General features: G+C 35.3%; 52 protein-coding genes and 1 tRNA gene. 24 read left to right on the top strand and 29 right to left on the bottom strand.

All coding sequences use genetic code 11. The features are described from left to right. Positions 1 to 387: 387 nt before the first annotated feature. From recJ to INQ25_RS01590, 10 genes are all read right to left on the bottom strand, one after another. Entirely contained in the window at positions 388 to 2,127 is a 1,740-nt protein-coding gene (gene recJ, locus INQ25_RS01545) for a single-stranded-DNA-specific exonuclease RecJ (protein ID WP_010962506.1), read from the bottom strand. A gap of 60 nt (positions 2,128 to 2,187) precedes the next feature. Then, positions 2,188 to 2,421, bottom strand: a complete 234-nt coding sequence (locus INQ25_RS01550) for a hypothetical protein (protein WP_010962507.1) — start codon at positions 2,419 to 2,421, stop codon at positions 2,188 to 2,190. After that, complete coding sequence (locus tag INQ25_RS01555) at positions 2,418 to 2,621, bottom strand: hypothetical protein (protein ID WP_010962508.1); 204 nt, start codon at positions 2,619 to 2,621, stop codon at positions 2,418 to 2,420. Before INQ25_RS01555 ends, INQ25_RS01550 begins: the two co-directional genes overlap by 4 nt. Positions 2,622 to 3,191: 570 nt before the next feature. Then, positions 3,192 to 4,451 carry a cbb3-type cytochrome c oxidase subunit I gene (locus INQ25_RS01560; RefSeq protein ID WP_213862950.1) on the bottom strand — a complete coding sequence of 420 codons (1,260 nt, stop codon included), beginning with the start codon at positions 4,449 to 4,451 and terminating at the stop codon, positions 3,192 to 3,194. Between the two features lie 34 nt (positions 4,452 to 4,485). Beyond that, entirely contained in the window at positions 4,486 to 5,781 is a 1,296-nt protein-coding gene (locus INQ25_RS01565; RefSeq protein ID WP_213862898.1) for a Na+/H+ antiporter NhaC family protein, read from the bottom strand. Positions 5,782 to 6,065: 284 nt separating this feature from the next. Then, positions 6,066 to 8,519 carry an endopeptidase La gene (gene lon / locus INQ25_RS01570; protein ID WP_213862899.1) on the bottom strand — a complete coding sequence of 818 codons (2,454 nt, stop codon included), beginning with the start codon at positions 8,517 to 8,519 and terminating at the stop codon, positions 6,066 to 6,068. Between the two features lie 15 nt (positions 8,520 to 8,534). Continuing rightward, positions 8,535 to 9,812, bottom strand: a complete 1,278-nt coding sequence (gene clpX, locus INQ25_RS01575; protein WP_213862900.1) for an ATP-dependent Clp protease ATP-binding subunit ClpX — start codon at positions 9,810 to 9,812, stop codon at positions 8,535 to 8,537. After that, positions 9,812 to 10,438, bottom strand: coding sequence for an ATP-dependent Clp endopeptidase proteolytic subunit ClpP (gene clpP / locus INQ25_RS01580; RefSeq protein ID WP_038250016.1), 627 nt, complete (start codon positions 10,436 to 10,438; stop codon positions 9,812 to 9,814). The genes clpX and clpP overlap by 1 nt, the downstream gene beginning before the upstream one ends. Before the next feature lie 11 nt (positions 10,439 to 10,449). Then, entirely contained in the window at positions 10,450 to 11,784 is a 1,335-nt protein-coding gene (tig, locus tag INQ25_RS01585; protein ID WP_213862951.1) for a trigger factor, read from the bottom strand. A 158-nt stretch (positions 11,785 to 11,942) separates the two neighbouring features. Continuing rightward, a tRNA-Leu gene (locus tag INQ25_RS01590) sits at positions 11,943 to 12,024 on the bottom strand. A 140-nt stretch (positions 12,025 to 12,164) separates the two neighbouring features. On the opposite strand from INQ25_RS01590, the gene INQ25_RS01595 reads away from it, so the two are divergent. Together INQ25_RS01595 and gshB are read left to right on the top strand one after the other, a co-directional pair. Then, positions 12,165 to 12,761: a BON domain-containing protein gene (locus tag INQ25_RS01595; protein ID WP_006279461.1), complete on the top strand. Its 597-nt coding sequence runs from the start codon at positions 12,165 to 12,167 to the stop codon at positions 12,759 to 12,761. 60 nt (positions 12,762 to 12,821) lie between these two features. Then, positions 12,822 to 13,751: a glutathione synthase gene (gene gshB / locus INQ25_RS01600; RefSeq protein WP_213862901.1), complete on the top strand. Its 930-nt coding sequence runs from the start codon at positions 12,822 to 12,824 to the stop codon at positions 13,749 to 13,751. Here the strand turns inward: gshB and murG are convergent. Next, complete coding sequence (gene murG, locus INQ25_RS01605; protein WP_007549072.1) at positions 13,736 to 14,767, bottom strand: undecaprenyldiphospho-muramoylpentapeptide beta-N-acetylglucosaminyltransferase; 1,032 nt, start codon at positions 14,765 to 14,767, stop codon at positions 13,736 to 13,738. The two genes, gshB and murG, sit on opposite strands and share 16 nt — an antisense overlap. Before the next feature lie 69 nt (positions 14,768 to 14,836). Between murG and INQ25_RS01610 the strand changes: the two genes are divergently transcribed. Beyond that, positions 14,837 to 15,229 (top strand): hypothetical protein, encoded by a 393-nt coding sequence (locus INQ25_RS01610; protein WP_006279962.1) that lies wholly within the window; start codon positions 14,837 to 14,839, stop codon positions 15,227 to 15,229. A gap of 5 nt (positions 15,230 to 15,234) precedes the next feature. On the opposite strand, the gene lpdA is transcribed toward INQ25_RS01610, so the two are convergent. Beyond that, positions 15,235 to 16,608 (bottom strand): dihydrolipoyl dehydrogenase, encoded by a 1,374-nt coding sequence (gene lpdA / locus INQ25_RS01615; RefSeq protein ID WP_151807945.1) that lies wholly within the window; start codon positions 16,606 to 16,608, stop codon positions 15,235 to 15,237. A gap of 549 nt (positions 16,609 to 17,157) precedes the next feature. Between lpdA and INQ25_RS01620 the strand changes: the two genes are divergently transcribed. Together INQ25_RS01620 and INQ25_RS01625 are read left to right on the top strand one after the other, a co-directional pair. Continuing rightward, positions 17,158 to 17,301, top strand: a complete 144-nt coding sequence (locus INQ25_RS01620; protein WP_213862902.1) for a hypothetical protein — start codon at positions 17,158 to 17,160, stop codon at positions 17,299 to 17,301. A 149-nt stretch (positions 17,302 to 17,450) separates the two neighbouring features. Continuing rightward, positions 17,451 to 17,804 (top strand): TrbC/VirB2 family protein, encoded by a 354-nt coding sequence (locus INQ25_RS01625; RefSeq protein ID WP_213862903.1) that lies wholly within the window; start codon positions 17,451 to 17,453, stop codon positions 17,802 to 17,804. Between the two features lie 9 nt (positions 17,805 to 17,813). Here INQ25_RS01625 and INQ25_RS01630 read toward each other — a convergent pair whose 3' ends face one another. From INQ25_RS01630 to INQ25_RS01645, 4 genes are all read right to left on the bottom strand, one after another. Beyond that, positions 17,814 to 18,851 (bottom strand): pyruvate dehydrogenase complex E1 component subunit beta, encoded by a 1,038-nt coding sequence (locus tag INQ25_RS01630; protein ID WP_213862904.1) that lies wholly within the window; start codon positions 18,849 to 18,851, stop codon positions 17,814 to 17,816. Between the two features lie 240 nt (positions 18,852 to 19,091). Then, positions 19,092 to 19,355, bottom strand: a complete 264-nt coding sequence (locus tag INQ25_RS01635) for an ATP-binding protein (protein WP_246484059.1) — start codon at positions 19,353 to 19,355, stop codon at positions 19,092 to 19,094. Between the two features lie 180 nt (positions 19,356 to 19,535). Then, positions 19,536 to 19,748: a hypothetical protein gene (locus tag INQ25_RS01640; protein WP_213862905.1), complete on the bottom strand. Its 213-nt coding sequence runs from the start codon at positions 19,746 to 19,748 to the stop codon at positions 19,536 to 19,538. Positions 19,749 to 19,819: 71 nt separating this feature from the next. Continuing rightward, positions 19,820 to 20,353 (bottom strand): hypothetical protein, encoded by a 534-nt coding sequence (locus INQ25_RS01645; RefSeq protein WP_246484064.1) that lies wholly within the window; start codon positions 20,351 to 20,353, stop codon positions 19,820 to 19,822. A gap of 155 nt (positions 20,354 to 20,508) precedes the next feature. Between INQ25_RS01645 and INQ25_RS01650 the strand changes: the two genes are divergently transcribed. The 3 genes from INQ25_RS01650 to INQ25_RS01660 all read left to right on the top strand — a co-directional run bounded on the left by INQ25_RS01650 (position 20,509) and on the right by INQ25_RS01660 (position 24,707). Beyond that, positions 20,509 to 21,774 (top strand): MFS transporter, encoded by a 1,266-nt coding sequence (locus INQ25_RS01650; protein WP_264373821.1) that lies wholly within the window; start codon positions 20,509 to 20,511, stop codon positions 21,772 to 21,774. 249 nt (positions 21,775 to 22,023) lie between these two features. Then, positions 22,024 to 23,637, top strand: coding sequence for an ankyrin repeat domain-containing protein (locus INQ25_RS01655; RefSeq protein ID WP_246484060.1), 1,614 nt, complete (start codon positions 22,024 to 22,026; stop codon positions 23,635 to 23,637). A gap of 23 nt (positions 23,638 to 23,660) precedes the next feature. Then, complete coding sequence (locus tag INQ25_RS01660) at positions 23,661 to 24,707, top strand: hypothetical protein (protein WP_246484061.1); 1,047 nt, start codon at positions 23,661 to 23,663, stop codon at positions 24,705 to 24,707. A gap of 71 nt (positions 24,708 to 24,778) precedes the next feature. Here INQ25_RS01660 and INQ25_RS01665 read toward each other — a convergent pair whose 3' ends face one another. Genes INQ25_RS01665 through secG form a run of 3 tightly spaced genes read right to left on the bottom strand, consistent with a single transcriptional unit; the run spans position 24,779 to position 27,136 of the window. Next, the gene (locus tag INQ25_RS01665) at positions 24,779 to 25,186 is read right to left on the bottom strand and encodes a nucleoside deaminase (RefSeq protein WP_209472967.1); all 408 of its coding nucleotides are present in this window, start codon (positions 25,184 to 25,186) and stop codon (positions 24,779 to 24,781) included. Positions 25,187 to 25,211: 25 nt separating this feature from the next. Further along, a complete protein-coding gene (locus tag INQ25_RS01670) occupies positions 25,212 to 26,816 on the bottom strand; it encodes a CTP synthase (RefSeq protein WP_213862907.1) in 1,605 nt (534 codons plus the stop codon). Further along, positions 26,816 to 27,136: a preprotein translocase subunit SecG gene (secG, locus tag INQ25_RS01675; protein ID WP_007548880.1), complete on the bottom strand. Its 321-nt coding sequence runs from the start codon at positions 27,134 to 27,136 to the stop codon at positions 26,816 to 26,818. Before secG ends, INQ25_RS01670 begins: the two co-directional genes overlap by 1 nt. Positions 27,137 to 27,280: 144 nt before the next feature. Between secG and INQ25_RS01680 the strand changes: the two genes are divergently transcribed. Beyond that, a complete protein-coding gene (locus tag INQ25_RS01680) occupies positions 27,281 to 27,796 on the top strand; it encodes a gamma carbonic anhydrase family protein (RefSeq protein ID WP_213862908.1) in 516 nt (171 codons plus the stop codon). A gap of 50 nt (positions 27,797 to 27,846) precedes the next feature. On the opposite strand, the gene INQ25_RS01685 is transcribed toward INQ25_RS01680, so the two are convergent. Continuing rightward, entirely contained in the window at positions 27,847 to 29,067 is a 1,221-nt protein-coding gene (locus INQ25_RS01685) for a hypothetical protein (RefSeq protein WP_213862909.1), read from the bottom strand. A gap of 259 nt (positions 29,068 to 29,326) precedes the next feature. Here INQ25_RS01685 and INQ25_RS01690 point away from each other — a divergent pair, with 259 nt between their 5' ends. The 5 genes from INQ25_RS01690 to INQ25_RS01710 all read left to right on the top strand — a co-directional run bounded on the left by INQ25_RS01690 (position 29,327) and on the right by INQ25_RS01710 (position 36,011). Further along, positions 29,327 to 31,807 (top strand): valine--tRNA ligase, encoded by a 2,481-nt coding sequence (locus tag INQ25_RS01690; RefSeq protein WP_213862910.1) that lies wholly within the window; start codon positions 29,327 to 29,329, stop codon positions 31,805 to 31,807. 78 nt (positions 31,808 to 31,885) lie between these two features. Next, on the top strand, positions 31,886 to 32,965 hold the full coding sequence (locus tag INQ25_RS01695) for a coiled-coil domain-containing protein (protein WP_213862911.1): 1,080 nt from the start codon (positions 31,886 to 31,888) through the stop codon (positions 32,963 to 32,965). Between the two features lie 171 nt (positions 32,966 to 33,136). Further along, complete coding sequence (locus INQ25_RS01700; RefSeq protein ID WP_213862912.1) at positions 33,137 to 34,459, top strand: coiled-coil domain-containing protein; 1,323 nt, start codon at positions 33,137 to 33,139, stop codon at positions 34,457 to 34,459. A gap of 30 nt (positions 34,460 to 34,489) precedes the next feature. Continuing rightward, a complete protein-coding gene (gene pyrF, locus INQ25_RS01705; protein WP_006280567.1) occupies positions 34,490 to 35,164 on the top strand; it encodes an orotidine-5'-phosphate decarboxylase in 675 nt (224 codons plus the stop codon). Between the two features lie 49 nt (positions 35,165 to 35,213). After that, complete coding sequence (locus INQ25_RS01710) at positions 35,214 to 36,011, top strand: hypothetical protein (RefSeq protein ID WP_007548904.1); 798 nt, start codon at positions 35,214 to 35,216, stop codon at positions 36,009 to 36,011. Positions 36,012 to 36,203: 192 nt separating this feature from the next. Here the strand turns inward: INQ25_RS01710 and INQ25_RS01715 are convergent, their stop codons facing one another. Further along, complete coding sequence (locus INQ25_RS01715; RefSeq protein WP_213862913.1) at positions 36,204 to 36,476, bottom strand: hypothetical protein; 273 nt, start codon at positions 36,474 to 36,476, stop codon at positions 36,204 to 36,206. A 92-nt stretch (positions 36,477 to 36,568) separates the two neighbouring features. Between INQ25_RS01715 and INQ25_RS01720 the strand changes: the two genes are divergently transcribed. After that, the gene (locus INQ25_RS01720; RefSeq protein WP_151807876.1) at positions 36,569 to 37,768 is read left to right on the top strand and encodes a phage major capsid protein; all 1,200 of its coding nucleotides are present in this window, start codon (positions 36,569 to 36,571) and stop codon (positions 37,766 to 37,768) included. 390 nt (positions 37,769 to 38,158) lie between these two features. On the opposite strand, the gene INQ25_RS01725 is transcribed toward INQ25_RS01720, so the two are convergent. Genes INQ25_RS01725 through INQ25_RS01735 form a run of 3 tightly spaced genes read right to left on the bottom strand, consistent with a single transcriptional unit; the run spans position 38,159 to position 40,165 of the window. Next, positions 38,159 to 38,791, bottom strand: a complete 633-nt coding sequence (locus tag INQ25_RS01725) for an amino acid ABC transporter ATP-binding protein (protein ID WP_245611455.1) — start codon at positions 38,789 to 38,791, stop codon at positions 38,159 to 38,161. Then, positions 38,784 to 39,431 (bottom strand): amino acid ABC transporter permease, encoded by a 648-nt coding sequence (locus tag INQ25_RS01730; protein ID WP_007548901.1) that lies wholly within the window; start codon positions 39,429 to 39,431, stop codon positions 38,784 to 38,786. Before INQ25_RS01730 ends, INQ25_RS01725 begins: the two co-directional genes overlap by 8 nt. Beyond that, on the bottom strand, positions 39,431 to 40,165 hold the full coding sequence (locus INQ25_RS01735; protein ID WP_213862914.1) for a substrate-binding periplasmic protein: 735 nt from the start codon (positions 40,163 to 40,165) through the stop codon (positions 39,431 to 39,433). The genes INQ25_RS01730 and INQ25_RS01735 overlap by 1 nt, the downstream gene beginning before the upstream one ends. A gap of 125 nt (positions 40,166 to 40,290) precedes the next feature. Here INQ25_RS01735 and INQ25_RS01740 point away from each other — a divergent pair, with 125 nt between their 5' ends. Continuing rightward, entirely contained in the window at positions 40,291 to 40,746 is a 456-nt protein-coding gene (locus INQ25_RS01740; RefSeq protein WP_010081874.1) for an arginine repressor, read from the top strand. A gap of 53 nt (positions 40,747 to 40,799) precedes the next feature. Here the strand turns inward: INQ25_RS01740 and tatC are convergent, their stop codons facing one another. Both tatC and INQ25_RS01750 read right to left on the bottom strand, forming a co-directional pair. Then, complete coding sequence (gene tatC, locus INQ25_RS01745; RefSeq protein WP_006279807.1) at positions 40,800 to 41,561, bottom strand: twin-arginine translocase subunit TatC; 762 nt, start codon at positions 41,559 to 41,561, stop codon at positions 40,800 to 40,802. Continuing rightward, positions 41,558 to 42,655, bottom strand: a complete 1,098-nt coding sequence (locus INQ25_RS01750) for a type I glyceraldehyde-3-phosphate dehydrogenase (protein WP_213862915.1) — start codon at positions 42,653 to 42,655, stop codon at positions 41,558 to 41,560. The genes tatC and INQ25_RS01750 overlap by 4 nt, the downstream gene beginning before the upstream one ends. A 171-nt stretch (positions 42,656 to 42,826) precedes the next feature. Between INQ25_RS01750 and INQ25_RS06405 the strand changes: the two genes are divergently transcribed. Both INQ25_RS06405 and INQ25_RS01760 read left to right on the top strand, forming a co-directional pair. After that, positions 42,827 to 43,648 carry a hypothetical protein gene (locus tag INQ25_RS06405; protein ID WP_246484062.1) on the top strand — a complete coding sequence of 274 codons (822 nt, stop codon included), beginning with the start codon at positions 42,827 to 42,829 and terminating at the stop codon, positions 43,646 to 43,648. 250 nt (positions 43,649 to 43,898) lie between these two features. Next, positions 43,899 to 44,432, top strand: a complete 534-nt coding sequence (locus INQ25_RS01760; RefSeq protein ID WP_006280514.1) for an HK97 family phage prohead protease — start codon at positions 43,899 to 43,901, stop codon at positions 44,430 to 44,432. 393 nt (positions 44,433 to 44,825) lie between these two features. Here INQ25_RS01760 and INQ25_RS01765 read toward each other — a convergent pair whose 3' ends face one another. Further along, positions 44,826 to 46,001, bottom strand: a complete 1,176-nt coding sequence (locus INQ25_RS01765; protein WP_213862916.1) for a CCA tRNA nucleotidyltransferase — start codon at positions 45,999 to 46,001, stop codon at positions 44,826 to 44,828. A gap of 99 nt (positions 46,002 to 46,100) precedes the next feature. Then, positions 46,101 to 47,114, bottom strand: a complete 1,014-nt coding sequence (locus INQ25_RS01770; RefSeq protein WP_213862917.1) for an OTU domain-containing protein — start codon at positions 47,112 to 47,114, stop codon at positions 46,101 to 46,103. A 117-nt stretch (positions 47,115 to 47,231) separates the two neighbouring features. Here INQ25_RS01770 and ychF point away from each other — a divergent pair, with 117 nt between their 5' ends. From ychF to INQ25_RS01800, 6 genes are all read left to right on the top strand, one after another. Continuing rightward, the gene (gene ychF, locus INQ25_RS01775) at positions 47,232 to 48,326 is read left to right on the top strand and encodes a redox-regulated ATPase YchF (RefSeq protein WP_213862918.1); all 1,095 of its coding nucleotides are present in this window, start codon (positions 47,232 to 47,234) and stop codon (positions 48,324 to 48,326) included. Continuing rightward, positions 48,319 to 48,447, top strand: a complete 129-nt coding sequence (locus tag INQ25_RS06865) for a hypothetical protein (RefSeq protein ID WP_410529689.1) — start codon at positions 48,319 to 48,321, stop codon at positions 48,445 to 48,447. The genes ychF and INQ25_RS06865 overlap by 8 nt, the downstream gene beginning before the upstream one ends. A gap of 146 nt (positions 48,448 to 48,593) precedes the next feature. After that, positions 48,594 to 49,796 carry an ankyrin repeat domain-containing protein gene (locus tag INQ25_RS01785; protein WP_213862919.1) on the top strand — a complete coding sequence of 401 codons (1,203 nt, stop codon included), beginning with the start codon at positions 48,594 to 48,596 and terminating at the stop codon, positions 49,794 to 49,796. Continuing rightward, positions 49,789 to 51,594 carry a pentapeptide repeat-containing protein gene (locus INQ25_RS01790; RefSeq protein ID WP_213862920.1) on the top strand — a complete coding sequence of 602 codons (1,806 nt, stop codon included), beginning with the start codon at positions 49,789 to 49,791 and terminating at the stop codon, positions 51,592 to 51,594. The genes INQ25_RS01785 and INQ25_RS01790 overlap by 8 nt, the downstream gene beginning before the upstream one ends. Then, positions 51,578 to 52,183, top strand: coding sequence for a guanylate kinase (gmk, locus tag INQ25_RS01795; RefSeq protein ID WP_213862952.1), 606 nt, complete (start codon positions 51,578 to 51,580; stop codon positions 52,181 to 52,183). Before INQ25_RS01790 ends, gmk begins: the two co-directional genes overlap by 17 nt. 286 nt (positions 52,184 to 52,469) lie before the next feature. After that, positions 52,470 to 55,100, top strand: a complete 2,631-nt coding sequence (locus INQ25_RS01800) for an ankyrin repeat domain-containing protein (RefSeq protein ID WP_213862921.1) — start codon at positions 52,470 to 52,472, stop codon at positions 55,098 to 55,100. On the opposite strand, the gene sdhA is transcribed toward INQ25_RS01800, so the two are convergent. Beyond that, positions 55,072 to 56,877 (bottom strand): succinate dehydrogenase flavoprotein subunit, encoded by a 1,806-nt coding sequence (sdhA, locus tag INQ25_RS01805; RefSeq protein WP_213862922.1) that lies wholly within the window; start codon positions 56,875 to 56,877, stop codon positions 55,072 to 55,074. The genes INQ25_RS01800 and sdhA overlap by 29 nt on opposite strands. Positions 56,878 to 57,671 lie beyond the last annotated feature (794 nt).

The raw sequence follows: 57,671 nt of genomic DNA on the forward strand, positions 1-57,671 counted from the left end.
GAATCGCGGTATGACGGTTCGCGGCGGTATGACGGTTCGTGGCGGCGTGACGATAAGCTCGTCATCCCGCTGCTTGTTAGCGGGATCTAGAGATACCGCGAATGAATCGCGGTATGACGGTTCGCAGTGGCATGACGATAAGCTCGTCATCCCGCTACTTGTTAGCGGCTAAGAGATACCGCGAATGAATCGCGGTATGACGGTTAAGTAGGGTGTCATCCCAGTGTCACGCACTGGGATGACATTATAGGAGCACTGGGATGACACCCTCTTGGATGGAAATCAGTGTCAGATAATTTCATGACACCAGTTGTTGTAAACTCACTTTTTCTCGATTTTTTGGTTTATCTTGTCTACCTATTTTGCCACTCTGCTGAACAGATACACTCAACTAATGGTCAATACATCTTCTATTAAAAATTGTACAAATTCATTGCCATTCCAGTAATTCATAGAGATTTTACCCAAAATAGCTTTAACATTACCCTGCATGATAGCAGAGCCAAGATGAGTATTTGCAGAACGAAATGCAATAGCTCTTACCATAACATTATCATCAGCAATAAAACATTTTATATGGTCAACTCCTATAACTTCAGGCTTTCTTATCTTTGCTCCTTGGATAATAAACCTTGGTTCAGGATTTCCAACTCCAAATGGTCCCAAGCGTTGCAATTGATTCCATAAAGACAAATTTATTGCTTTAGCAGTTACTATACTATCAGCTTTTAAAGTTTTCTCATTTATAGAATTTGAAAATCTTTCAGTAAAAAAATCATGCAAATCATTTATTTTGTCTTCTTTAATTGAAAATCCTGCCGCCATACTATGGCCACCACCTTCAATAATCAAATTTATAAACTTTGCGGAAAGGACTGCAGCACCGATATCAACTCCCAAAATTGATCTACAGCTTGCTTTTCCTATTCCATTATTTAAAGATATCACTACTGTTGGCAAGTGAAACTGCTCCTTTAGCCTTGATGCAATTATACCAATTATTCCCTGGTGCCAATTGCCACTTATCATTATAAAATTCGCACCTGATTGGGCAGACTTTTCCGCTTGTGCTGTAGCTTCCAAGAGAGCCTCATTTTCTAACACTTTTCTTGCATTATTCAAATCTATTAATTTTAGCGCGATTGAATGTGCCTCTTCATCATCATCGGTGGAAAGCAACCTTGCACCAAGCGATGCTTCTCCAATTCTTCCTCCAGCATTTATGCATGGCCCAATACTAAACCCTAATCGAGAAACACTTGGTTTTTCAAGGATTCCCAAAGCATCAAATAAAACACGCAAGCCAACGTTTTTTCTTGTTGACATAACTTTTAATCCTTGTGAGACAAGTGCTCTATTGAGGCCTGTGATCTGCATAACATCACAGACAGTTCCCAGGGCAACCAAATCCAACAGATCAAATAAATCTGGTTCTTTTTTGTTGGTAAAAAATCCTTGCTCACGTAGGCTTTTATTAAGAGCAACAATTAGCAGAAATGACACTCCAACTGCTGCTAGGTTATTATAAGGAGAGCTCTCATCAAGGCGGTTTGGATTCACAACTGCTACGGCGCTTGGTAATTTTTCCGTACCAAGGTGATGGTCAACAACTATAATATCAAGACCAAAAGCCTTTGCATCTTCTATTGGTTGATATGCAAGCGTACCACAATCAACGGAAATACATAAATCAATTCCATTCTTTTTAAGTTGTAATAAAGCATCTGTGTTTAATCCATAACCCTCATCAACACGATCTGGAATGTAGATTATAGAGTGTATATCGATTGCTCTCAGGTACCTGTTAATCAATGCTGACGACGTTGCACCATCAACATCATAGTCACCAAATATTGCAAGGTTTTCATCATTTTTTATTGCCCGTATTATACGAGAAACAGCTTTATCCATATCAAGAAGGTGAAAGGGATCTGGTAATAGCGATCTGATTAGTGGATATAAGAAGTCGCTTGCATTTTCTATGTTAACACCACGAGTAACCAATATTCTTGCTAATATTTCTGGTAACTCAAATCTCTGTGTAAGAGTTAAGATTTGCCTTTGATCTGCTTCTTGCAACTTCCACAATGCATTTGTTATGCTGCGCTTTTCAATTTCAAGTAGCATATTCTTTCTTTGTAAATAAAACTACTTTACCAGAATTTTTAAGCTTGTTCTATAATTGTATTAGACTTCTGCATAACCTAAACTAAGTAGAAAAAAGGTATCATCTAAGTAGCTGACACTGGTCTCCATCCAAGAGGGCAGTAGCCCCTTCGGTGTCATTCCAGCGCGTGACCAGGTCTTTTTAGCTATCATAGGATGACAGAAGCAGACACTCCACTTTGTCGTTCCAGTGCCTCCTTTTTTTGTCATTCCAGTGCCTTGACTATTTGGATCCAGGAAAAAGAATGGTGTCATCCCAGTGCCCCTATGATGTCATCCAAGTAGCCTCCCTCTCCTGTCATCCCAGTGCTCCTTTTTTTGTCATCCGAGTAGCTGACACTGGGATCCAGGAATTTTATTAAGTTGGTAAGCATAAAAGTGTTATGTAAAATACAACGTTCTTGATGGGATTGCGTGAAATGCTGGATCCCAGTGTCTGGGCACTGGGATGACAAAGGAGGACAGTGTCAGCTACTCGGATGACAAAAAAAGGAGCACTGGGATGACATCATCCTTTTTTTGGGGTTCCAGCGTCACGCGCTACCTTCCGTATAAATATTAAAAAATTTACCAAATGAAAAAAAAGGCAAAAGAAGCCCCGTGGTTGGCTAATTACTTACATTATACTTTCAAGTATGGCGTTTTTTTATTCTAAACGCTTAATAACCGCGATTTAGTTGCTTTTAAGCCGCAACTAATCTAAATTATAAACGTTAAGAAATTTACTAAACAGAAAAAAAGGCAAAAGAAACCCTAGGGTAGCTAGTTATTCACTATCCATTTTTTAAGTTGGCGTTTTTTTATGTTTTAAATGCTTTATAAGCGTATTTCAGCTTGTGTAGGTAAAAACCTAGAAATTTGATAAAGACATAAGGTGCACATAGTGCAAAAAATTAAACATGAGACGCCAAATACGTTGAGTTTTTTTGTCATTTAATCTGTACAGAGAAGATAAATAAATAGCTTCAGTTTCATGATAAGGGCGCTAGCGGAGTTTGTCAAGTAAGTTTTTTCGTTTCTATGGGTCAGTTGGTACGCGCTTTGCCTTTTAACAGATGTAAAAGCACAATTATTACGAACAACATTCCACCAACAACTGATATAGCGCCACCTATAATGAAGCACGTGCGTGCTAACATTGACGAAATGCTTGGCAGATCTGCAACCTTCCTTAAAGCACCATATCCACCAAGCCACACAAGGCCAGTGATATGGAGAAAATGCCCTATACTGTAGGCATAAATCTGTAATCTTACCATGGAACTTTTTATCTCTTTAAAGTTTAATTTAGGTAACATCCAGTAGACAAAATTCATAAAAGCTATAGTGATACCAACTACAGAACCATGGTAATGAGCGGGAATCGTGACATTACCTTCAATAGTCAACACTCCGAGCACATCTCCATAAGTGAACAACAAAAATGAATGTAATAAATAGTTGCTTTTATCATTAATAAAAGTTCTGATGTTGTAGCACACTAATATTATCAAAAAGCACGGCAAAACTGCTCCAGCAATCCTCATATGCCAAGTAAAAAACTGTATTAACTTGGCACTATCAACTGGATAAACAAAATATACAAACGGTGCGCCTACAGCTAAAATCGTGTTTATAAATAGTGGTAAAATAGTAATTTTACTGTTTGAAGCTAAACTAACATCACCAGAACTCAGCATTATTAAATACACTAAAAACATTCCTTGAGTAAAAGCAAACTGCAATAAATGTCCGCCTCCCCAAAAGAGATATTCGTAAAACAAATTCTTATCTGAGTGATATAGACCTGGAGGCATATTATTATATGCTAAAACAAAGCAAAGAAATGACGATACAAGTATAATAACTAGCCCAATTTGCCCAACAGAGAGAAATGAAACCTCTTTTTTTGATGTGTATGCTAGCATTGTATTTACTAATATACTGGCAATAAATAAACTGAGTCCAAGTAAAAATAATTTGTTTTGTAATACGGGAATATAGTTACTTTTGATAACTTCAGTGTTTGGAACGAATGCAGATACAAACATGAGCAGCATCGAAAGGGTTGATAGAACCCATGAAAAGTTAAACCAACTATTGGTATTTTGTAGGTTTATGATAAAGAGCAGAGATATTATAGAGCACATCCACACTAAAATTGACAAGTTCACGTGTATTACCAGCGCATTATCAAAAATATATTGTGCAGAAGGAACAAGAGAGGAGATAAAAGGCAATCGTAGAAAAATAACAATTATTGACAGTAACCCAGAGCAAGCAAGAGCACATACTGCCAAGAACATCCATTTTCTACAGAGCGGAGCGTTGTCTTGTATATTAAGCACAATCTTTTTTCTCAATTTTGTTCAATACAATATATAACACTGCAATAATACCTAAAACATAGCAATAGTATACGTGTGGCACGACTGCCAAAGGTGAAACTCCAGCAATAGTGCTAGCCAAAAGCAATTGAGCGCCATACGGTATTAATCCTTGAAATACACAAGAAAATATGCCTAGCCATGCTGCACTATAGTGAGGCGGTATTTCATATTTCTTAGCAATATCTCTAGCAATTTCACCACTAAAAATTATAGCGATGGTGTTATTTGCAAGTAAAATATCAAATATGCTGACTATTTTTGCAATAAATAACTGCGCTGTTTTTTGTCCACCACGTTGTATCATAACCCAAGATGAAAGTTTATCTGCAAACTCCTTAGAATTTTTACCTACCAGTCCTGAAAGCCCGCCAACCATCAATGACAGTAGCATAATTTCATGCATACTCATAAACCCCTTAGTGATGTTTTGGCTTAAAAACAATAAACCATAATGGTTGTTATTTATAAATCCAATGATTCCAGCAAAAGTTATGCTTAAAACCAATGCCGTAAATACATTTATTCCAAAGTTTGCAAGCAATATAAGTATTATGTAAGGAGTCACAAGCAATAAAGAATACTCCTTAACTGAAATAGTAGCACTATTGCTTGAGCTATAAAATAATATAATTATTGTGAATATAGAAGCAATTAGTGCCACTTTTGCATTCAGTTTTAATTTTTTCTTTATATCAGCCTTTTGAGACATCACAGATGCAATTGTAGTATCAGAGATAATAGATAAATTGTCGCCAAACATTGCTCCTCCTACAACAGTTGCAACTCCTAAGGAAGGAGAAATCCCAGCTTGTGTCAGTTCAACTGCAATAGGAGCAATTGTTGCAATGGTGCCCATTGATGTACCAATAGCAGTGGAGATGAAAGCTGCTACAAAAAATAATCCTATGAGTAAAAATTGTGTTGGTATAAATGAAAGAGCCAAATTAACTGTGGCATCAGCACTACCGATTGCTTTAGTTACTTCACTGAATGCACCTGCAAGTAAAAAAATGATGCACATAGTGATAATATTACGATCTCTTACCCCATCTAGAAAGGCATACATTTTTTCTTCAGTATTGCCCTTGTATAAAACCCAACCCAGAGCTATGGCAGGAACAATGGCTACTAGTGGAGATAACTGATAAAAAGCATTTGACACGCCAAGAACAGTAAAATATATGCCGCTTCCTACAAAAAGAAATAGGAACAGTAAAATAGGCAAAAAATTTGTAAAATAAAACATACCTCAGCTCTGATAAACGCAAATCAACTATGATATAATTTATATTATTATAAACCACAGTTGGCACCTTGACCAATGTTTTTCTAGAAAGCAATCTACCAGAAAAGGTTTCCATGAAAAGGACTATTATAATATATCATCTACTTGAATTAAACTGGGAGATAGAATAAGTAAAAAATATGAATGACATAACAACAAAGCAAGTCATATCCTTATGGGACACACAAGTTGGTGGGTTTTTGCCGGATAAAAAAGAAGTGGAGATTGTATAATACCTTCTTAATCTAATGCTTCAATGTTTCCGACATAGGAAAAGTATCATCTTTATTTTCTATAGAGGAAGGCACACTATTTTGATTATCATCACCATTAATTGGAGTAGTAGGGTGCATTAAAGCAACTTTCATAACTTCATCAATATTCTTAGCAAAAACTACGTTGATCCCTTCTTTGATGCTTGCCGGAATTTCTTGCATATCTTTCTCATTTTCACTTGGTATAATCACAGTTTTGATTGATCCTCTGAGCGCTGCAAGCAATTTTTCTCTCAAGCCCCCGATAGCTAAAACTCTACCACGCAATGTCACTTCGCCTGTCATAGCAACATTTTTGTTAACTGGTATATTTGTCATAAGAGAAACAATAGACGTACATACCGCGCCGCCAGCAGAAGGGCCATCTTTTGGTACAGCACCCTCAGGTACATGCAAATGTATATCATTATTTTGGAATTTTTCGGGCTTTATACCAAAAAACAAACAATTTGATCGAATATAACTATACGCAGCTTTTATAGATTCTTGCATAACCTCTCCAAGCTTTCCTGTGTATTTTATTTCTCCCTTGCCCGGAATTAGGACTGATTCTATCATCAAAATATCACCACCTGTTTCAGTATAGGCGAGCCCAGTTACTATTCCTACTAAACTCTCATTTTCCGCAATGCCAAAGGTATATTTACGTACCCCTAAATAATCTTGTAAATTGTCAACCCCTACGGATATTTTCTTATTTTTATCAGTCAATATTTCTTTAACTGCCTTTCTCATGAGCTTTGCAAGCTCCCTTTCCATACTCCGCACACCACTTTCACGTGTATATAAACGTATCAACTCGTATAACGCCTCATTAGTTATGTCCCATTCCTTCTGATACAAACCATGCTCCTTCTTTAACTTCGGAATAAGGTGGTGTGTAGCAATACTGATTTTTTCATCTTCAGTATACCCGGACAATTGTATAATTTCCATCCTATCACGCAAAGGATGTGGTAAATTTAAGCTGTTTGCCGTAGCTACAAACATTACACTTGAAAGATCAAACTCAACTTCCAAGTAATGATCCGTAAAGTGTTTATTGTGCTCAGTATCTAAAACCTCAAGTAATGCAGACGCAGGATCGCCACGCGAATCAGAACCCATCTTATCTATTTCATCAAGCAGAAAAAGCGGGTTGCATGAATTAGCTTTTTTCATGTGTTGAATGATTTTACCAGGCATTGAGCCAATATAAGTTTTCCTATGCCCTCGTATCTCAGACTCATCACGCACACCACCAAGAGCTATGCGAACAAAATCTCTTCCTACTGCTCTTGCCATAGACTTAGCTAAAGAAGTTTTACCAACACCTGGTGGTCCAACTAAGCAAAGTATAGGACCTTTTATCTCTTTTACTCTTTTTAATACCGCTAAAAATTCTATTATTCTATCTTTTACTTTCTCTATGCCATAATGATTTTCATCTAAGATTTTCTTAGCTGTATTTAAGTTAATTTTTGCATCTTTGTACTTTCCCCATGGCAACTCAAGCAACCAATGCAAGTAACTAGATATAACTGTAGCTTCAGGAGAAATGGGATTCATTTTCTTGTATCTCTTCAAATCAGTTATAGCTTTCTCTCTTGCTTCCTGAGAAAGCTTTGTTTCATTTATCTTTTTTTCAAATTCATTGAGTATATTCCCTTCATCACCATTCTCAAATTCACCTAATTCTTTCTGTATAGCTTTCAATTGCTCGTTAAGGTAGTAAACTTTCTGAGTGCTTTCAACTTGCGATTTAATTGTCTTATATAAACGGTTTTGTGCGTTCAAAATACTCATTTCTCTCTCAATAAAAGCAAAAGCTTTTTTTAAACGCTCTTCTGGGTCATAAGCCTCAAGTATACTTTGTTTATCTGATACTTTTATATTTAAATGTGAAGCTACCGTGTCTACAAGTTGATCAACTTCTTTGATTTGATCAATGGAGTTAATGGCAACCTCGGGCTGATTTTTCTTGTTTAGCTTACACCAGCTATCGAACGCGTCTACAACAGACCGCCTTAAAGCTTCTAAATCAATATTGTCTTCATCTTCTTTATAATGATTGTCTAACTCTACCCTGGCTTGTAATAAAGTATGAGAGCTAATATATTCTACAACTCTTCCCCTTCTTATCCCCCGGATTATAACTTTTACTGCATTGTCAGGTAATTTTATTAACGGTTGTACAATGCTTGCTAACACACCTACTTCATAAAGATCTTCAGGCTCTGGATTATCAACAGAGCCATCTTTCTGTGCTACAAGAAAAATCTCATTTTGGTGATTACTACTACTTATTGCATACTCTAGTGCATTAACAGATTTTTCTCTGCCTATGAATAAAGGCACCATTATATTTGGAAAAATTACTACATCTCTTAAAGGTAATACTGACAATGCAGCAAAACCAGAGCTCACAGTACGTTCAATGTTCATAATATATGCCTCAAATTAATCATTAACCGTTATAACATTGCCATTATTATTATGATTAACCGTTGCTTTTCCTAACTCTACCATTTTCTTAGTGATTACTATAGTGCTACCTTCAAAGCCTCCATTTCCGGCTGTATACATAATGTCAAGCAAAAGTGACTCTAAAATAGCACGTAACATTCTTGCGCCTGTTTTATAGCTTATAGCCTTTTTAGCAATAGCTGATATTGCTTCATCTGAAAACTCAAGGTTTACTTTGCTAAACGCAAGCAATGCTTTGTATTGTTTTATTAGCGCATTTCTTGGTTCTGTCAAAACATGTATTAAATCTTCATGATCCAGCTCATCTAAAACAGCAGTTATTGGAACCCGCCCTACAAATTCGGGTATTAAACCGAATTTGATTAAATCTTCAGGTTGAACATCATGTAAAGCATTTTTTTTCTTTTGCTCTTTAGACTGACTTATATCTGCTCCAAAGCCAACTGATGTTCCCTTTTTTCTCGCTTCAATAATTTTATCGAGGCCTTCAAAAGCTCCTCCACAAATAAACAGTATGTTACTAGTATCCACTTGTATAAACTCTTGTTGTGGATGTTTTCGCCCTCCTTGTGGCGGAACATAAGCAACTGTACCCTCCATAATCTTAAGCAGAGCTTGCTGGACCCCTTCACCTGAAACGTCACGGGTTATTGAAGTGCTTTCAGATTTTCTTGTGATCTTGTCTATTTCATCTATAAACACTATACCACGCTGTGCTTTTGCAACGTCATAATTTGCAGCTTGTAATAAACGCGACAACACGCTTTCTACATCATCACCCACATAACCTGCCTCAGTTAAAGTTGTCGCATCAGCCATAGCAAATGGCACATCTGAAACTTTAGCAAGTGTTTTGGCCAGCAAAGTCTTACCAGAACCAGTGGGACCAATAAGCATTATATTTGACTTCTCGATTTCAATATCACTTATAGCATGAAATTGTACCATGGATTGACAATGGTTATACATAGCTACAGATAAAACATGTTGCGCATGTTCTTGACCTACAACATGCTTGCTAAGAAAATTTTTTATATCCTCAGGTTTCTTTAGTAATAGCTTCATATCAGATATACGATCTGAATTAAAAGATCTATCTTTCTTTTGACTTATTGCTTTATGGGATAATTCTATGCACTCATTACAAATAAACACCTTTAAACCATCCGAAGAGTTAGTAATCAATTTATCTACTTCATCTTGCGCCTTGTTGCAAAAAGAACAGTAGTGTAAATCATTATTATTATCCATTAACCCACCTTTTGTTTAACTTTAGTATTTTCAATTTCAATATCTGTACGCTCAGCTATCACCCTGTCAATTAAGCCAATTTTCCTTGCTTCTTCAGGATCCATGAATTTATCTCTTTCCATCATTCCTTCAATTTTCTTCAGTGAATTTCCAGTATGTTTTTCATAAATTTGATTTAGTTTTTTCTTAACTCGCAAAATTTCATTAGCATGTATTTCTATATCAGTTGCTTGACCATGATAACCACCAGATGGCTGATGTATCATAATTCTTGAATGAGGTAGAGAGTAGCGCTTACCTTTTGTACCAGCTGCAAGCAATAAAGAACCCATAGACGCAGCTTGACCTATACATAAAGTTGAAACGTCTGGGTTTATATACTGCATTGTATCGTAAATCGACAAACCAGCAGTTACAACACCACCTGGTGAGTTAATATACATACAAATGTCTTTATCGGGATTTTCCGATTCTAAAAATAAAAGCTGTGCTACTATTACGCTAGCCATGTTGTCCTCAATAGGACCTGTTACGAAAATTATTCTTTCTTTCACTAGTCTTGAATATATGTCATAAGCGCGCTCACCGCGACTAGTTTGTTCAACTACAATTGGTATAAGAGTCATACCTTTTCCTATTAAATATTACCAAACAATTCCTTTAATTCTTTCACAGAAATAATCTGCTCTTCTTTACTAACTTTTTCTATTATATAATCTGTCACTTTATACTCAAGCGCTTGCCCTCTAACTAATTCTTGAAATTGTTTATTTGATTCAAAATGCTTAAGTACTCTGTCAAACGGTACATCCTTACTGACATATTGATTTACAATAACATTCAAAACATCATTTTGAGTTAATGATATTTTATGTTCTGCACTAAATTTCATAAATAACATAGCAAGCTTTACACGTTTTTCAGCTTCTTTACGAGAATCATTTTGAGCACCCAGTTCTCCTTCCATTCTTTGTTGCTCCTGTTTTACTATGTCTGTGGGTAAATCAAAACTATAATTAGCATCCAAATAATCAAATAGCTCCTTTTTAATTAAGAAATTTATCATTTCAGTGCACTGATCACCAATCATTTGTTTTGCATGACTTATTAGCAAAGAATAATCTTTAAAACCAATACTCTTAGCTATTTCATTATCATTTTCAAAATCTTTGGCAACCTGAATCTCATTAATTCGCACAGAAAAATCAGCTTCCTGTCCTGCAAGGGAAATGGCTTGGTAATTTTCAGGAAATTTCAACTTAAAGTTCTTTGTTTCTCCCTTTTTCATACCAGTTAATTGATCTTCAAAACCATTAATAAATGTGCCAGACCCTAAATTAACGGCAAAATTTTTGCTACTTCCACCCTGAAAGAGCTTATTCCTAATCCGCCCTTCAAAATCAATTATCAATTTATCCCCATTTTTTGCTTGATAAGAAGCATCATCAACAGAGGCGAAATTGGGGAATTTTGTTTTAATAGAATCAATAAATTCTTTTATATCTTCCTCTTCAATCTTTGCTTCAATTTTCTTTAAGTTTATTTTGTCAAGATCTATCACTGGTACTTCAGGCATCGACTCAAAAGATAGCTTGTATACAAAATTGCCCTCCTCATTTTCTTTGTCCAGATCTGGTAATGATATCACATCAACCTTAGGATAAATGTGAGACTTGACTTCAATTTTTTTCATCAAATCACTTGAGCAATAATCAATTGTATTATTTATCACATATTCCAAAGCCTCGTTTTTATAATTTGCAACAACAAGGTCATAGGGCATCTTTCCAGCCCTAAATCCAGGTGATTTTGCATTTTCTGCTATCTCTTGCAACCTGGAATTTACCTTTTGTTTTATATAATCACTACCAACTGTGATTTCATACTCATACTTTAGTTTATCTATACTAAGCTCTTTGTAGGTATATACGCTACTTACTTCGACTGTATTTTGAGGTATATTATTAGACATCATAATTCATTTATTAACATTTTAATTCATATCTTAATAGAGTCATTTTACCAGAATTTAAGTTAAACACAATCCTTAAGAACAGGTTTTTACACAAACAAAAGTGTATTTAGTGATTATAAATTTTCCCTTAAAACCTAAGTTACATGACTTTAAAGTGCGGATAGAGGGACTTGAACCCCCACGAGCAAGCTCACCAGGACCTAAACCTGGCACGTCTACCAATTCCGCCATATCCGCAAGAAATTTTCAGTACCCTATTATAGGTATTCCATTAAAAATATTCAAGGTTTAAAGTCTTACTTAATTTATGGTATTTACACAATCAAAAAAGCTTATTAACATTTCTTAATGAAAGCTCTAAACCCTGAAAATCAATAATGAGATTAATAACAAGCTTCTTACTCGCAATTTTTTTGATTACACAAAGTGGTTGCACAACCCTTATAATAGGTGGTGTGGTGGCTACAGCGACAGCAACAGCAATAACAATGCAGGACAAATCCTTGGGAAATATCATTGATGATACGACTATGGTCATCAGAATTAATAAGGGGCTCTTAAAACATGGGCTATTTTCATCCATAAAGGTTAAAGTAAGTGAAGGAAGAGTATTGCTCATTGGAAGTGTTGACACTCCTGAAAAACAACTTACAGCAGAAAAAATAGCTTGGCAGCAAAAAGAAATTAAAGAAGTGATAAATGAAATAAGAGTAATACCAATTCAAATGGCTTCCATGCTAGACACCACTGTAGATGGCATGATAACAGCGGAAATAAGAACAAGACTCCTGGGAAAAAGAAATATTAAGTCAATTAATTATAGCGTTAATACGGTTGATAGAGTTGTTTATTTGATGGGTATAGCCCAAAATAAAGCGGAATTAAAAGCTGTAATAGCAATTGCAAGAAAAGTAAAGGGAGTAAAACAAGTTGTAAGTTATGTACGATATAGGTACAGTAAGTTACGCCATTAGGCAAAAATCGCTTTCAAATTATAACATTTGTACAATTGTGACAATAGGTAGAGAACATAAATGAAAGTTGCCTTTCAGATGGATGAAAATATAAATTTTGAAACTGACACTACATTCGTGCTAATAAAGGAAGCACAAAGGAGGAAGCACGAAGTTTTTGTCTATGCTCCTAACAATTTAGCACTAAAGCTAAACCATCCAATTGCTCTGGCTCAGAAAGTCAGCGTTGATGATTTTAGTTTTATCTCTAAAGAGGATGTAGCAATCAACTTGAATGAAATGGACATCATATTTATCAGACAGGATCCACCCTTTGATATGCGTTATATTACAACAACATATATCTTAGAAAAAACCAGCGCATTGGTAATTAACAATCCAACAGAAATAAGAAATTGTCCTGAAAAATTGATAACTTCATTATTTCCAGAGCTAATTCCGCCAACTTTGATTACTGAAAATATATCAATGATTAGAGATTTCTACTACAACTATCAAGATATTATTCTGAAGCCATTGTATAGTTATGGAGGAAACGATGTGATAAGAATACAAGATGAGAATAGTATTCAAGTAGTAGTGGATCTCATGATAGCAAAATACGAATGCCCTGTGATTGCACAATCATTTTGTAAAAACATAGATAAAGATAAAAGAATATTGCTACTTTATGGCCAACCAATTGGTGTAATGAAACGAATTCCAAAAATCAGTGGAGAGATCAGAACAAACATGCGACTTGGAGCAAGTTTTGAGCCCGCTCAAATGAACGATAGAAACAATGAAATATGTAACAAAATTAGTCCTGAATTAAAGAAAAGAGGGCTAATATTTGTTGGTATTGATATTATAGATGACTTCCTGCTCGAAATTAACACAACTTCACCCACGGGAGTAGTTTATATCAATAAATTGTATAATATATCGCTAGAAAAGGATCTTTGGGACGTGTTTGAAGAAAAAGCAAGCAGCCATCAACTAAACCTGTGAACAATCACCTTAACAAACTCAGTAGTCCCATTCTTTATCCCTGTTTTTTCTGTACTATTGGTCATATCACGCAATTTTTGAGAATTATTTAATAGATCAAATAGTACCTCTGTTAGATTTTTTTTTGCTTCACTATTCTGCTTAACTATTATAGCTGCTCTCGAGTCTTCAATATATTTTGCGTTATAAAATTGGTGATTATCTTTTGAGTAAGGGTAAGGAATATATATAGCAGAACGCCTAGCAAGAGTGATCTCTGCTATTGAAGTTGCTCCTGCTCTGCTAATTACCAAGTGAGCATTGGCCAGTCTATTCTCCATATCATCAAAAAATTCACTCAATTCACAATCGATCTTTTCACTTTTGTATAGACTTTTGACCTTGTTTACATTTTTCTTCGTACATTGCTGCGTCACTCTAATTTTCTTTTTCATTTTAATAGGTAAATCACAAATTACGCTGCTTACTACATCATCAAAAAAATTTGCACCTTGGCTGCCTGCTATGACCAATATATTTAGGATTTTCTCAGTGCTAGAATGGCTCTGTGCTTTTATATCAACAAAATTTCCTGTAAAAATACATTTATTGCCCTCTGCATATTTAGTCTCCGGAAAGCTGGTTGCAATTAATTTTGCACTCTTGAAAAAGAATCTATTTACTCTCCCTAAAACTGTGTTTTGTTCATGTAAAATTATAGGTATAGAAAGAACTCTTGCTGCAAGAAGAGTTGGAAAAGAAGCATAGCTACCAAAACCAATGACCGATTTTGGTTTTAATTTTCTTACTTGATACAGTGCTAACATAGAGCTGTATATCAAGAAAAGGAAAAACTTAAATTTGTTGCTGCTTGGTCTACGTAATGGTAAGGTGTAGCTTTCTATGTCGGTATTTTTATTTGTTTTTTTATCAGTGAATAATATGCAATTGTATCCTTGTGTCTTTAGTGCTTTTGCTAAAGCTATGGCCGGAAAGATATGCCCACCTGTGCCACCTGTTGCTAAAATAATATCCATCTGTAAATAATAAATCCTAGATTGTTAACTGTTATTTAACAATTTGCACGTAGAATTTTATTAAGCGTTATGATAGTTGAGTTAAAAATGCCTAAAAGTAATAGTAAAAAAGAACCTAATGAGAAAAATAAACCTCAAGAACAAAGAGAAGGCAGAAGCGGAGGTTTTTTAGAACTGCTAAAAAATATAATAAAAATTCTTTTCAATTCGGTCGTTGACCTACCTGAGCACGAGCAGCATAATAAAATGAAAAGCACTAATCTACAACAAGGTTTGGATACTAAAGGAAAAGGCCCAGAAGATCTTCATCCAAAGGCAAAGCTTGAAGTTAAAGAAGCAGCTAAGGGATTGAAAGAAGAGTTACAGAATTCTGATGCTGGTGGTAATCAATCTATTGAAACTAAAGTGCCTAATCAAACTACTACTCAAGACATTGACAACTCTAAAACGATGGAACGTTAGTTCAACTATTTAACATCTGCAGCAAGCACTGATTCATGTATCATCTCTGAAATGGTTGGATGAGGAAAAATCGTAGATTTTATGTCGAAGTCTGTTCCTTCTAGTTGCTTTGCAAGAGCAAAATTGCTAATTAACTCCGTTACTTCTGCACCTATCATGTGGCTACCCAGAATTTCTCCGGTTTTTTTATCTATAATCGTTTTCACTAACCCTTCAGTTTCACTGAGTGCAACAGACTTACCATTAAAGTTAGAGTGAAATTTTCCTATTTTTATATCATACCCACCTTTTATTGCCTGTTCCTCAGTAAGGCCGATGCTCGCTATTTGTGGATGAGAATAAGTGCAATTTGGTATGCATTCTTTTTTTAACGCATGAGCATTTTTACCAGCAATCTTTTCAATGCAGATCACGGCTTCATGGCTCGCTTTATGTGCTAAACATGGTGGGCCAGCTACATCACCTATTGCATACACATTTGATTCACTAGTTTCATACCATTCATTCGTTTCAATAAAGCCAGAAGGGCTTAATTTAATTTTTGTATTTTCTAAACCTATATTTTCAATATTTGCTTGAATTCCAACCGCAACAATCACCCTCTCAAATTCTTTGCTCTCACCACTACTTAGTAGCACTTGAGCAGAGTCTTTACTTTTAGTAAGAGCTTTTACGCTACTGCTTGTATATATTTCTATCCCCTGTTTTGTGAATATTTCTTGTGCTAAATCTGAAATGTCCTTATCCTCCAGCGGCAAAATAGTGCTCTTTATCTCTATGATTGTTACATCAACACCCAAAGTACTATAAAAACTTGCAAATTCTATTCCAATTGCACCAGACCCTATAATTAGTAGCGATTTTGGTAATCTCTCTGGAGTCATAGCGTGCTGCGCATTCCATATTAAATCTCCATCTGCCTCTATTCCAGGCAGATTCCGTGCCCTCACGCCTGTTGCTAAAATGATATGCTTGGAAACAATTTCTTGTTCTTCCTTATCGCTAACGACTTTTATAGTACCATTGCCTGCAAGTTTACCAAAACCTTGATGAACTTTGATATTATTTTTTTTCATCAAATAAGCAACACCGCTTGACAATTTATCAACAACGTTTCTTGAATATTTCACTATTGATTGTATATCAAAATTCGCTCCCTTTACTTCTATACCAAACTCTTTTGATCTTTTTATTAGCCTATAAACCTCAGACGCCCTAAGTAGCGATTTTGTTGGTATACATCCCCAATTTAAGCATATACCGCCTAAATTTTTTTCTTTTTCTACAATTGCAGTTTTAAACCCAAGCTGTGCCGCCCTAATTGCCGCTATATAACCACCAGGACCGCTACCTATAACCGTAATATCATACTCATTCATCAGTTTTCTTCGTATTCAAAAAGATTATATATAACAGATGGAACCCGTATGATCAATATTCAGGTAGCTGACAGCATAGAAACAAAAAAACTTCCTTGACAAACTCCGCCAGCGCCCTTATCATGAAACTGAAGCTATTGTATTTGCTTTCGCCAATCTGCAGATTAAAAGGTAAGGATTACTTAATGTATCGGCGTCTTATGTTCAATTTTTTGCAGTATATAGATACTGTATGTCTTTACAAAACTTCATCTACATCTAGATTTTTATCTAAATAAGCTGAACGCGCTTACAAAGCGTTACAAGACATCAAAAAATGCCAATACTCGACAGAGATAGTAAAAGACTAGCTAACTCGGGGATTCTTTGTCTTTTTTTCTGCTTAGTAAATTTCTTAAACATTTGCAGCGTAAGTTAGTTGCAATTAAAAGCGGCTGAATCTCGCTTGTCAAGCGTTTAAAACATAAAAAACGCCAATATTTTAAAGCGGATAATAACCCCAGGGCTTCTTTTGCCTTTTTTTTCCATTTGGTAAATTTCTTAATGTTTATGGCTAAACAACAACCGTCATCCCGCTGCTTGTTAGCGGCTGAGATACCGCGGCGGTATGACGTAGGACTGCTGTCATTCCAGCGCGTAACGCTGGAATCTAGAAAAAAGAAAATGGATCCCAGTGTCTGGGCACTGGAATAATATCGTTTACTATGTCTATATTACAATATTTGTGCAGTTGTGTATCAACTACTTTTGTGGCACCGTTTGTTATTCAATCTTTATGCTAGTTTTACTAAAAATTATAGTATTTTAGATATAATTACAATATCTAAGTTTAAGGTATAGAGATGAATCCTACAATCAAGAGAATTTTCAATATTTTTCTTATAGTATTATTTATTTCTTTTTCTCATGTTGGGAGTGCTGCTGCTGACACTAATGCTGACACAACTGCTCAAGTAATATGTAATATTATTGGCTACGTTTGGGGGATAGGCGGACCGCTTATGACCGTAGTGATAATAGGTGCAGCTTTGCTTGCGATATTTGGTAGAATGCCATGGCCAGCTCTTTTTGCACTCGGTGTATTTTGTGCTGTATTTTTCGGTGCTAAAACTATTGTGACAAAAGTAATGGGTGGTATAGGCGGCACTGGAAATACTTCTTTGATGGACCAATGTGGAGTGGACAAAAAGAAATAGATCCTTTTGTCAATAAGTTGCTTTCTTTATCGTATTGGAAATTAAAACTTGTTTTTTTCTAAAACAGACCTGATGCACCGCTTCAACTATATCTTCCACTTGTGGTAATGCTTTTTTTTCTAGATTTGTAGCATAAGGTAAGGGGATGTCCTTGCCAGTTACGCGCATAACTGGAGCATCAAGGTAGTCAAATCCTTGTTCCATAACAACGGCTGACAGCTCTGCTCCTATTCCTGCAAATGGCCATCCTTCTTCTACACTAACTAACCTATTAGTCTTCTGAATAGAGTTAATAACAGTTTGAGTGTCAAGTGGTCTTAAGGTTCTGAGGTCAATAACTTCAGCTTCTATACCTTCACCTGAAAGTAAATCTGCTGCATTTAAGGCATCCATTAATTTTAATGAGAAAGCAGTGATAGTTACATCCTTTCCCTCTCGTATAACAGCAGCTTTGCCTATCTCAAGTAGATAATCTTTATTTGATAGCTCAGAGTCAGAAACTTCATGTTCATGTCCGTAAGCTATTTCGTTTTCTAGAAATATTACCGGACTCAGGTCACGAATTGCAGCTTTAAGTAGACCTCTGCAATCGGAGGCAAAGTAAGGTGCTATTACTTTTAACCCCGGTATATGTGAATACCAAGATGCAAAGCATTGAGAGTGTTGTGCAGCAACTCTTGCTGCAGCGCCATTTGGTCCACGAAATACTATAGGGCATCCAAGTTGTCCGCCTGACATATAATTTGTTTTTGCTGCGGAATTCACAATTTGGTCAATAGCTTGCATAGAAAAATTAAAAGTCATAAACTCGACTATTGGCTTTAATCCAGCAAATGCCGCTCCAACAGCAAGGCCAGCAAATCCATGTTCGGTAATAGGCGTATCAACTACTCTGTTTTCTCCAAACTCTTTCAGTAATCCTTTCGTTACTTTATAAGCACCATCATACTCTGCAACTTCTTCACCCATGATAAGCACATCAGAGTCGTTTTGCATTTCTTCTCTAATTGCTGTGCATAAAGCTTCTCTTACACTTAAGGTTGCCATTTATAAACTTTTATAGACTTTAACTAAAGTAACTATATCAGAATTACTGGGGGTAAGTAAAGTGTACAAATTAAGTTTTACAAACATCATGACCAACTCATTCCAAAAAAAAATCTTCTCACGCTTGCTGTTTTTTGTTGCTGGAAATGGCTGGATTATTTAAGCTTTTAGTAATGTATGTTGTTAAATTAATAGCAATTTATTTGGAAATAACAGAAAAATTTATGATAGTTTTATACTCTAAATAGAATAAGATACTTCTGTCTGTGTCTCCACGTTTGAAACTAACCTTATTCTATCTCTTTCTTGTTCTGGACTTAACCTGTGAAGCGCGTAACTGAAATCTTCCTCACTCACTATAAGCCGTCTTTGCGCACCAGCGCTAATTTTTGCTTCATTCACTAATTGCTCTAACTCAGCCCCAGAATAGCCTTCAGTCTTGTCTGCAATGTCTTGGAGGCTTAGCTTTTCATCAGTTTTTGTACCTCGCATATAAAGTGCCAATATCTTTTGTCTCACCTCTATGTTTGGATTAGGGACATAAACCTTCTGACCTAAACGTCCAGGTCTAATAAGTGCTGGATCTATATTATCCCATAAAACCTATCTTTTTTCCTTAACTTAATGGCAGTGAGACTTGGAATATCTTCGTGAACTACATTTTCCTCATAACAGATTAGGTACTTATCCCCAGTTGGTGTCTTCATGCCTGATGAATTTTGCATTTCGGGTGTCACGTTGGATAGCGAGTTTGACTATCGCTATATCTTCCTCATGTTCAATCGCTTCTTGTATAAACCCCTCTGCTAGCTCTTGAACTGATTGGTTTTTCACTTTAGCCAAGCGAGTAAGATTCTTTAAAACTTTTTCGCTAATGTTAATACCTGAATCTGCCATATGTTTTACCAAAATCTACTACTATAACAATTTTACAACATCTTTCTAAATTTTTCAATAAAAAAAGCAGTTTACGTAGGTACTTTCCACCCATTTCCAGCAGTTTTTTCTTCTTCTGTTTCTTCCATTTTAAAGCCTGGTTCTTCATGTGTATCAGTCACAGGTTCTTTTTCTGCTTGCATTATTTTACCTGATATGTACTCCTTAGCTTGCTCAGCAAGCTCGATTACAATAGCTACTCCAATTGCAGTTGCAATCAGAAGTACTGGTATTGTAGCTCCCATAGCTAACAAAGAACTAACTGTAGTTGATAAAGAATCTACTTTAATTATTGGAGTCAAGCCACATGCAACAAGGCCAACTCCGGCTGCAACACTTCCAATAAACAAGCCAGCTAGACACGCAGTTTCTTTTAATGTTAACCCGCTATGACGCTCATATGGAATTGGATACAAAAGAATTGTTATGAAAGCTGCAATTAATGGCACTACATAGATGGCTCCAACAGTTCCGCCTATTATCAGAGGTGAAAGACTAGTGAAACTTAGTAAGAGACCTATTAAAGTGCCTATTATAGCTCCTATTATTGCTGCCACGCCCAGCATCGCTAAATAAATTGTACCCACCATAACTTTGTCCCTATGTTAATAACATTTTAGTTTCACACACCATAATAAAAAAGTCAACTCCATATGTTTAGGTTGTAAAATCCCAAAAAGCAGCCAGAATAGAATAAGCAAACATTTACGAATTGAATTTAGTGCAAACAAGGGTGTTGATATCAACCATACTCTGCAGAATCGCAATATGGTATGACTACATGCTTTTTATTGATTTGATTAACATAATCAGCAGAGAGTTTTGTTTTGCAAAAGATGTCTACAGTAACATACTGCAATTATTTGGAATTGTAGGGCTAGGTGCAATTGTAAGGCCACTTGGTGCATTCATATTTGGTCACGTTGGTGACAGGTATGGAAGGAGGATAGCATTAATAATTACTATCTTGCTAATATCGATACCATCAAGTCTCATTGCATTTATTCCAAGTCACAATCAAGTAGGTATAATTTCTACTATATTGCTTCTTGCAATCCATATAACACAAGGAATTGCACTTGGTGGTGAACAAGGAAGTTCTGTTTATCTTATAGAGCATTTATCCAGTAGGAAAGAGAACTTAGGGATGTATTTTGGAATGATGGGTTTTGGTCGCTCCATTGGCGTCTTGCTTTCTGCGGTGATAGTGATTATCTGCAAAAAAACTACTGATTTTTGTACCTGGGGTTGGAGATTGCCATTTATTTTCTCAGCTATTTTAGGATTAATTAGCGCGTATAGCATATACACATTGGGAGAAACTCCAGCATATGAAAAAAATCGAAAACAAAGAAATTTACCTGATTTGCCAATAATAGAGCTTATAAAACGCCACAAGAGAGCTCTTATACTTGCTATTTTAATATCTGTACCTGTTAATGTTGCTGTTGGATTTACCATATTTCTTCGAACTCTCGCAAAGGAAATAGCATCAGTGGATGTTTATGTAACAACATATATCAACGAAATTGTATTGATTATAACCAGTGTATTAATGCCGATATCTTCAATAGCGTTTGGAATGTTGGCTGATAAAGTTGGAAAAGAGCGCACTGCAATCTTATTTATAGCAATTACAATGGCACTGTGTTGTCCTGCGTTATCTATTGCATATTACTATAAAAATTATCTTGTGATTGCGTTGAGCGTAATGGTTCTCTCTATAATAGAAAGGGGTATAGTTCCCATAGGAATAGTTGCATCTGAACTCTTTCCTACCAATGTTAGATTTAGTGGTGTGAGCTTATCACGCAATATCTCTTATGCGTTACATGGAGGATTTACTCCTATGGTTTGTATTTGGTTGACTGTAACATTTCCTCAAACAAACCTTGCTGCTGGGCTTTATATAGTCTTCTGCTTGTTGATCAGTGTGGTAGCAATATTGCAAATAAAACCGCAAGATAAGAAATTTGATTGGTCTTAGTTTTCTCTTAAGTGTGTATTCTCCTAAGTTGAAAAAAGGTGTGAAAAATGCGCTAATCTCGCTAAATGAGAAAATTTTATTGCGGAAAAATTAGAACGATCAAAAACACATGCCATGATAAACTTTTTTATGCGTAACACTAATTTCTTATTCTATTCGTCTAAAAAAACAGTATTTCCAACTGTAAATTTAAGTCTTTACAAGCGTCACAAATATAGTATGATATAAGTTAGGCTTTATAGAGGGTATATGACAACAAATACAGAAAATAATAATAGAATTAATATAGTACGTGAACAAGCAGGAAATGCTGTTCATTCAGATATTGCTTACTCAGAAAGAATACAAAAATCAGTAGAAAATGAAGCATTGTGTGATGCGTGGTCTAATTTTGAGTACTTTGAAGATGTGTTGAGAATAAAAAACAGCACCGATAGGGAAAACAGAATTAAGCAGCTTATCAAGGAAGATTTAGATATAAATGCTACAAAAAATGGCAAAACTATTCTAGACGTTGCTATAGAAAAAAAATGCTCATCAAAAGTTATGAGTTCATTAATAAGCAATGGCAGTAGGATTGATACTATAGATGCTAGCGATCGTACTGTACTGCATAGATCTGTTAGGAATGAAAATAGAAAAGTTGTTGAGTTGTTTTTAGAAGCTAATGAAAAAGAAGTGTCTCAGTACCTGGTAGCAAGGTTTTTGCCATTGTCTATGTTATATCAAAAAATAGAAGTAAATGCTAAGGATAATGATGGTTGTACTGCTTTGGATTATGCTCAATATGGCAGTGAAATGTATAGCTTGCTGCAAAAATATGGAGCACAACATAGTGAAAAGTTTTTATACTCACGCAACCTTAATATAGGGGAATTAGATTTAAATAAACTTGTTTCTGACCATAACTACTGCTTTGATGTGCTTACAAAAGCATTAGAGATTGAGGACAGATGCGAAAAGGAAGAGGTTATAGATTGGTTGCTAAAAAATGGTGCTAACATTAATGTTAATAAAGGTGATCAAGCCCTACTGAGTGTTGCAGCTGAAAAAGGTGATGTTGAAAATGCTGTGCTATTGCTTGAAAGGGGAGCACATGAAGGAGTAAATTCTCAAGATGCTGAAGGAAGAACGTTATTACTAAATGCAATTATTCAAGATAAGTTGGGCCATGCAAAATATCTCATAAAACAAAGAGTTAACGTTAATATACCAGATAATAATGGAAATAGCTCACTACACTACGCTGTTGTCAATTTTATTAAGCAGCGCTTAATTGAATGTGATGAAACCTATACAGCTAACGCTACTTTTTATGATTTTCTTAAGAATGGTGCAGATCTCTATATCAAAAATCATGATAACCTTACAGCATTTGAATATGCTTTTCACGCAAGAATAGCTCCTAGGGAAGCTGTTTATTTATTCAAGCTATATATAGAAAGAGGTGATCAGAGTGAAAACATGCAGTTAGTAAAAAATTTCAAATTGCCTTCTGGTGAAACACTATTGGAGTATTTTTTCAACAATAAATTATTTGATAGTGCTCAATCTTGTATAGATCTAGGAGCAAATGTTTCGCATAATGGGTCATCTTTACTGATACAAGCTCTTCAGAATCGAGATATAGAAGGTATCGGGTTTCTTTTACGAAACAGAGCAGACATTTCAAATAACGCAAACATTTCAAATAATAAGAAAAACTGTAAGTTGTATTTCCAAGTAGCGGTTGGATGTGTAGCGATGTTTTCGCTTGGTATGGGAGCTGCAGCCACGTTTACTCTAATTAAAATGTCTCCGCTAGTGTTAGTAATAGTAGCTGTGACCTTCTTTTTGACTGCAATAGCATCTATGTTAACATAAGTCTAGAAGAAGCAGCTAATGATTTGTTTAGCGGGTTATCAACTATAGCAGAAAGAGGAGCAGAAGCAGGTGCACTATACCTGGAAGTAAAGGAAAAGACTGAAAGTGTAGCTAAAAAAATGACATCCAAAAAGGAATTAATTGAAGCAAGATTTCAAAATATACAAGAAAATTTCATTAATAAGTTAAGTAATTTTGAAGAACTTCAAGGTGCCAGAGATTCTAGTACTTTAAAGAAATTCTATGCTGCTGTTAAAGATGTTCTAAAGATACGCTCCAGCATTCCTATTTCCAATTTACATCTATTATCGCTTGTTTACCATTTATCATTGGAAGTATCATATGCTATTTTTCAGGCAATAACTGATCCAACTCTTGGAAGTACAATTTTAACTGCCATAAGTGAAAGAAAATTGCCTGAAGATAAGCAGTGGGCTAAGGTATTAAAAAATACAGTACCAAACTTAATAAGAAATCAAGAAGTTGTGCGGAATGTTATAGTACCAACTCTTACTGATATTTTAAAGAGCCTATCAGAATCAAGAGAAGAAAGAAAATTTATAATCTATACTCTGGCCTGCCTGAAAGAAGTGATTGATGAAGTTTATACGACATCGGTACAAGAGTCATTGTATAGGATATTAGGAGTAGAACTTGCAAATAGTCTAAATGGTATGGTACAGGCAATAAGTAACCTATTAGGCTGCTATGGACACGAAGAAGTAGAACGTGCAAGAACCGCAAATGAGTTAGATTACAGAGTAGGTAAACTTACACCTGAAGAAACGCAGCAATTCGTTATAAACTTAGGAGAGAGAGTAGGATCTCTCAGGGAGTTTGAGGGTCGAGTTACAAATAAACAGTCAATTAGTAAATTGATAGATTATTGTTTGGACCCAAAACTGAATGATAGGGAAGCAGCCGCAACACTATTAAATTATATACTCACATGTACTGAAGATGGTCGTTATTTGGCCGCTGAAGCTGGTACTAATAATAATTTATCTAGCAACTCTAATGTTGTACTTATTACGCGCGTGGCAGCAAATCGATCTGCACAGTTAGACTAGAGGCGGCTATATGGAAAAAAGTGAAGATAGTTTCAGAGATAAGCAAGCAAATGACAATTGATAGACTTAAACTATGTTCTCAATTTCTCAAAAAAATCCTTTAACAAAAAAGAGCATTCTGTTTCTAATATCCCACCATAAACTTCAGGTATATGGCTGCAAAATTGAAATATCTTAGCACCATTTTCAATTCCTCCACCTTTTGGATTATAAGCTCCAAAGTACAATCGTTTAATTCTGGCAAAGGAAATGGCTTGAGCACACATCGGACATGGTTCTAATGTTACGTACATATCAGCATCACAAAGCGTGGGAGTTGAAAATGCTTGTCTGATCGCTAACATCTCTGCATGTGCAGTTGGATCGCTGGATATATTGTGTGCAGAAGAAATGATATTGTCTCCACTCACTATTACAGCACCTATGGGCACCTCATCATTTTTTTGAGCGAGTTTGGCTTGCTCTATGGCAAGCTCCATATATTGATACTTAAACACTAGGCACTTATTTCTTATCAATTGCTGCTTTAACGAACGACACGAAAAGAGGATGAGGAGAAAACGGCTTTGATTGAAATTCTGGATGAAACTGCACACCAATAAACCACGGGTGACTCTCTAACTCCACTGCCTCTATGCACGTTCCATCTTCTGATATGCCACTGCATAGCAGCCCATTTTTTTCCAAATCATCTTTATAATCTGAATTGATTATGTATCTATGCCTGTGTCTTTCTGAAATAGTAGTGTTACTATATGCATCCATCATTTTAGAGTTTGCATTTATATTACATTTGTATGCCCCAAGTCTCATGGTTCCACCAAGATCGTCATCTTGATCGCCAGCTAACTTAACGATTGGATGTTTACAGTTACGAAATTCTTCAGAGTGTACATCTTCAAGCTTAACAACATTACGAGCAAATTCAATAATTGCAAGCTGCATACCAAGGCAAATTCCGAAAAATGGGATATTATTTGTACGGGCATAATTTATTGCTAATATTTTACCCTCTACTCCGTCATCACCAAACCCCCCTGGAACAAGGATTGCATGAGAATTCTGTAATTTCTCTCCTATAAGTTTTTCATTTATAGGTTTTTCTTCCTTCTCTCTTGAGTTAACCCAATTTATCCTTACTTTGACTTTATTACTAATCGCACCATGATTTAATGCTTCAACTAGTGATTTATACGCATCAGGGAATTCGGTGTATTTTCCCACTATAGATACAGTAACTTCCTGTGTTGGGTGCCTTATGGAATGCACTATTTGATCCCATTCAGTCAAGCTTGGTTTTGGCTTACTTAAATGAAAGTGCTCCAAAATTTGCGTATCAAGCCCACATTGGCTATACAACACCGGTAACTCATATATATGACTCACATCAGGGGCAGGTATCACATTGAATAAAGAAACATTGCAAAGCTTAGCTATTTTCTCTCTTTGATTATCGAAAATTTCTTTCTCACTGCGGCATAATATAATATCTGGCTGTAACCCCGCGGAATTTAACTCTCGAACTGAATGCTGCGTTGGTTTTGTCTTTAATTCTTGCGCTGCGGTAAGATATGGTATTAAAGTTAAGTGAATAAGGATAACTCTTTGTTTTCCTAATGTGTAGTTAACTTGGCGTATAGCCTCCAAAAATGGTTGGCTTTCAATGTCACCTACAGTTCCGCCTATTTCACATATTACAAAATCTAAACCTTCCGTACCATTAAAAATGAACGATTTGATTAAATCTGTCACATGAGGAATGACTTGCACAGTTTTGCCCAGATAATCACCACGCCTCTCTTTCTTCAATAACTCATGATATATCTTACCAGTTGTTATATTATCATCTTTTGTTGCTTTAATTCCAGTAAAACGCTCATAATGCCCAAGATCCAAATCAGTTTCAGCACCATCCTCGGTCACAAATACCTCTCCGTGCTGAGTTGGGTTCATTGTCCCAGGATCAATGTTTAGATATGGATCAAGTTTTCTGATACGGATTTTAAAACCGTGAGCTTGAAGAAGCGTACCAACGCTTGAAGCAACTAAGCCTTTACCAAGCGATGACACAACTCCACCTGTGACAAAGATAAATTTAGCTTCCTTCATTAATTTTCAAATGGAACAGAAGTAGATTCACTTTCTTGCTTTTTTTCTAATATAATTTTTTCTGCGATCGATTTTTTATGTACGTCTTTTGAACATAATCCTGACAATAGCAATGTGTTTATAATAAACAATCCAGCAACAATAGCCGTTATTCTGCTGAGCGGGTTTTCAGAAGATTTCACCGGAATCATCGAATTGACCCCCTGTTGTGTATTACTAAAACCACTTAACGAACTACTTCCAGGCGGCTGCAAGAGCACTAAAATTACTAACACAACAACCAATATTATTTGAAATATACTTAATACCGCTACTGACATTATAGATAGGGCTGAAAATAAAAATCTTAGCAGTACAAAGCACGTAAGTCAAGAACATCTGTCACCCAAATAACTTGAAATCTAAGTATGTATTTACTGCTTACCTTATTTTGATTAACATATGCATAAGACTTTGGGCTTAATATGTATCACATTTTAAAATACAAAGATTATGAACCAAAAATAGACGAAAGTGCTTTCATCGCAGGTGGTTCGCATATCATAGGTAAGGTTGAAATAGGAAGAAATGCGAGCATCTGGTTTAATTGTGTAATCAGAGGGGACGTTGGATCAATAAAAATAGGTAATGGAACAAATATTCAAGATGGAACGGTAATTCATGTGGATAGAAACCCAGGTGGTGACACAATTATTGGCAGCATGGTAACAGTGGGACATTTTTGTGTGTTGCACGCATGCACGGTGCATGATAAGGCGTTTATTGGTATGGGCTCTACCGTGATGGACCATGCAGTTGTGGAGCCTGAAGCTATGGTAGCTGCTGGCTCACTGGTAACACACGGAAAAGTGATAAAAAGTGGTGAAATATGGGCTGGTAGGCCAGCAAAATTCTTCAAAAAAATGTCGAATGAAGAAATTAAACATATTGCACAATCAGCACAAAATTATATTATGCTAATAAAAGAATACAAAAACTGAAGTTTGCGTCAAGTGTTTTACTTGACACGTACATTTCGGCTTAACCCTTGTTACTTCTTTTTCCCATTCTCATTTACTTCTTGTGCTTTTGCCCCATCTACTTGAGTACTAGGTAATACTGCATATGTAATACCACCGGCTACGAGTGCAGATGCTACTGCTATACCAATCATTACTAACATCTCTAACTTAACTGTACGTTCAAGTGCAGTAAATGCTATCAGTCCAGCAGCAAGACCCATACCAACAGTAGCAGTGTACCGTGCTCCATTGCCTTGTTTTAGTTGTTGAATTTTTTTGTTTTCAGCTTCTAATTCTTTATTTTCCTTCTTTAGCTTGTCAACTTCTTTCTCTTTAGCTGTTAAGTCTGCCTTCAGTTTGTCAACTTCAGCATTTGGCTGTTGTTGTTTTAGTTGTGCTATTTCTTTCTCTTTATCTGCTAATTGTTGCTTTAAGTCTGTAACTTCTTGTGTATTTTGTTGAGCTTTTAATGCTGTTATTTCATCGTCTTTAGCTTGTAACTGTTGCTGTAAGTTCGCAACTTCTTGTGTATTTTGTTGAGCTTTTAATGCTGTTATTTCCTCGTCTTTAGCTTGTAACTGTTGCTGTAAGTCCGCAACTTCTTGTGTATTTTGTTGAGCTTTTAATGCTGTTATTTCATTCTCTTTCTCTGTTAACTTTTGCTGTAACGCCACAGCATCTAATGCTTCCAATTCTGTTATTTTAGCATTTTTCTCTTCTAACTGCTGCTGTAACGCTGTAGAATCTATTGCCTTTAGTTTTTCCACTTCAGCTTCTAAGTCTTGTTTTTCCTGCTGAGCTGTGTCCAATTGATCTTGTAATTCTTGTGTTTTAGTTCTCAATTCCTCCTCAGCTTTCTTCTTTGCAGCTTCTAATTCTTGTATTTTAGGTTTCAATTCTTCTAATTGTTTTTGGGGATGTTGAAGCATCTGTACCTCAACTTCTTTTTTTGTATTATCAAGGCCCAACAGGGTTTTTATTTCTGTTGCAGTAGTAAAAGCTTTTCCGTTACCTTGTTTGTTAGCTGAAGATATAGGCATGATTACAATATTATCTCCTTGATTTTTTTTTTCTTTTTCAAACAAACCGGTAATATATAATTGCTTATTACCTAGTGAAAAACCCGCATAAAACTTTTTAGAACTTGAAATGTTTTCATACTCTTGAAATTTTTTAAAATCATCTTGCGCTATAATAAGCATTATTTCATTATTGATAACCTTTATTGTACCATTAATCTCCATAAACATATTAAACCTCAATATATATAATTAACATTACATAATACCCTTAGAACCTAAGGTCAAGTAATATTTTTATCATAGCATAGAAAATTTATGTTCGTAAACAAAAAATTTTGGCGTAAAATTGCCGTATTTACTTAATTGTGCTATAGCTAAAGTAATTTAGGTTTACCGACCATCGTCATTCCGCTGCTTGTTAGCGGGATCTAGAGATACCGCGGCGGTATAACGTTGCTAGCTTAAGGTTTAAAATTGAGAAATATTTATGTTAAAAGAAAAATACGGCTTTAAAGAAGTTGAAGACAAATGCAACATATTATGGGAAGGCAGTAAAGTTTACAGGTGGAATGGTGAAAAGGATAACACTTTCACTATAGACACACCTCCACCGACAATATCGGGTAAATTGCATATTGGCCATATATTTAGCTATTGCCACACGGACTTTATTGCAAGGTTTCAGCGCATGCTGGGAAAAGATGTGTTTTACCCAATTGGGTTTGATGATAATGGGCTTCCCACTGAAAGATTGGTTGAGCAAACCTATAAAACCCGCGCAAAAGAAGTTGGCAGGGAAAAATTTATAGAGATGTGCCATGAGGTTATTGAAAAATCAAAGCAAGAATTCAAGGAACTATTTAAATCGGTCGGCATTAGTTATGACTGGGATTTGGAATATCACACGATCAGCAAGGAAACTGTGACGCTTTCACAGATGTCGTTTATTGATCTATATAATAAGGGATATGCATATAGAAAAATGCAGCCTATCCTTTGGGACCCGGTTGATAAAACCGCAATTGCGCAAGCAGAAATAGAAGATAAAGTTTTTGAGTCATCCTTAAACACGATAGTTTTCTCTACTCAAGAAAATGAGCAGATCAATATTGCAACTACGCGGCCTGAGTTACTTCCCGCATGTGTTGCAGTTTTTTGTCATCCAGAGGATGCGCGCTACACTCATCTGATCGGAAAAACAGCCATAGTGCCAATAACAAAGGAAAAAGTTCCAATCATAGCAGATGATAAGGTTAAAATAGATAAAGGCACCGGGCTTGTTATGTGTTGTACATTCGGTGATGAACTCGACATATATTGGCAGCAAAAGCATAATCTACCGATGAAAATTATCATCGATCAGGATGGAAGGATGGACCTAGATGATGTCATTCCACCACACCCCGGCGTCATGAAAGTAGCTGACACTGGAATCTACGATGAAATAAATGGATTGAAAGTTACAGCAGCAAGAAAGAGGATGATTGAAATCTCGAGTGGAAAAGGACTTTTGATAGAAAGCACTAACATTTCTCATTCTGTTAAGTGCGCAGAAAGATCTGGTGCACCACTTGAGATATTACCTACTTATCAATGGTTTATCAAGACTTTAGAGCAAAAAGCTCAAGTATTAGATAAAGTAAAAGAATGCAATTGGCACCCAAGCAATATGCGTAAACGTATGGAAGTGTGGATAGAAGGGCTAAATTGGGACTGGTGCATCTCAAGGCAGCGCTATTTTGGTGTGCCATTTCCAGCATGGTATTCCAAACGTAAGGGAGAAGAAGGTAAAATTATTCTAGCTGAAGTAAAGGACCTGCCTATAGATCCATTGAAAGATTTGCCAAAAGGGTATAGCAAAGAAGAGGTTATCCCAGATCAAGATGTAATGGATACCTGGGCCACAAGTTCAATTACTCCTCAACTGAGTGCACTGGCAGTAAACAGTGAGTTTAGTTTACCAAATCATCGCTATGATACGATATTTCCTGCAGATCTGCGCAGCCAGGGCCATGAGATAATAAGAACTTGGGCTTTTTATACTATTTTAAAGGCACATTATCATGCAAATTCTTTACCTTGGAAAAACATTATGATCAGCGGTTGGTGTTTAGCCGATGATAAGAAAAAGATGAGTAAATCAAAGGGTAACATCATCACTCCTCATGTAATACTTGAAACTTATGGAGCTGATGTAGTGCGCTATTGGGCAGCGAACTCAAGGCTTGGAGTTGATACAGTCTACTCTGAAAATATATTCAAAATTGGCAAACGCCTAGTTACAAAACTTTGGAACGCTAGCAAGTTTGTTTCCATGTTCATGGAAAAGCATCAAACAGTAAGCATAAATTCCATCAGTGAGACGATGGATAAATGGATACTGTCTAAGCTGTACAAAGTAATAGGTAGAGCAACAAATAACCTATTACAGTTTGAATACTGCGAAGCTTTGGGCGCAATAGAGGAATTTTTTTGGAAAGACTTTTGTGATAACTACTTGGAACTAGCAAAAAAGCGCGCATATGGAGATAAAGTAAACAGCGAAACAAACTTAAGTGCAAAGCAAAGTTTGGCATATGTACTGAATATTATTTTGCGGTTATTTGCACCTTTTCTGCCGTACATTACGGAAGAGATATACCACCTGTTATATAGTTATAATTCTGTACACAATAAAAGTAATTGGCCGAGCAAAGAAGAACTTATCTACGATAAATATTCAGAGGAAATGGGAGACAATTGCGTGCGGATATTAAACATTATCAGAAAGATAAAAGCAGATAATAATGTATCAGTTAAGCATTTGATAAAGAAATTAGTGATAAAAGCAGATCTACGAGAGGACAAATTGAATCAATCCGCACAGGATGATTTGCAGGCAGTTTGCAATGCGGAAACGATAGAGTGGATGCAGTCTGAGCTTGAAACTGAGAACGGAAAATACATAGTGAATATAGATTTATATTGATTTTTATGTGAAATTTGTTTGACTTCCTTTAATGTGAGCGTTACCATAACGATAACTTTAACTTATGAGGGAACGATAGTGGGAAATCTATATAATAAAACTAATGCGCCATATCTTATAGCTGGTGCTCTTGCTACTTTGGTATTGCTTGCGTCTGGGACACTTGCTGTTGCCCCTTATGTTAAGTTCTTGTCTTCAGTTGCAGCCTTTAATGTAGCTCTTCCTATTGCTTTGAGTTTGTCTATACTTTCTATTTTGGTGCTTGCACTTTCATGTAAAATAATTAGTAATAATGTAGAATTGGAAGCAAAAGTAAAAGGTCAGTTAGAACATAAGGAGGAGATGCTTTCTCTTGAACACCAAGAATTATGTAATAAAAATGCAAGATTAAAAGAAAGAATCAATTATTTAATTGAGAAATTATCTCAACCTCAAAAAGAAGTAGATTCCTTAAAAAGGCAGTTAGATGAATTAAAATATGAAGGAATTTTAGCTCTTTTATTAGAAGAAAGAATAACAGAATTGGAAACATGTTTAGAAAAGAAAAGGAAAAAAGTAGGAGAATTAGCAGCGCAGTTAAGAAAAGAAAAAGGCGAAATTTCTTGTTCACAATCTGAATTAAGGGATGTAGTAAAAAGAGAAAGACGATTGAAAAAAGAGTTAAATGAAAAAGCGCAAGAAACGATCCAGCTAGCTGCAGATTTAGAACAAAAAGAAAAACGACGCAAGGAATTAGAAAAGGAAAACAATGAAAATCTTGATAAGATCAGAGAGTTAAAAAAACTTTTGGATCAAGAAAGAAAAGGAAATGAAAAGTTGCGCGATAATAACAGTGAGTTGGAAAGTAGCAAAAAAGATTTGGATGACAAATACAGTAAATTAGAAAGACATAATTCTGATTTGAAAAGAAAAGTTGAACATCTGCGAGCAGTAACTGGGCAGGAAGACGAGCAAAGTCATTCCATTTCTTCAGATATAAGCAGTGAACATTTATCAGAACTTAAAGGAGTAGGTGAAAATGAGTCTGTTAATAAACAGTTCCCGAAACCAAAACCACCTTATATATCCACTCCAATAAGATCGCCATGTAAAAAGCTGAATGATGCTTCATGTGATTCTGGATATACCAGTATATGTTCTACCCTGATCAATAGCTAACTAGACATTATAAGTACAATGGTACACTCGATACACAAGGTCTAAGTCATTTTTTAGCTAGCAGACTGAAGATGGGAAGTTTGTTGTAGGTGCAGCACTATAATTCCTCCACAGATAAGAGAATTTTAATAAATATATACAAGACTGCTGAACGTGGGGGGGAGGGGAGTAATGAGCAATTTGCTTAGTGAGGCTAATGCATTTTATTTTGTAGCTAGTTCCTTAGCTACTCTTACGTTACTTACATCTTTAGCGCTTATTGTAACTTCTAATGTGCCTCTTCCTCTAATTCTTGCTTTAGCTACATTATCTGTTTTGGTGCTTGCACTTTCGTATAAAATAATTCGTAATAATAAGAAAATAGAGGTTGAGAGAAATAAATTCGCTCAGAAAGAGCAAGAGTTAGAAAATAAAATAACTCTGGAAAAAGAAGCTGAAGAAGCTGCAAACAAAGAAGTGAAGAATCAATTACATGAATTAACTAGAGAGAAGCAAAATTTAGACAAGAGAGCAAAAAAATTGAATCAGAAAGTAAATGAGTCAGAAGTTGAGAGAGAATCTCTTCTTGAAGAAAAAAAATCTTTAGAGAAAAAATTAGAAACAGCAAAGAATCGTACGTTTGAAATAGACAATGAATTGGACAAAACAAGAAAGGAAATAGGTAAGCTTAATGAGCAGGAAGAGAAATTAAAACTTGAAATCTCATGTTTAAAGAAACAGTTGGAAGAAAGAAGTAGATTTATTGCAAAGCTGAAGATGGAAGTGGATGATAATAAACATTTAGAGCTAGAGAATAAGGGGTTAAATGATAGAATAGAAACGTCACGTGAAGTACAAAAGGCACTACGTGAGAAAAAACATGAACTTAGTGAAAAAGTAGAGGCATTGAATAAGGAAAAAAATAGATTTTCTAAAGAAGTAGAGGAATTACGTGAAGAACAAGAAAGACTGCATGCAAACTTAGATAAGCTACAATGTAAAATTAAAGAGGTCAACAAAGAAAAGAAAAATTTATCTAAAGAATTAAAAGAGAAATTTGAAGAGTTAGATGAAGCAAATGGTTTAATTAAAAATCAATCTTTTGAGTTAGATGGGATAAGAAAAGATTGTAATAATGAAGTAAAAAGTTTAAGAAATTCACTTTTAGAACGAGACAGTCAAATAGAAGATTTTTTGAAAGAGAAAGAAAAACAAGTGAATTTTGCGCAACTGTTGATAAGATGCGTAACAGACAATATAGAAGAACCAATAAGAAATAATGATGGAAAAGCAATATTAGATACGATTCAAATATTAAAGTCTGCGTTACAAGGAGAAATTGCACGGCTTTTGCCAGACGAAACGCCTTCTTCTTCGCTGGAAGATCTTGGATATGAATCATTATTTGTCAGTCGCTCATCCACCCCGACCAAGTTGCCAAATTCACTATTGACAGAATCTTATGAACGCAGTCAGTTCAATCAGAGTGAAAGTATTTGCAAAACACAACAATGAGTCTTATTATAAGATAAATCATGCAAGATAATGAACCCAATAATATGCGCACTGGATACACAAGACTTAAATAAGGCTATTTCTCTAGCTAATGCTCTGCGTGGTAAAGTTGGCATGGTAAAGCTGGGATTAGAATTTTTTGCTGCTCAAGGTCTTTCTGGAGTGCAAGAAGTTGCAAAATGCAATGTACCAATTTTTTTAGATCTGAAATTGCATGACATTCCAAACACTGTAGCCAAAACAGTTGAAGTAATAAAAGTTCTGAACATTGAAATGTTAACTCTGCACATCAGCGGTGGAACAAAAATGCTTGAAGAAGCGCTAAGTGTAGTGCAAGGCACAAAAATAAAGCTGATTGGGGTGACAGTGCTAACTAGTATGAGCAATGAGGATTTAAACGAGCTTGGAGTAGCAAGAGAGGCAAAATCACAGGTAATTTTGCTTGCAAAGCTTGCAAAAAAGATTGGACTCCATGGAGTAGTCTGTTCTGCACTAGAAGCTCAAGAAGTGCGCCGAGAATGCGGTGAAGACTTTAAAATTATTACTCCAGGAATTCGTATAGATCCAGGTCATGACGACCAAAAAAGAACAGCAACACCAAAAGAAGCAATAAATTCAGGAGCTGATTATATCGTCATTGGCAGACCCATTACAAAAACTACAAGTAGTGCGGAGCTAATATTGAAATCCATGAAAGAATTTTAATATAATAACTTAATTTATAAAAATACTAACATATTAATTAGGAATAAGCATGAGTAATATCAATAGAATAATACGCGAAGTAATCAAGGAATTCCGCTCAAAATTACCAGATAAGGAAATAGAGGAATATTCTGGCAAATTGAATAAGCTACATATCTACCAGTGCAATAAGCATATAATAGAAAATAAGAAGCTATATCATTATACAATAAATGGGAAAACCCATGCTATGGGTCAGCATGGGCATAATTTTGTCAAGAGTTTAGAAGTTATCTTGAGGAATAAGCCACAAATTTCCTTAGAAGAGGTAATTGATTTTATGGAAAAAATAATTAATTTTGGTATTGATAGTTGTTATGGAGCATTTGAGATGATATTTGAATCTCGCTCTGGTGTTACAATAGATGATGCAGTTAATTTTGTAAAAGATAGCTTATCTAGTAAATTTTATGGATTCCATGGCAGTGGGATTTTCAAAGTAATATTAGAACTTAATCCAGAGAGCTCTCTTGAAGAGATAGAGAAACAATTTAGCAAAGTAGTAGATCCTTACTTTCTTAATGCTTGGAGTCGAGAAAGTGAAAGGGCTTTTGCTAAGATATGTAGGTTATGTAGAGAAGGACATGTGGAGAATATGCAGAAATTTGATTTTAGCAATTTTAATTTAGATCAAGATAGTGCTGGAGCATTAAGAGCACTGTTACAGTATTGTGTTGACGTTTCTAATCAAAAAGCTTTAGGTGATTCACATGAATTGCATAGAGAAGAGATGGAGGGGATATATAAATTTGATGATAATTACGATTTAAATTTAGATAGTGATCATAATGATAGTATCTGGCATTGAAATTATACTACAATAATAAAATAACTGGATAAAAATTATCACCAAAAAAATTCAAAAAAGTGCTTGACATAAAAGAACGAACATTATATAGTGTCATTATCTTTTATTTTACCTCGCTTAATTTAATTACTGGATTAAGCTTACAGTACTAAGCGTGGCACAAAGTGCCACGCTATTTTCCGGTTTACATTTTCAACAGATAAAAAATGATGCCATTTCAGTGCCAAGCACATAACTGTACGGATATTCATTTTTAAAGGTAAATTGCACAACAGATGATGTCATTCCAGTGCTTGACACTGGAATCCAGAAATTTTGCTTATAACTGAGCTGATGAGCTAAAGGTAGTTGTCTTACGCTAAAACAAACGTTTTTAATTAAGTTGCATAGAAGCTGGATCCCAGTGTCAAGCACTGGGATGACAAGAAAGGGAGCACTGGAATGACATCGTTTACTATGTACCATATTGCAATATTCGTACAACTGTGGGAAACATCTATGGATGCCATTCCTATTACCTTATTTCCATTTTTATTTCATTTTCAAAGGAGGCTATTATGTCACTTACCGATATCGCTCACCGTATCAATGAACTCGCTTCATCATGGGAGCAATTTAAATTAATAAATGATCGCAAACTAAAAGAAATTGAAAGCAAAGGGCGTGCTGATTCTGCAACAATTGAGCAGCTATGCAAGGTAAATAATGCCATTGATAGTTGCAAAGAGCGTTTAGACTTGATCGAAACTGCAGCTCAACGCCCAGAAGTAAATACAGATTTTAGCACAAGCGATAAATATTTTTCTGATTATATCCGCAAGGGAATGGAAAGCGGTTTATCACACAAAACCCTCAGTGGAGATGACAGTGATATCGGAGGGTATCTAGTTACTCCGCATATTGTAAAACGCATAAACAAGCGCGTAACTGATTCGTCCCCAATGCGACAAATATGCTCCAGTCAAAGAATCTCTACTGAAACATTGGATTACATTATAGAAGATTTTGACCGCGCCGGTGCAGGTTGGAGCAGTGAAACAGTAGATGATGAGGACGGTGGCAATAAGTCTAAGTATGATTTTGCAAAAGATACGGACACGCCCAAAATCCAAAAGATTTCCGTCACAACTTACGAGTTATATGCTCAACCACAAATATCACAAAAGTTACTCGATGATGCGTTTGTCGATGTTGAGAGTTGGCTGGTGGAAAAGATTGCCGAGACTTTTAGTAAGGAAGAAAGCGAAGCCTTCATTAAGGGTGAGGGCACTTTTCAACCAAAAGGAATTTTAGCTTATGAAAATGGAAACAGTTATAATAAAATAGAGCAAGTTAAAACTGAAAAATTAGATAGTGATTCAATAATGATGTTGTATTACTCTCTGGACGAATATTATTCCAAAAATGCGTCATTTTTGATAAACAGGAGTACGTTGAAGGATATCAGGCTGCTAAAATCTCAAACAGGTCAGTATCTCTGGCAGCCAAGTCTGTCGCTTGAAGCTCCAGATACTTTAATGGGAATACCAGTATATCAATCTGCCGATATGCCACCAGCGCCAAACAATCAGCTACCAGTAATTGCGATGGCAGATTTCAAACAAGCTTATAAGATTGTAGATAACAGAGGAATGAGAATATTAAGAGACCCTTATACGAATAAACCTTATGTGAGGTTTTTTGTCACTAAGCGTGTCGGCGGAGAGGTTGTAAACACCAGTGCTATTAAATTGTTGAAAGTTGCGAGCAAGTACTAAAAACTTCCGCAGCATCATCTTTATAGCTGATCAAAGCAACACGTCATACCGCGATTCATTCCATAACTGTACGAACATTGTGATTTTGGCCCATCAGGAGGGTGTCATCCCAGTGCTTGACACATATAGCTAAACTGACTTAGATTTACCGACAGTTTGAAAAACAAAAATTCGTCATTCCGCTACTTGTTAGCGGAATCTATGCTGAGATATCGCGGCGGTATGACGTAGGAAAACCTTTCTTGGGTTAGCTATAGTTTGCTATATTATGTGATTTTATTTTTAGCATTGCTTCTTACATTATGTAATTTTGTTTTCCATAATGTATATTATGTAATTTTCGATGCTAAGATCTGTTATAGCTCTCAGTATGATATGAGTGATTCTCTTTTAATAATTATTTTTTAAATAGTTTGTTGGTTCATCAATTTCTTTAGGATTGATATCTACAATTATTTTTCCGTTTTTTAACAGAATAATCCGATCTGATATTTTTGTTAAAAAATCCAAATTGTGAGAAGCGATAATCATAGTAATACCCATATCTCTAACTGATTGTAGTAGTTCCACAACGTCGACTATTGTTGCTACATCTAAACCAGACGTTGGCTCATCGCATAATAGAATCCTTGGATTCATCATTAAGCTTCTGGCAAGCGCAACCCGCTGTTTTTGCCCACCGGATAGATTACTAGGGTAATCATTTTTTTTAGAGGCAATACCCAAAGACTCAAGTAGTGAATCACTTTGATCCTGAGTTTTGTTTTTAAGTTTGGGAGCATATGTAAGATTTTCCCAGACAGTCATATGTGGGAAAAGTTGAAAATCCTGAAATACAAAACCAGTACTATCATTGCATTCAATGCTACCAGAATCTAAAACTTCGAGTTTTTGTATACAACGTAACAATGTTGATTTACCACTACCAGAAGGACCAGCAAGACCAACTATAGATTGTTCTATAATCAGGTTAATATTATTAAGTACTGGAACATTATTAAATAATTTACAAACATTATGCATTTTTATCATATATACCTTTCTGTTCAATCTTTTTGCCTATATATTCAATTAGTAATACAAGAGCGTAATAATAAGCCCCAGCAAGACAAAGTGGTATAAAATAAGTAAATTGTTCTGCTGCAAGCATTTGCGCAGAGCGCATAATATCAACACCACCAATAGTAGAGATTAATGCCGTTTCTTTAAGGAGTGCAATGATCTCATTTATCATTGCAGGAAGAATATTTTTAATAACTTGTGGTAATATAATATCTCTCCACATATAGAAACTAGGTATTTGTAAAGTTTTAGCTGCTTCAAACTGGTTTTTTGATATAGTTTCAATACCAGCTCGTAAAATCTCAGCAATATAAGCACAGCTATTTAGACCAAATGCTATAATGCCAGCACTAAATATGTTTAATTTAATTCCTGCAATGGTTGGAGTCATAAAATAAACAACACTTAACTGTAATATAAGGGGGGTGCCACGTATTACAGATATAATTCCATTAATTAATGGAATACAGATCTTATTATATCTGAGTACTGAAAATAACCCTCCTAGACTCATACCTAAAAGCAGTCCTCCAATCAATAATTTTAAAGTAAAGGCAAGGCCTGTTCCAACAAACAAGAAATTAGAAATTAATTCTTGCATCAGTTATCTCCTAGCCATTTTTCTGCTATCTTTTGTATTACACCTTTACTTTCTAAACTTTTTAACGCCTCGTTTATTTTATCCTTTAAATCAGATCTTTTATTCACAGCAATAGAATAACCATTATCTGACTTAGCGATGGCTGACCATGATAGACCAGGATTTTTTTTGCTAAATACTTTACCTTGGAATTCATCAATTAGGACGCCATCAACATGACCAGACTTTAATGTTTCTACAGCTTGATTATTATTGTCTATAGCAATAATTTGAGCTGTTGTAGGAACATGCTCTTTTAGCCAAATTTCCATGACAGTTCCTAGTTGAACGGCTATCTTCTTGTGAGTTAAGTTGTTTATACCGGCTATGGGTTTATTTTTGTGATATAGAATACCAAATTCCCCTGTATAATAACTATTTGAAAAATCAAAATTTTTTTCACGCTCTTCTGTGCTACCAATAGTAGATATAGCAGCATCTACAGAATTACTTTGCAATGCTGCAAATATAGTACTAAACTGCATATCTTTAAATATCGCTTCTTTACCTAACTCTTTTGCTACTAATTGAGCAAGCTCAATGTCAAAGCCAGTAAATTTACCATTTTCATAATATTCAAAAGGTGGATAATCTGCAGAAATTGCAAATCTAATGATATTATCGTGTTTATTTTCCTTGCATCCTGTTAATAGAATACTTATCACTATAATAGCATTTAAAATATATTTTTTCATATTACTAATTTATATTCATATTTTATTCATCTTATGAATATAGACATTAAAAATTGAATAGTCAAGAAATAATGAATATAATTTCAAATATACTTATTACATATTCAATATGAGGAAAATGCATAATGCATGACAACACACTAGGTGAACATATTTTAAATATTATTCAAAATCACGAAATTTTAGAGCAGAGCGATTTACAGACCTTGCTTAAAGAAAGAGGGCACAACATTCCTCAGGCTACTTTATCAAGAAAATTAAAAAAACTTAAAATTGCCAAAGTTGCTGGTATGTATAAAGTAATTGACATCAACCAATATCGATTACCATTAATACTTAATATGCAAATTTCGGATTTTGGTTTAATAGTACTACACACTCAACCAGGACAAGCTAGCAGCCTAGCTTACTTTCTAGATCAGAAGTATGTTATTTATTCATTAAATAATAGCAAAAACATAGGAATTATAGGAACTATAGCAGGTGATGATACAGTATTATTGATCATCAAAAGTAAGGCTGAACTTAACAAAGTATTACAATCAATTTATGAAACATTTCCATATTTAAGTCCTGAATAAGAATGTTGTAAGTTAAAAATGTGATATAAAGGAGATAAGAGGGATTCCTTTGTTTAAATCTTTGTCTTCTTTTTTTCAATATACCTACATATCAGAATGGACAATTCATATAGAATCAGCATTGGTATTGCAAGCCCTACTTGGCTTAATACATCAGGTGGAGTTAAGATTGCAGCAATAATAAAAATTACCACTATTGCGATTCTACGTTTATTTGACAAACTTTGTGCAGTCAGTAGCCCAACTCTCACCATTAATGTGAGTATGACTGGAATTTGAAATGCAGTGCCAAATGCAAACATAAATTGGAGAACGAGGTCTAAATATTCGCTAACTGATGGCATAAACTCTATCGGTATATCGAAGGATTTACCACTGTGTTCGAAGTTGATAAAAAACTTCCAGGCTAAAGGAAATATATAGTAATAGACTACAGTAGCTCCCGTTACAAATAAAACCGGTGTTGCAATTAAGTATGGCAACAACACTGCCCTTTCACTTTTATATAACCCAGGTGCTAAGAACATATAGAATTGCCATGCAAACACAGGAAAAGAGAGCAAAAGTGCACTCATCATTGCAACTCTAAGATACACAAAAAATGCCTCTGTTAAGTCTGTGTAAATTAAAGAAAAACCTTCGCTACCTTTTGTTGCTTCTATTAAAGGTGCGAGTAAAAAACGGTATATATTTTCCTTAAAGTAATAACAAAAACCAAAAGCAACGCAAAAAAATAGAAAGCAAAAGATAACTCTTTTTCTGAGTTCCGCAAAGTGCTCATAAAATGAGGCGTATTTGTTTGAGTTCCAGTTCATACTTTACTATAGCTCAATAATGCTATGTCTAACATTCTCAGCGAAAAAGCCCACTCATTGTCATACCACGCTGCAACCCTGCATATATCACCTGTAACATATGTACCAGTTAAATCCACAATTGCACTATAAGGGTTATGCACAAAATCTATTGAGACTAAAGGTTCCTCGCATATAGAAAGTACATTTGACATTGGATAACCCTCTGTCATCCTAGTACCCTCTGATGTCATCCGAGTAGCTGACACTGGGATCCAGAAATTAGATTCCAGCGTCACGCGCTGGAATGACGTAGAGGAGAGAGCTGCATCCTTAAATATTTCATTGATTTCTTCAACGGTCGCTTTCTTATCAGTCGTAAATTTAAAATCAACCATAGAAACATTGCTAACTGGAACTCTGACGGCAGTGCCATCTAGTTTTCCTTTTAATTCAGGGATGACAGAACCAATTGTTTTTGCTGCCCCGGTTGTAGTTGGCACCATAGATAATCCGCAAGCCCTTGCTCTACGCAAATCTTTATGATTACCATCAAGAACATTTTGATCATTCGTGTAGGCATGTATAGTAGTCATAAAACCGCTTTTTATGCCTAAACTAGAATGTAGGACTTTCACAATCGGAGCAAGGCAATTTGTAGTGCAAGAACCTGCTGATATCACTTTATGCTCTTTTTCGAGCATATCGTTATTCACACCATAAACTATAGTGACATCAGCATCCGGAACTGGAGCAGAGACAATTACTTTTTCTGCATTGTGCCTTATTGCTTCTTCACGTTTGTTGAATGCACCAGTACATTCAAGTATTACATCAACATTCCAAGGAATATTTTCAGGGCTCCGTTCTCTATACAAAGAAAACTTTCTGCCATTTATGGATAGCCAATTTTGAGACTCATTAAAATCAATATCACCACTGAATTTGCCATGAACAGAATCATATTTAATCAAATGTGCATGCTGCTTTGCACTGAGCGATCCATTTACAGCTACAACTTCTATTTGCTCACTATACTTTTCTATTTCATAAATAGCACGCAATACGCCTCTGCCTATTCTACCAAGGCCATTAATTCCTACACGAATCATCATCTCTTCATTCAAAAAATTTAATTATAGAGGATATCACTTGATATTTCATTTTATTCTTTTGACTGCTAATTGGCAGTTTTAACCTTAATATATTAATATTCACCTTGACTAAAGAACTATAATACTGTATCATTTTATCAATAGTATTGAAACTTTAATAGGAGGCTAATTATGTTATTACAGAGGATCATTATAGATCAATTAGAAAAAATTTCAGGCCTATCATTTCTACACAAACTTGCTACCGATAAAGAATATTTTAAGGAAGTGTCAAGGTATTTGGAAGAAAATCATAAGATGAGCTTAGAAGAGTTTATAATTAGCGTTTATAGATCAAGTGGAGGAGATGTCAATTTTCGTGATTATAAGGATGAGGCAGCATTATATTCTGCATCAGAAAACGACAATCAAGATATGGTTCGTATTTTAACATCATGTGGTATAAGCATTGATGACTTTAATTGTGAAATTAGTAATAGAATACAGGAAAAATCTGAACAATCTAGGAGAATTTCATTAAGTAATAATGCTAATGTTTCACATATCTACGAAATAATACGCAGAATTACTAATATAAGAGATGCTTTCCAACATTTGGACCTTAGACACAGTGATAAGAGACCTTTTATTGTTGTGTGTATTACTAGCTTTGTGAGTTTGATGGCTATTAATGCTATTAAAGGTAATTACTATAATGGTCCTGGTAGTCTTACTTGCATTCCTGTTTTCCATGCCAACATGTCAAACTTTTCTGATTTTACTACTGATAGAATTAATACCTTTGCTAGCTTTATTATTGGAACAATAGCATATAAGGCCGCACAAAACATTTCTACGTTAGTAAGAGATGTTTCTAGTTTACTCCATAATAGATTGGAAGTGCAAAAAAATGAATCAGAAATCGCTAGATATAAAAAAATACAAGAGAACGTTATCTCTATTCTGTCAGAAGTAAAAGTAGGATCAAATTTGTCTAGAGATATCAATTGTTGATGTTACCTGAGTACAGATTTTTCTCATATCTCAATACTTTCTAGACTGTTATTGAGTGCTTTCACATCTGAGTTTTCCTACTGTCATCCCAGCGCGTGACGCTGGGATCTTTATTGCTTTCATAGTCTCATTTATTATTTTGTAACTAAAAAAAATACTTTCCCTTTTTAGAGAACTGCATATAATAGATTTGACATTGCAGTGCGTTGTGCAAACAGAATTCCCAATACTATAACCTACAGGAGGCCTTATGAATAAGAAATTTCTCTATTCACCATTGTCAATAAAAAGTATAGGAGAAAACGGTGTATTTTCTGGTTATGCGAGCGTTTTTAACATAGTTGATAAACAAAATGATCTGATATTGCCCGGAGCATTTAAGGAAAATTTAAACAGAAATAAAATAAAACTCCTTTGGCAGCATAATCCTGACGAACCTATAGGTAGCATCATAGATATTTATGAAAATGATGTTGGCCTGTATATAACCGCACATTTACTTTTGGGTATTCAGAAAGCAGAAGAAGTGTATTTGATGCTCAAAACTGGGGCAATTAACGGACTTTCCATCGGCTATATACCTATAGAGTATGATGTTGATCATAAAAGTGGAGCTAGAGTGTTAAAACAAGTGGAATTATGGGAAGTCAGTTTGGTCACTTTTCCTGCAAACTTGGCTGCTCAGGTAATCAATGTGAAAAATCAGAACAATGAACAGGAAGTGTTAGCAAGAGCGATAGAAAAAGCAAATGCTGTACTTGCAGACATGTACATTTCTGCTTAAAGTGTATTAGGCGGGCAAAGACTTTACCATAATTTGACACCTGTGTTAGTATTTGTTTAACATTTATACTAATATATATAACTTTATTACTATTAAAATTTTCTGTAAATTAAAGTTAAAAAATAAGGTAATTTTATGCTAAATATTAATAATAAGGTTAATTATGAAATTAATATTAAGCGAAAGGAAAAAAAATACAGCTGGTCTACTGTATTTGCGCATTAAGCATAAGAGATAAATTTTTATCTCCAGATCAGGGAATGTGTAATCAAACTCAAGGAGGAGTAAACGAATATCAATTAACAGAAAAAGCTAAAAAAGAACATATACCTAATTCCTCTATGAGTTCCCCTAATATTGCAAGCATACATTCATTGAACAGTCAGAAAGCAGTTAGAATAGGCTCTTAGCATAAAGCACCAGCTCCTCTTTTGTTAAAGTGTAGGAGCTATCTTCCCAATGTTGTTTTAGCAATTCCAAGTTTCTACCTAAACTTTTTCCTGGCTGGTGACCTATACTTATTAAATCATCGCCAGATAAAGGAAATTTTGGAATATTGAATGTGTTAGCAAATGAAATGTATTCATCAACATTTTCTCCAGACTCAACACCACAAATTTTCACTAAATCACAATATAATTCTCTACCAAATAAAGATATGTATTTTTTTTGCTCTTTTTCTGAGAGTTCTGTTTTGATATCGTTGGATAGTAAAAATAGCAGCTTTTTCTTTTGCTTGTTTGAAAGACGTAAAAATTTGCTTACATATTCTCCAAGACTTAGCCTGTCATTTTTTTTAGTAGTCCTAAGGAGTAACGCTAATTTTACTAGTGCATCAGTGCCCAAAAGAAGTGGCGAAGACAGAATTTCGCATTTTACTTCTTTTGGGATAATCTTTTGCAAAACATCAGATTCTTGCATGCTCTTAAGTGTTGGAAAAGGATCATTGCACTCCAGCAATTTAAGTATTTCATCTCTTATTCTCTCTCCAGAGAGGTTTTGAATCATATGCGAATGCTTTTTGCATACGTTTAGTATTTCATCACTCAAATCTCCGACACATATTTTTGCATGAAAACGAAATGCTCTTAAAATACGTAGATAGTCTTCTTTAATTCTATCTTCAGCGTTGCCTATAAAGTTTAACCTTCGCGCTTTTAAGTCCTCTATACCACCAAAGTAGTCATATATATGGCCATGCTTATCTGCATACAGAGCATTAAATGTAAAGTCGCGCCTTGAAGCATCCGCTTGCCAATTATTGGTAAATTCTACTTTTGCATGCCTACCATCACATTTCACATCATGCCTTAGTGTTGTGATCTCAAAAGATCTTTGATTTAGAACCGCAGTGATAGTTCCATGTTTTAAGCCAGTTGGAATAGTTTTAATATTACGGAGTTTTAGCGCTTTAATCGTTTGATTGGGAAGCAAATTAGTAGCTAAATCGATGTCGTGGACATCACGCTGCAAAATTGAGTCTCTCACACACCCGCCGACAAGCCTAGCCTCACCACCAAATTCCTCTATGGCATCAATAATTAAACTAGTCTCATGGTCAACTTGCATTTAGGTTAGTACGTACTGCAAATTCATATTATATGAAATGCTTGCAAAAGCCCTATATAAAAATATACAGGGCTATGAAGATTTATTTTACACTTCCAATTATGATATTTGTTGTTGATGAAATGTTTTTTCTGTTCTTGATTCCTCCATACTACATCTTGGTAAACTTGAAGGGTTTTGCTCTTCAGAGCACTCTATGCGCTGCTTTATCTCACTAACGCACTGCTCTACAACATCACCAATTTTTCCATCAGCATTTTCTGCCAATAACTTATCAAATCCCTTTTCAACCTCTGCTCTCTCAGAGATATCCTTTGAAAGGTTACAATATTCTAAGATCTCGTCTAGCTGCAGTTTTTTTGCTAATAGGAAATCTTCTTGTTCTTGCTCTTGTTTAAGTTTGGTTTCCTCTTGCAGTTGTTTTGCTAAACTTTTATTTCTATCAAGCAATGGTTCGAAATGCAATCCGCCTTTGTTTATTATATGCACAATACTACTATCATCATAATCAACTTTATTGTATTCACCTGCACTTTTTGAACCTGAATTGTCTATTAATTCATGCAAAGACAGATCTTGGTTATCAACAGTCTGGTTCTCTATAACATGTAGCTTTACCTTATACTTTTCACAAAGTATTCTGCCTTCAACGTCAGGATCACCCCACCTACTGTTACGCATAATGTCTGCTGTATAATCATCTACAGTTTCACTACGGTGCTGGCCATTGTTATCATGACTATTGACAATTGCATTTGTAAACCACTTTGGTGGATTCTTTTGCGCAAATTCCCTACAATCATTTCTTAATTTTTCGGCAGTAACTTGCTCTCCTGTCTGTTGTTCTAGACTTTGTCTGAACGAGTCAAAAAAGCAGCTTCCATTACCAATTGCTTGTCCTACATGGAAATTGTCAGGGTAAGGATTACTATTTAAAAGAGTTATTTCTTGTCCAGGGCTCTTGAACCTTTTCGGACTTCCAGTATCGTAAAAATCATTTGATAGTTTCCGTTTCCTAGGTACATTCATTTGCCCTGAGATCTTGGGCCTTTTTATTCCAACCTCAACATCATGAAAATCACTTGGTAGTTTCCGTTTCTTAGCTGTAGTCATAGTTTTACCTTAATTTAAGCTATATATTACTATACCAACAAAATTGTCAATAAGCGACTAATTAAGTATAGCAGAAATTTTTAAATTATGCAATAGTTATAATTTTACATAGCAAATATGAGTTTTAACTGCGGTATAGTTGGGTTACCAAACATAGGAAAATCAACCTTATTTAATGCGCTTACAGAGTCAAGTGCAGCCGAAGCTGCAAATTATCCTTTTTGCACAATCGAGCCAAATATAGGCAAGATTTCGATAAAAGATCAACGTTTGAAACAAATCGCAGCAATTGCAGGCTCAGAGAAGGTAATCTACAACCAATTAGAAGTTGTAGATATTGCAGGTCTGGTAAAGGGTGCGAGCAAAGGCGAAGGGCTCGGCAATAAATTTTTAAGCCATATCAGAGAAGTTGATGCCATCGTTCATCTGCTCAGGTGCTTTACGGATGACGATATCAGCCATATACACAGTAAAATAGATCCAATATCAGATGCTGAAGTGGTAGAAATGGAATTAATCCTAGCTGATATTGATAGCATAGAAAAAAGGCTTCCTCAATTGGAAAAGAAAGCAAAGCAAGGTGATAAAGAGCTAAAGAGACAACTTGAATTAATGCAAGAGGTATTAGCTACTTTAAAATTAGGTAAACCTGCAAGAAGTTTGGAGAATATCAATGAAGATGAGATGAAGTTGCTTCAATTGCTGACAACAAAGCCCGTTATGTACGTTTGCAATGTTGAAGATACAAATGTTATAACTGGCAATGAATTATCTAAAAAGGTAGAGAGAATGGCAGAGGAAAATAAAAGCAAATTTTATTGCATTTCAGCAAAACTCGAAGCAGATATTGCAAATCTTGATAGTGAAGAGGAAAAACAGAGTTTTTTATCAGAATTTGGCTTACAAGAATCAGGCCTTGATGGAGTAGCGCGTATTATGTATGAAGTGCTGAGTATGATAACTTTCTTTACTGTGGGCCCCAAAGAAGCACGGGCATGGCCAGTAAAAACAGGGTCAACAGCCGATAAAGCAGCAGGTGTAATCCACACTGATTTTGAGAAAGGCTTTATAAAAGCAGAGACAATAAGCTTTGCAGACTACATAAAGTATGGAAGTGAATCAGCTTGCAAAGACGCAGGAAAAATTCGCTTTGAAGGCAGAGATTACATCGTGCAAGATGGTGATATAATGCACTTTAGGTTTAATGTGTAGTTTATTATGCAGCCACTTATTTAAAGTTAAGTTTTCTGGATCCCAGTGTCTGGGCACTGGGATGACATCCTCCCTAGCGGAGATTGCTCTCAAATCACAATGTTCGTACAGTAAGCACTGACCACTTTGCTTCAATATTTGCGATGCCCCTGAACAGATACAAAAAATCTATTGTTTTTTTATAAATTAAATCCTAAGGCATTTTTTACTGTAGATTAATCATTTGATTATAGTATCATTTTAATTAAGCTTATGCTTGGGATATTTATGAAGAATATTTTATATTTTATATTATTAGCTGTCGTATTCGGATCACCCATCCTGTTTGCCGTAGAGCAGCTTGAAGAAAAGAAAATTGGGTCAGTTCATAAAAACGAAAATGTAGGTGCAAGAAAGCAAGATTTACTGAGCAGCACAAATCAAAAAGATGAGTTGAAAAGCAACGTCGATGCTAAACAAACACAAGAAGCTGAGAGCAAAAGATTAGACGGCACTACCGATAAAGAGAAACTGCAACACAACGAGAACAAAGCTTTCGTGGTTGAAAAAACTATAAGTGAAGGTGAAAGGATTGATAAAGATTTGCCAAATGACCAGCTAGAAGGAAGCACAGACAAATTTGCTCAAAATTTACCAAATGTGGCCAATAAAGAAGTGAATAAAGATTTGAAACCAGAGCCTTTGCCTTTAAGTGCTGATTTAAATGAGAATACAGCTAACCCGCAAAAAAATCTACAAGCTGATCAGAAGATCGATATAAAAGATAATGAACTTTCAAAAAGTGATGCGAGTCAATTATTAGAGGGAAAAAAAGAAAAAGTAGAGAATCAGTCTGAAGAAAAAAAAGTGAAAGAAACAAACAGTAATTCCAAGGACCGCAATAGAGTAAAACCTATAACTAAAAAAGATGAAGAAGAGCAAAGTGAAAAGAAAAGTTTACAAAAATGGACAAAGCTAAACAGAGAACCAATAAAAGAATGGGGTCATAAAGACATACAAAGCAAGTCAATATATAAACGACAATATGATAGCCTTAATGAGCATCTTCCTACAACTATATTTATTGACGATTACAGTAAACAATTTTTTTACTGCATTAAGAAGAACAACTTAACTTGCTTAAGAGGAGTAATAAGTAAGCTAGAAAAAATTGGATTAACAATTCAAGAGATACTAAGATTTAGAAATAAATTGGGTGATACTCCTCTCATTTATTCAGTTAAACAAGGTGAGGTAGACATAGTGCGCTTTCTCTTATTACAAGGTGCTGATCTTAGAGTAGTTAATAATAATTTTCAATCCCCAATTGATATAGCAATCGAAAAAAAGCAGGTCAAGATAATAAATGCGATTGCCGAAATGATGCCACACCTTTTGGAGGATAGAAAAATAGACAATAAAGAAAGCTCAGCAATGTACGATTGGGCTGTGAAAACGAAAGAAATACAGTGCGATAAGCAAGATGATTAGATTTTTGATATTAATTTTAGTTGGTCATTTATGTTATGGAAACGAAATAAATGATGAAAAAAATCCGATTAGTGATTTTTTAAACGCTCTGCATGATGTAAAATATGTATCTTACAGCAAAAAAGACTTTGCTGAATTTTTGGTGCAGTGCCACAAAGAGGGCGTGCCAGAAGATTTTAAGAAAGGTTTTGGTTCTAACTTAAATGGAGCTAATTTTAGTCAATTATATCTCAATAAATCTGTTTTTGATGGAGTAAGTCTAATTGGTGCTGATTTTTCTAACACCGATTTATCAGATGTGTCTTTCATTGATGTTGATTTACGTGGTGCTAATTTCTCCAATGCTAATTTACATGGCATTAAAATAAAAGGTACAAATTTGAGTTTTACAAAATTTGTTTCTGCAAATTTAACAGATATCGTATTTGACCAGTCTAATGTTAGTTATGCTGATTTTATCAGTTCCGATCTCAAAAAAGTAAGTATGCACAATGTAATTGGTGTGCATACTAATTTCTCGAATGTGAAAATGAGTTTTTCTAGCTTATCAAACTCGAATGTTAGCTACGTAAATTTTAGTGATAGTGAAATAAACGATACCGTTATGCAGAAAAACAACCTTGATAATGCAAGTTTCTTTGGAGTGGATGCATATAAATTAAAGATACAATTTTCTTCATTAAAAAATGCTAACATATATGGTGCAGAGTTAAAAGAATCAGACTTTACAGGTAGCAATCTTTCCGATGCCTGCCTTAATTCTTCTATCATAATTGACAGTAACTTCGACGAAACTAATTTAAGCAACACACAAATTTCCTATGTGAATGACGATAATTCAAGTTTTGTTCAATCTATACTAAATGGTTCCAAGATAAAACATGCATATGTTTCTGAAGCAAATCTTCATGATGCTGATTTATCCAATATTGATTTTAGTTTTAGTGAACTGCATCAAGTTAATGTCTCTAATGCTGACATTCGTCACGGAAAGTTTCATAATACTAAAGTTGCGAATTCTAACATGAATGGCTCATTTTTTGACCATTCACTATTTACCTCTGCAAAGATAGAAGATTCAGACCTTTCTACAACTTCAATGTATAAGATAAAAATCCAAGACTCTCAAGTTTATAACAGTACGCTTTCTCGCCATAATATTGATTCCAGTGAAATAGAAAATTCAACATTCTTTAATTTATTAGCTGATAATTCGAGTTGGTCCAATTTAAAAGTAACTAATTCAAATTTTATTGAAAGCGATTTCAGATCTTCTTTGCTTCACGCTAATGCCTTTAGGAAAACTAGTTTTTTTCTTAGCAATTTGAGTAATTCAACAATTAGTGATATGTCTTTTCTCTCTTCAAGCATATATAAAAGTTCAGTTGCTAATGCTCATTTAACAGGTTGCAAGTTTGATAATTCAATTTTGATTGACAATAAAGGACAGAAAAAACTTGCAGGTTCAGAAAATGCTATAACTTCGATTAAAGATTTGCAAGAGAAAATATCACAGGGTGAAAAATTTAATGTAAATTATTCTTACTTTGAATTTAAGGATATGAATTTAGAAAATGCCGATTTTTCTAATTCAACATTGAGTAGAGCAAAGTTTGTAAACGTTAATTTGAATAGGGCAAATTTTGAAAAGACCGATTTGCGCTATACTGTCTTTGATAACTCTTCTCTCATTGGCACCAACTTATCAAATTCTAATTTAGAAGGTTCTAGCTTTTTAAACTCTGATCCAAAAAGCACCATGTTAAAAAATGCAAAGAAAAATGACCGTAAAAAGTGAGGGCGTATTATTGGTTCTATCCTCCCCTTCTGGAGCTGGAAAAACTACTATATCAGCAAAATTACTTGAGCAATCAACTAATTTAGTTAGGTCTGTTTCTATGACTACACGCAAGCCTCGCCCCGGCGAAATAAATGGAAAAGACTATTTTTTCGTTACCGAAGAAAAATTTCACGAGTTATGCAAAGCTGGCCAAATGCTTGAATACGCCAAAGTTTTTGAGAATTTTTATGGTATACCAAGAAATTTTATAGAGCAAAACTTAAGCAATGGAATAAGCGTTTTACTAAGCATAGACTGGCAAGGAGCATTTCACTTATTCAAGCTCATGAGAAAAAAAGTTGTGAGTGTTTTTATACTTCCCCCTTCAATGAAAGAACTTAGGTTGCGTTTGCAAAAGCGTAATAGTGATGATGCAAGCGAAATAGAGCGCAGATTAGCCGAAGCTCAAAAAGAGATAAGCAAACGTGATAAATATGATTATGTAATAATCAATGATGATATTGACAAAAGTGTAGAAGAGATAAGCTCCATACTAAATAAAGAAAGACTTAAAAAATCAGAAGAAAAACCAAGCCTGGAAGACTGATAAAAACATCAATTTGGATATTTGCAGCTATAGTTTCTTATCCTATTTTAGCCAGTAGCACGTTTCGCAGTTTAGCTATATTTATTATTTTTTAAGATTAAATGGTTAAAATAGTAGCAACTGTTCAAGTGAGGATTTGACTATGATAACAGATTTTCTAATAGAAACTAGTTTTCTGCCTTTCCACCTATACATATACAACGTTTAGCTCAATTTAAAAGTCAAACTTCTTGGTTGTTAGTTTAGTGCTGACAACTTAAATAGCTTTTAATATTGAGGTTTTAGTATGGGTATAGATATAACTGCACTAACTACTAATGCAGATAAATTAGGTGAATGCATAGATAAAAATAAAAAGCAAGAGCAGGATAGAAAAGACGAGCAATTGCACTGCACTATAGAGAGAAAGGTAAAAAAAGAAGAACACAAGCGTGAAAAACCAAGAGGTCAAGATGGAACCCTCAAGAAGTGTAAAAGGTTATTTGAGAAAGATGCTAGTCCTGAAGTATTAACTAAATTAGAAGAATCACTTAGAGAACAAGAAAAATATTATAGGTATTATGTCCAATGCTTCCTTCCAGTGCTAGATAAAGCAATAGAACGATCGAAAAAAATATCAAATGAAACAAAAGAGCGAGTAAAGCAAGCAATTTCAGAAATTACTTATAATAGTAGATATTGTTTTACCCACAACCGTAGGGACAGCGAAACAGAGAGTGGCTACGGCAGTGATGTTGAAGATGATCATGAAGTAGAAATAAGCAACGAAATAACAAATAACAATGCTCTACTACTAAAAGCGATCAAAAATGGAAATAACAGGAAATTTAGAAAATATCTAAAAGATTGTACGGATATTAGCAGCATAAAAGCTGAAGAAGGGAAAAATATTTTACACCTCATTGCGTCGTTGGAAAAGAAACAGAAATGCAAGTTTCTGGGTACCCTAATAAAAACGGTCACCAAGGAAGATCTAGCACAACTCATTAATAGTGAAAATCAGACCCCTTTTCAGGTAGCACTAATTAACAAGGTAACAAAAGAAAAACATGAGTCTAATACAATTCGAAGTAACGATAACACACTTAAGTTTCTTACAAAATTGTTAGAGCATGGAGCCAGCTCTGATAATTTAGAATTATCTACAGAAGAATTACAAAACTTAAAAGAAGAGCAAAAGACATACTATCGTAATTTCTTAGAAAAATTAGCAGAGTCAGTAAAGAAGTCTAAGTTAGACCAAAAGACAGAAAACTCGGTAGTAATTAAAATCGCGAAAATTACCGACGGTGGTTACCCATTACATAAAGCAGTTTCAGATAAAAATATAGATAGATTTAATGATTTGCTACAGAGAGGTGATGATATTACTACTAAAAATGCAGATGGTGATACGGTCTTACACTGTGCTGTGACATTAAAGAAAGAAGCAAAGTGTAACTTTACTCAGCTTATACTAGAAAAAAACAAAGAACTGGTAAATACTCGAAACAAACAGCAAACACCTCTTCACCGATTACTTCAGTATATAGAAAAAAAGAGCGGGAAACAATCATGTACAGGTAAAAATTTTGAAAAAACTAAAAGGTATGAAACCCTAGAACTATTGCTAAAAAATGGTGCAGATATTACTGTGCAAGATAAAGATGGAAAAAATGCTCTGCACTATATTGCTTTACTAAAAGGAGAACAAAAAGTTACATGTTTAGAGTTGATTTCAAATAAAGATGATGCTGTAAATACTACTAACAAGGAAGGGCAAACACCGCTCCATCAGGTACTCCAGCGCATACAAGAAAAGAGTAAAGAGCCTTCATTGAAAAATAAAATAAAAAATGTAGTAAAAAATGTAGTAAAAAAAGAATTTAAGGATACTGGCAGGTATAAAACCTTAGAGTTATTTCTACAAAATGGTGCAGATATTACTGTGCAAGATAAAGATGGAAAAAATGCTCTGCACTATATTGCTTCATTCAAAGGAGAACAAAAAGTTACATGTTTGGAATTGATTTTAGGTTTAGTGGAAAATGGAACAATATCTAAAGATAAATTAGGTGAAGCTATAAATGCTAAGAATGGAGAAGGGAGCACACCCCTAGAATTGGCATTAAAGAAAAAAGCAAAAAAAGGAAGTATCGAATACCTATCGCAAGAAACAATTTTTGATTTAGCAACTAATTATGATAATACAACAAAGTTTTGTGCAGCATTATTACAAAACGGTGATTCTGGTTCTTTGTGGTTAAAAGATCCAGAATTCCATACTAAAAAGTACTATTTAACTTTACGAGATCTAAAAGATTATTCAGGGACTCCACAGAAAGCACAGGAGAAAGCTAAAGAACTAAAAGAGAAGCTTGAAGAAAAATACCACTGTGGAACTGCTTCGAAAAAATGCAAGTCTGGCATTAAAGAAGCAGGTTCTGGTATAAGAAAAGGAGTATCTGCTGTAGCAGGATTCATAGATCCAGCAAAAAGGACCCGCGAACTGTTAGCAATCACGATAACGATTACTGTTATTGCAATGGTAACATTTGCTTTCTTTCAGGGTCAAATGGCAATTGGAGCAGCCATTCCTATCATAGCTACTGCTGGAGTTATATGCCTTACTTTAACTTTAGGATTTAGTGGTATTAAGAAACCTTTTGAAAAATCAACCAACAAAGCACAGGACACATTTAACGACAAAAACCGCTCTAATTCAACAACAGAGCAGAATCAAGCTTCGAAGAACCTTGTTAATAATGATCAACAGAATTTAAGAAATGAGACTAAAAATCAAGCAGTACAAAAGTCACCAAATCAACCAGAGCATACAGAAAACCCAGCTACTAAAATGAGCGATGTATCAATACTACGTCAATTCATGAATAAGCTAGATGGGCTGACTAATAAACCCTCTTCTCTGGCGCTATGAAATCAATCTCACCGCTCAGAGTTTTTTCAGCCACTTTTTTATAATCAATTTTTACGTTAATTTGCCCTTTCTTTTCTTCAAGCCACGCTATAGTGTGCTTCATCCAGTTTTTGTCATCACGTTCAGGAAAGTCTTCACGAGCATGGGCACCTCTGCTTTCCTCGCGATTAGCTGCGCATTCCATGGTAATAACCGCTTGTGGGATCATGTTAGCAAGCTCCAGTGCTTCAACTAAATCACTATTCCACATCATACTGCGATCCTCAAGTGAAATATCAGGCATCATTTTTGCTACCTTTTTTATAGCTTTTTTGCCTTCTTCTAAAACTTCAGCAACACGGAACACTGATGCGTACTTTTGCATAGTGTTCTGCATTTCGCTGCGTATTTTTGCTACTTTTAGCCCACCGGAGGCAAATCGCATTTTATTAAATCTATCTACTATCCAGTCTGTGCAGTCTGAATGCAATTTTTTATGTGGTGTACCGGATTTTAGTTTCTCTCTTGCTCTGAGCGCTGCAGCTCTACCAAAAACCACAAGATCAAGAAGCGAGTTAGAACCAAGTCGATTTGCACCGTGCACAGAAACACATGCAGCTTCTCCAATTGCAAATAGTCCATCTACCACTTCTTCCTTACCTTGCTTCAGCGTGATCACTTCTCCATAATAATTGGTTGGAATGCCACCCATGTTATAGTGAACAGTCGGAATGACCGGTATTGGATCTTTAGTGACATCAACTCCAGCAAAAGTTCTTGCGGTTTCGCTGATGCCCGGCAATCTGAGTTTTATTACTTCCGGATCAAGATGCGCTATAGTTAAATACATATGATCTTTTTTTGGTCCAACCCCCCTTCCCTCTCTAATTTCAATTGTTATTGCGCGACTTACCACATCACGGGAAGCTAAATCTCTTGCTTTTGGTGCGTAACGTTCCATAAACTTCTCGCCCTGAGAATTAACGAGGTACCCCCCTTCACCACGGCATCCTTCTGTCATCAAGCACCCTGAGCCATATATTCCTGTTGGATGAAATTGTACAAATTCCATATCTTCAAGTGGTAATCCAGCCCTTACTACCATGCCATTACCATCACCTGTGCAGGTATGCGCACTTGTTGCAGAGAAATAAACACGTCCATATCCACCTGTTGCTAACACCACTCTATGCGCACGAAATCTATGTAATGTGCCGTCGCATAGCGACCAAGCAAGAACTCCGCAGCATGCTCCGGTTTCGCTATCCATAATTAAATCAATCACAAAGTATTCAACAAAAAATTCAGCGTTGAATTTAAGACACTGCTGATATAGAGTGTGAAGGATTGCGTGCCCAGTCTTATCTGCTGCCGCACAAGTGCGCTGCGCTGATTTTCCTTTACCAAAGTGAGTTGTCATTCCACCAAAGGAACGCTGGTATATTTTGCCATCTTCTGTACGAGAAAAAGGTACGCCAAAATTTTCAAGTTCAATAACAGCTTTAGCAGCGTTTTTACACATATATTCTATTGCATCTTGATCACCAAGCCAGTCTGAACCTTTTATTGTGTCATATGCATGCCAGCGCCAATCGTCTTCACCGATATTACCTAAAGCTGCACTAATTCCGCCTTGTGCTGCAACTGTATGACTTCGTGTAGGGAAAATTTTAGAAATGCAGGCAACTGAAAAATTAGTTGCAGCCATCCCAAGCGTTGCTCTGAGCCCTGCTCCACCTGCACCTACTACTACCACATCATACTCATGTTCTATGATCTCATACGCTGACTTATCCATATTTACTTATTTTATCATTACAGGCTTATGATATCACAGAAGTAGAAAAAATCTATACAAGTTTTCTATAGTTAAGACGTCATGCCGCCGCGGCGCTAACAAGTAGCGGGATGACGGTTGTCGGGGTGTCATGAAAGTAGCTGACACTTGGGGTCTATGTTTTTTCTGGTCACACGTACAGCTGTACGAACATTGTGCTACTAGTAGGGTGTCATGCCAGTGCTTGACACTGGCATCCAGGAATTTTATTAAGTTGGTGAGTATAAAAGTAGCTGTTTTATGTTAAAATACGACGTTTTCGATGAGATTATATGGAAAACTGGATTCCAGTGTCAAGCACTGGAATGACACCTCTCTTGGGCTCTTTTAGCTATAAACATTAAGAAATTTACCAAACGAAAAAAAAGGCAAAAGAAGCCCCGTGGTTATTATCCGCTTTAAAATATTGGCGTTTTTTATGTTTTAAACGCTTGACAAGCGAAATTCAGCTGCTTTTAATTGCAACTAACCTACGCTGCAAATGTTTAAGAAATTTACTAAGCAGAAAAAAAGACAAAGAATCCCCGAGTTAGCTAGTCTTTTACTATCTCTGTCGAGTATTGGCATTTTTTGATGTCTTGTAACGCTTTATAAGCGCGTTCAGCTTATTTAGATAAAAATCTAGATGTAGATGAAGTTTTGTAAAGACATACAGTATCTATATACTGCAAAAAATTAAACATAAGACGCCGATACATTAAGTAATCCTTACCTTTTAATCTGCAGATTGGCGAAAGCAAATACAATAGCTTCAC

The organism is Wolbachia endosymbiont of Rhagoletis cerasi, from assembly GCF_018454475.1.
GTDB classification, from domain to species: Bacteria; Pseudomonadota; Alphaproteobacteria; order Rickettsiales; family Anaplasmataceae; genus Wolbachia; species Wolbachia pipientis.

Excerpts from the sequence above, each read along its gene's own strand:
- INQ25_RS01630 (WP_213862904.1), bottom strand. The coding sequence starts at position 18,851 with ATGGCAACCTTAAGTGTAAGAGAAGCTTTATGCACAGCAATTAGAGAA.
- INQ25_RS01550 (WP_010962507.1), bottom strand. The coding sequence starts at position 2,421 with ATGACACCATTCTTTTTCCTGGATCCAAATAGTCAAGGCACTGGAATG.
- INQ25_RS01610 (WP_006279962.1), top strand. The coding sequence starts at position 14,837 with ATGATAGTTGAGTTAAAAATGCCTAAAAGTAATAGTAAAAAAGAACCT.
- INQ25_RS01565 (WP_213862898.1), bottom strand. The coding sequence starts at position 5,781 with ATGTTTTATTTTACAAATTTTTTGCCTATTTTACTGTTCCTATTTCTT.
- ychF (WP_213862918.1), top strand. The coding sequence starts at position 47,232 with ATGAGTTTTAACTGCGGTATAGTTGGGTTACCAAACATAGGAAAATCA.
- INQ25_RS01690 (WP_213862910.1), top strand. The coding sequence starts at position 29,327 with ATGTTAAAAGAAAAATACGGCTTTAAAGAAGTTGAAGACAAATGCAAC.
- INQ25_RS01700 (WP_213862912.1), top strand. The coding sequence starts at position 33,137 with ATGAGCAATTTGCTTAGTGAGGCTAATGCATTTTATTTTGTAGCTAGT.
- INQ25_RS01735 (WP_213862914.1), bottom strand. The coding sequence starts at position 40,165 with ATGAAAAAATATATTTTAAATGCTATTATAGTGATAAGTATTCTATTA.
- INQ25_RS01685 (WP_213862909.1), bottom strand. The coding sequence starts at position 29,067 with ATGTTTATGGAGATTAATGGTACAATAAAGGTTATCAATAATGAAATA.
- INQ25_RS01765 (WP_213862916.1), bottom strand. The coding sequence starts at position 46,001 with ATGCAAGTTGACCATGAGACTAGTTTAATTATTGATGCCATAGAGGAA.
- INQ25_RS01720 (WP_151807876.1), top strand. The coding sequence starts at position 36,569 with ATGTCACTTACCGATATCGCTCACCGTATCAATGAACTCGCTTCATCA.
- INQ25_RS01740 (WP_010081874.1), top strand. The coding sequence starts at position 40,291 with ATGCATGACAACACACTAGGTGAACATATTTTAAATATTATTCAAAAT.
- secG (WP_007548880.1), bottom strand. The coding sequence starts at position 27,136 with ATGTCAGTAGCGGTATTAAGTATATTTCAAATAATATTGGTTGTTGTG.
- INQ25_RS06865 (WP_410529689.1), top strand. The coding sequence starts at position 48,319 with ATGTGTAGTTTATTATGCAGCCACTTATTTAAAGTTAAGTTTTCTGGA.
- murG (WP_007549072.1), bottom strand. The coding sequence starts at position 14,767 with ATGGATATTATTTTAGCAACAGGTGGCACAGGTGGGCATATCTTTCCG.
- INQ25_RS01760 (WP_006280514.1), top strand. The coding sequence starts at position 43,899 with ATGAATAAGAAATTTCTCTATTCACCATTGTCAATAAAAAGTATAGGA.
- tatC (WP_006279807.1), bottom strand. The coding sequence starts at position 41,561 with ATGAACTGGAACTCAAACAAATACGCCTCATTTTATGAGCACTTTGCG.
- INQ25_RS01750 (WP_213862915.1), bottom strand. The coding sequence starts at position 42,655 with ATGATGATTCGTGTAGGAATTAATGGCCTTGGTAGAATAGGCAGAGGC.
- INQ25_RS01595 (WP_006279461.1), top strand. The coding sequence starts at position 12,165 with ATGAGATTAATAACAAGCTTCTTACTCGCAATTTTTTTGATTACACAA.
- pyrF (WP_006280567.1), top strand. The coding sequence starts at position 34,490 with ATGAACCCAATAATATGCGCACTGGATACACAAGACTTAAATAAGGCT.
- INQ25_RS01640 (WP_213862905.1), bottom strand. The coding sequence starts at position 19,748 with ATGGCAGATTCAGGTATTAACATTAGCGAAAAAGTTTTAAAGAATCTT.
- INQ25_RS01790 (WP_213862920.1), top strand. The coding sequence starts at position 49,789 with ATGATTAGATTTTTGATATTAATTTTAGTTGGTCATTTATGTTATGGA.
- recJ (WP_010962506.1), bottom strand. The coding sequence starts at position 2,127 with ATGCTACTTGAAATTGAAAAGCGCAGCATAACAAATGCATTGTGGAAG.
- INQ25_RS01670 (WP_213862907.1), bottom strand. The coding sequence starts at position 26,816 with ATGAAGGAAGCTAAATTTATCTTTGTCACAGGTGGAGTTGTGTCATCG.
- INQ25_RS01770 (WP_213862917.1), bottom strand. The coding sequence starts at position 47,114 with ATGACTACAGCTAAGAAACGGAAACTACCAAGTGATTTTCATGATGTT.
- INQ25_RS01725 (WP_245611455.1), bottom strand. The coding sequence starts at position 38,791 with ATGCATAATGTTTGTAAATTATTTAATAATGTTCCAGTACTTAATAAT.
- sdhA (WP_213862922.1), bottom strand. The coding sequence starts at position 56,877 with ATGGATAAGTCAGCGTATGAGATCATAGAACATGAGTATGATGTGGTA.
- INQ25_RS01680 (WP_213862908.1), top strand. The coding sequence starts at position 27,281 with ATGTATCACATTTTAAAATACAAAGATTATGAACCAAAAATAGACGAA.
- tig (WP_213862951.1), bottom strand. The coding sequence starts at position 11,784 with ATGTCTAATAATATACCTCAAAATACAGTCGAAGTAAGTAGCGTATAT.
- lon (WP_213862899.1), bottom strand. The coding sequence starts at position 8,519 with ATGAACATTGAACGTACTGTGAGCTCTGGTTTTGCTGCATTGTCAGTA.
- INQ25_RS01560 (WP_213862950.1), bottom strand. The coding sequence starts at position 4,451 with ATGTTCTTGGCAGTATGTGCTCTTGCTTGCTCTGGGTTACTGTCAATA.
- INQ25_RS01625 (WP_213862903.1), top strand. The coding sequence starts at position 17,451 with ATGAATCCTACAATCAAGAGAATTTTCAATATTTTTCTTATAGTATTA.
- lpdA (WP_151807945.1), bottom strand. The coding sequence starts at position 16,608 with ATGAATGAGTATGATATTACGGTTATAGGTAGCGGTCCTGGTGGTTAT.
- gmk (WP_213862952.1), top strand. The coding sequence starts at position 51,578 with ATGACCGTAAAAAGTGAGGGCGTATTATTGGTTCTATCCTCCCCTTCT.
- INQ25_RS01620 (WP_213862902.1), top strand. The coding sequence starts at position 17,158 with ATGGCTAAACAACAACCGTCATCCCGCTGCTTGTTAGCGGCTGAGATA.
- INQ25_RS01645 (WP_246484064.1), bottom strand. The coding sequence starts at position 20,353 with ATGCTGGGCGTGGCAGCAATAATAGGAGCTATAATAGGCACTTTAATA.
- INQ25_RS06405 (WP_246484062.1), top strand. The coding sequence starts at position 42,827 with ATGTTATTACAGAGGATCATTATAGATCAATTAGAAAAAATTTCAGGC.
- INQ25_RS01800 (WP_213862921.1), top strand. The coding sequence starts at position 52,470 with ATGGGTATAGATATAACTGCACTAACTACTAATGCAGATAAATTAGGT.
- clpX (WP_213862900.1), bottom strand. The coding sequence starts at position 9,812 with ATGGATAATAATAATGATTTACACTACTGTTCTTTTTGCAACAAGGCG.
- gshB (WP_213862901.1), top strand. The coding sequence starts at position 12,822 with ATGAAAGTTGCCTTTCAGATGGATGAAAATATAAATTTTGAAACTGAC.
- INQ25_RS01715 (WP_213862913.1), bottom strand. The coding sequence starts at position 36,476 with ATGGTACATAGTAAACGATGTCATTCCAGTGCTCCCTTTCTTGTCATC.
- INQ25_RS01785 (WP_213862919.1), top strand. The coding sequence starts at position 48,594 with ATGAAGAATATTTTATATTTTATATTATTAGCTGTCGTATTCGGATCA.
- INQ25_RS01665 (WP_209472967.1), bottom strand. The coding sequence starts at position 25,186 with ATGGAGCTTGCCATAGAGCAAGCCAAACTCGCTCAAAAAAATGATGAG.
- INQ25_RS01710 (WP_007548904.1), top strand. The coding sequence starts at position 35,214 with ATGAGTAATATCAATAGAATAATACGCGAAGTAATCAAGGAATTCCGC.
- clpP (WP_038250016.1), bottom strand. The coding sequence starts at position 10,438 with ATGACTCTTATACCAATTGTAGTTGAACAAACTAGTCGCGGTGAGCGC.
- INQ25_RS01655 (WP_246484060.1), top strand. The coding sequence starts at position 22,024 with ATGACAACAAATACAGAAAATAATAATAGAATTAATATAGTACGTGAA.
- INQ25_RS01730 (WP_007548901.1), bottom strand. The coding sequence starts at position 39,431 with ATGCAAGAATTAATTTCTAATTTCTTGTTTGTTGGAACAGGCCTTGCC.